This is a genomic window from Exiguobacterium sp. B2(2022) (assembly GCF_028823655.1).
Taxonomy (GTDB): Bacteria; Bacillota; Bacilli; order Exiguobacteriales; family Exiguobacteriaceae; genus Exiguobacterium; species Exiguobacterium aestuarii_A.
In genome coordinates this window covers 1-43,284 of the sequence record NZ_JAPEHX010000020.1, presented here as the reverse complement: position 1 = coordinate 43,284, position 43,284 = coordinate 1, and the positions used below count along the sequence as shown (strand labels likewise).

58 protein-coding genes, 2 pseudogenes and 1 other annotated feature are annotated in these 43,284 nt (G+C 47.5%); all 60 genes and pseudogenes read left to right on the top strand.

The annotated features are described in order from the left end of the window. Positions 1-28 precede the first annotated feature (28 nt). Complete coding sequence (gene cysE, locus ON063_RS05745) at positions 29-718, top strand: serine O-acetyltransferase (RefSeq protein ID WP_012727699.1); 690 nt, start codon at positions 29-31, stop codon at positions 716-718. Next, positions 687-2,084: a cysteine--tRNA ligase gene (cysS, locus tag ON063_RS05740; RefSeq protein WP_274664498.1), complete on the top strand. Its 1,398-nt coding sequence runs from the start codon at positions 687-689 to the stop codon at positions 2,082-2,084. The genes cysE and cysS overlap by 32 nt, the downstream gene beginning before the upstream one ends. Next, on the top strand, positions 2,081-2,485 hold the full coding sequence (locus tag ON063_RS05735) for a Mini-ribonuclease 3 (protein ID WP_274664497.1): 405 nt from the start codon (positions 2,081-2,083) through the stop codon (positions 2,483-2,485). Before cysS ends, ON063_RS05735 begins: the two co-directional genes overlap by 4 nt. A gap of 109 nt (positions 2,486-2,594) precedes the next feature. Continuing rightward, positions 2,595-3,344, top strand: coding sequence for a 23S rRNA (guanosine(2251)-2'-O)-methyltransferase RlmB (gene rlmB / locus ON063_RS05730; protein WP_074032495.1), 750 nt, complete (start codon positions 2,595-2,597; stop codon positions 3,342-3,344). Further along, positions 3,341-3,880: an NYN domain-containing protein gene (locus tag ON063_RS05725; RefSeq protein ID WP_214761567.1), complete on the top strand. Its 540-nt coding sequence runs from the start codon at positions 3,341-3,343 to the stop codon at positions 3,878-3,880. The genes rlmB and ON063_RS05725 overlap by 4 nt, the downstream gene beginning before the upstream one ends. Positions 3,881-4,089: 209 nt before the next feature. After that, entirely contained in the window at positions 4,090-4,731 is a 642-nt protein-coding gene (sigH, locus tag ON063_RS05720) for an RNA polymerase sporulation sigma factor SigH (RefSeq protein WP_031421852.1), read from the top strand. Between the two features lie 87 nt (positions 4,732-4,818). Beyond that, on the top strand, positions 4,819-4,965 hold the full coding sequence (gene rpmG, locus ON063_RS05715) for a 50S ribosomal protein L33 (RefSeq protein ID WP_274664496.1): 147 nt from the start codon (positions 4,819-4,821) through the stop codon (positions 4,963-4,965). 34 nt (positions 4,966-4,999) lie between these two features. After that, entirely contained in the window at positions 5,000-5,170 is a 171-nt protein-coding gene (secE, locus tag ON063_RS05710) for a preprotein translocase subunit SecE (protein WP_074032412.1), read from the top strand. A gap of 16 nt (positions 5,171-5,186) precedes the next feature. Beyond that, a complete protein-coding gene (gene nusG, locus ON063_RS05705; RefSeq protein WP_012727691.1) occupies positions 5,187-5,738 on the top strand; it encodes a transcription termination/antitermination protein NusG in 552 nt (183 codons plus the stop codon). Between the two features lie 147 nt (positions 5,739-5,885). Continuing rightward, a complete protein-coding gene (gene rplK / locus ON063_RS05700) occupies positions 5,886-6,311 on the top strand; it encodes a 50S ribosomal protein L11 (protein WP_012727690.1) in 426 nt (141 codons plus the stop codon). 94 nt (positions 6,312-6,405) lie between these two features. Then, complete coding sequence (rplA, locus tag ON063_RS05695) at positions 6,406-7,092, top strand: 50S ribosomal protein L1 (RefSeq protein WP_074032415.1); 687 nt, start codon at positions 6,406-6,408, stop codon at positions 7,090-7,092. Positions 7,093-7,151: 59 nt separating this feature from the next. After that, positions 7,152-7,305, top strand: a sequence feature (ribosomal protein L10 leader region). A gap of 44 nt (positions 7,306-7,349) precedes the next feature. Then, positions 7,350-7,856 carry a 50S ribosomal protein L10 gene (rplJ, locus tag ON063_RS05690; protein WP_214697119.1) on the top strand — a complete coding sequence of 169 codons (507 nt, stop codon included), beginning with the start codon at positions 7,350-7,352 and terminating at the stop codon, positions 7,854-7,856. Positions 7,857-7,916: 60 nt separating this feature from the next. Next, positions 7,917-8,285 carry a 50S ribosomal protein L7/L12 gene (gene rplL / locus ON063_RS05685; RefSeq protein WP_074032420.1) on the top strand — a complete coding sequence of 123 codons (369 nt, stop codon included), beginning with the start codon at positions 7,917-7,919 and terminating at the stop codon, positions 8,283-8,285. 79 nt (positions 8,286-8,364) lie between these two features. After that, entirely contained in the window at positions 8,365-8,961 is a 597-nt protein-coding gene (locus ON063_RS05680) for a class I SAM-dependent methyltransferase (protein ID WP_074032423.1), read from the top strand. A 193-nt stretch (positions 8,962-9,154) separates the two neighbouring features. Further along, entirely contained in the window at positions 9,155-12,703 is a 3,549-nt protein-coding gene (rpoB, locus tag ON063_RS05675; protein WP_214697140.1) for a DNA-directed RNA polymerase subunit beta, read from the top strand. 22 nt (positions 12,704-12,725) lie between these two features. Then, positions 12,726-16,325 carry a DNA-directed RNA polymerase subunit beta' gene (gene rpoC / locus ON063_RS05670; RefSeq protein ID WP_274664495.1) on the top strand — a complete coding sequence of 1,200 codons (3,600 nt, stop codon included), beginning with the start codon at positions 12,726-12,728 and terminating at the stop codon, positions 16,323-16,325. Between the two features lie 290 nt (positions 16,326-16,615). Beyond that, positions 16,616-17,038 (top strand): 30S ribosomal protein S12, encoded by a 423-nt coding sequence (rpsL, locus tag ON063_RS05665; RefSeq protein WP_012727683.1) that lies wholly within the window; start codon positions 16,616-16,618, stop codon positions 17,036-17,038. Positions 17,039-17,086: 48 nt separating this feature from the next. Beyond that, on the top strand, positions 17,087-17,554 hold the full coding sequence (gene rpsG / locus ON063_RS05660) for a 30S ribosomal protein S7 (protein ID WP_012727682.1): 468 nt from the start codon (positions 17,087-17,089) through the stop codon (positions 17,552-17,554). Between the two features lie 112 nt (positions 17,555-17,666). Further along, complete coding sequence (gene fusA / locus ON063_RS05655) at positions 17,667-19,745, top strand: elongation factor G (RefSeq protein WP_214697122.1); 2,079 nt, start codon at positions 17,667-17,669, stop codon at positions 19,743-19,745. 114 nt (positions 19,746-19,859) lie between these two features. After that, entirely contained in the window at positions 19,860-21,047 is a 1,188-nt protein-coding gene (tuf, locus tag ON063_RS05650) for an elongation factor Tu (RefSeq protein ID WP_214697124.1), read from the top strand. 108 nt (positions 21,048-21,155) lie between these two features. Continuing rightward, on the top strand, positions 21,156-21,665 hold the full coding sequence (locus ON063_RS05645) for a hypothetical protein (RefSeq protein WP_274664494.1): 510 nt from the start codon (positions 21,156-21,158) through the stop codon (positions 21,663-21,665). Positions 21,666-22,042: 377 nt separating this feature from the next. Next, on the top strand, positions 22,043-22,351 hold the full coding sequence (gene rpsJ, locus ON063_RS05640; protein WP_074032438.1) for a 30S ribosomal protein S10: 309 nt from the start codon (positions 22,043-22,045) through the stop codon (positions 22,349-22,351). A gap of 62 nt (positions 22,352-22,413) precedes the next feature. Then, positions 22,414-23,040, top strand: coding sequence for a 50S ribosomal protein L3 (gene rplC, locus ON063_RS05635; RefSeq protein ID WP_074032441.1), 627 nt, complete (start codon positions 22,414-22,416; stop codon positions 23,038-23,040). A 28-nt stretch (positions 23,041-23,068) separates the two neighbouring features. Beyond that, positions 23,069-23,692 carry a 50S ribosomal protein L4 gene (gene rplD, locus ON063_RS05630; RefSeq protein ID WP_012727676.1) on the top strand — a complete coding sequence of 208 codons (624 nt, stop codon included), beginning with the start codon at positions 23,069-23,071 and terminating at the stop codon, positions 23,690-23,692. Further along, positions 23,692-23,973, top strand: a complete 282-nt coding sequence (gene rplW, locus ON063_RS05625; RefSeq protein WP_026824834.1) for a 50S ribosomal protein L23 — start codon at positions 23,692-23,694, stop codon at positions 23,971-23,973. Before rplD ends, rplW begins: the two co-directional genes overlap by 1 nt. 34 nt (positions 23,974-24,007) lie before the next feature. Continuing rightward, positions 24,008-24,838, top strand: a complete 831-nt coding sequence (gene rplB / locus ON063_RS05620) for a 50S ribosomal protein L2 (RefSeq protein WP_012727674.1) — start codon at positions 24,008-24,010, stop codon at positions 24,836-24,838. 66 nt (positions 24,839-24,904) lie between these two features. Beyond that, positions 24,905-25,180, top strand: a complete 276-nt coding sequence (rpsS, locus tag ON063_RS05615; RefSeq protein ID WP_012727673.1) for a 30S ribosomal protein S19 — start codon at positions 24,905-24,907, stop codon at positions 25,178-25,180. Positions 25,181-25,200: 20 nt separating this feature from the next. After that, complete coding sequence (gene rplV, locus ON063_RS05610) at positions 25,201-25,533, top strand: 50S ribosomal protein L22 (protein ID WP_274664493.1); 333 nt, start codon at positions 25,201-25,203, stop codon at positions 25,531-25,533. A gap of 13 nt (positions 25,534-25,546) precedes the next feature. Beyond that, entirely contained in the window at positions 25,547-26,206 is a 660-nt protein-coding gene (rpsC, locus tag ON063_RS05605; RefSeq protein ID WP_012727671.1) for a 30S ribosomal protein S3, read from the top strand. A gap of 32 nt (positions 26,207-26,238) precedes the next feature. Then, the gene (gene rplP / locus ON063_RS05600; RefSeq protein WP_012727670.1) at positions 26,239-26,676 is read left to right on the top strand and encodes a 50S ribosomal protein L16; all 438 of its coding nucleotides are present in this window, start codon (positions 26,239-26,241) and stop codon (positions 26,674-26,676) included. Further along, positions 26,663-26,866, top strand: a complete 204-nt coding sequence (gene rpmC / locus ON063_RS05595; RefSeq protein WP_012727669.1) for a 50S ribosomal protein L29 — start codon at positions 26,663-26,665, stop codon at positions 26,864-26,866. The genes rplP and rpmC overlap by 14 nt, the downstream gene beginning before the upstream one ends. 32 nt (positions 26,867-26,898) lie before the next feature. Then, positions 26,899-27,159: a 30S ribosomal protein S17 gene (gene rpsQ / locus ON063_RS05590; RefSeq protein WP_012727668.1), complete on the top strand. Its 261-nt coding sequence runs from the start codon at positions 26,899-26,901 to the stop codon at positions 27,157-27,159. A 44-nt stretch (positions 27,160-27,203) separates the two neighbouring features. Then, entirely contained in the window at positions 27,204-27,572 is a 369-nt protein-coding gene (gene rplN / locus ON063_RS05585; protein WP_026824839.1) for a 50S ribosomal protein L14, read from the top strand. Positions 27,573-27,608: 36 nt separating this feature from the next. Beyond that, complete coding sequence (rplX, locus tag ON063_RS05580) at positions 27,609-27,917, top strand: 50S ribosomal protein L24 (RefSeq protein ID WP_074032448.1); 309 nt, start codon at positions 27,609-27,611, stop codon at positions 27,915-27,917. Between the two features lie 32 nt (positions 27,918-27,949). Beyond that, positions 27,950-28,489, top strand: coding sequence for a 50S ribosomal protein L5 (gene rplE, locus ON063_RS05575; RefSeq protein WP_012727665.1), 540 nt, complete (start codon positions 27,950-27,952; stop codon positions 28,487-28,489). A gap of 20 nt (positions 28,490-28,509) precedes the next feature. After that, positions 28,510-28,779 carry a 30S ribosomal protein S14 gene (rpsN, locus tag ON063_RS05570; RefSeq protein WP_012727664.1) on the top strand — a complete coding sequence of 90 codons (270 nt, stop codon included), beginning with the start codon at positions 28,510-28,512 and terminating at the stop codon, positions 28,777-28,779. A 31-nt stretch (positions 28,780-28,810) separates the two neighbouring features. Then, the gene (gene rpsH / locus ON063_RS05565) at positions 28,811-29,209 is read left to right on the top strand and encodes a 30S ribosomal protein S8 (RefSeq protein WP_012727663.1); all 399 of its coding nucleotides are present in this window, start codon (positions 28,811-28,813) and stop codon (positions 29,207-29,209) included. A gap of 33 nt (positions 29,210-29,242) precedes the next feature. After that, positions 29,243-29,782, top strand: a complete 540-nt coding sequence (gene rplF, locus ON063_RS05560) for a 50S ribosomal protein L6 (protein WP_012727662.1) — start codon at positions 29,243-29,245, stop codon at positions 29,780-29,782. A 34-nt stretch (positions 29,783-29,816) separates the two neighbouring features. Continuing rightward, positions 29,817-30,179, top strand: coding sequence for a 50S ribosomal protein L18 (gene rplR, locus ON063_RS05555; RefSeq protein ID WP_074032453.1), 363 nt, complete (start codon positions 29,817-29,819; stop codon positions 30,177-30,179). Between the two features lie 20 nt (positions 30,180-30,199). After that, a complete protein-coding gene (gene rpsE, locus ON063_RS05550; protein ID WP_012727660.1) occupies positions 30,200-30,700 on the top strand; it encodes a 30S ribosomal protein S5 in 501 nt (166 codons plus the stop codon). A gap of 15 nt (positions 30,701-30,715) precedes the next feature. Continuing rightward, complete coding sequence (gene rpmD, locus ON063_RS05545; RefSeq protein WP_012727659.1) at positions 30,716-30,901, top strand: 50S ribosomal protein L30; 186 nt, start codon at positions 30,716-30,718, stop codon at positions 30,899-30,901. A 31-nt stretch (positions 30,902-30,932) separates the two neighbouring features. Then, entirely contained in the window at positions 30,933-31,373 is a 441-nt protein-coding gene (gene rplO / locus ON063_RS05540) for a 50S ribosomal protein L15 (RefSeq protein WP_012727658.1), read from the top strand. Further along, positions 31,373-32,643, top strand: a pseudogene (secY, locus tag ON063_RS05535) (preprotein translocase subunit SecY). The gene rplO and the pseudogene secY overlap by 1 nt, the downstream one beginning before the upstream one ends. A 79-nt stretch (positions 32,644-32,722) precedes the next feature. Next, the gene (locus ON063_RS05530) at positions 32,723-33,373 is read left to right on the top strand and encodes an adenylate kinase (RefSeq protein WP_012727656.1); all 651 of its coding nucleotides are present in this window, start codon (positions 32,723-32,725) and stop codon (positions 33,371-33,373) included. Further along, the gene (map, locus tag ON063_RS05525; protein WP_074032461.1) at positions 33,370-34,128 is read left to right on the top strand and encodes a type I methionyl aminopeptidase; all 759 of its coding nucleotides are present in this window, start codon (positions 33,370-33,372) and stop codon (positions 34,126-34,128) included. Before ON063_RS05530 ends, map begins: the two co-directional genes overlap by 4 nt. A 105-nt stretch (positions 34,129-34,233) precedes the next feature. Continuing rightward, positions 34,234-34,452 carry a translation initiation factor IF-1 gene (gene infA, locus ON063_RS05520; RefSeq protein ID WP_021066622.1) on the top strand — a complete coding sequence of 73 codons (219 nt, stop codon included), beginning with the start codon at positions 34,234-34,236 and terminating at the stop codon, positions 34,450-34,452. A gap of 30 nt (positions 34,453-34,482) precedes the next feature. Then, the gene (gene rpmJ, locus ON063_RS05515; protein ID WP_003156543.1) at positions 34,483-34,596 is read left to right on the top strand and encodes a 50S ribosomal protein L36; all 114 of its coding nucleotides are present in this window, start codon (positions 34,483-34,485) and stop codon (positions 34,594-34,596) included. A 19-nt stretch (positions 34,597-34,615) separates the two neighbouring features. Next, on the top strand, positions 34,616-34,981 hold the full coding sequence (gene rpsM / locus ON063_RS05510; RefSeq protein WP_012727653.1) for a 30S ribosomal protein S13: 366 nt from the start codon (positions 34,616-34,618) through the stop codon (positions 34,979-34,981). 16 nt (positions 34,982-34,997) lie between these two features. Then, complete coding sequence (gene rpsK / locus ON063_RS05505; protein WP_012727652.1) at positions 34,998-35,393, top strand: 30S ribosomal protein S11; 396 nt, start codon at positions 34,998-35,000, stop codon at positions 35,391-35,393. Positions 35,394-35,485: 92 nt separating this feature from the next. Continuing rightward, on the top strand, positions 35,486-36,430 hold the full coding sequence (locus tag ON063_RS05500) for a DNA-directed RNA polymerase subunit alpha (protein ID WP_012727651.1): 945 nt from the start codon (positions 35,486-35,488) through the stop codon (positions 36,428-36,430). Between the two features lie 24 nt (positions 36,431-36,454). Then, on the top strand, positions 36,455-36,808 hold the full coding sequence (rplQ, locus tag ON063_RS05495; RefSeq protein ID WP_012727650.1) for a 50S ribosomal protein L17: 354 nt from the start codon (positions 36,455-36,457) through the stop codon (positions 36,806-36,808). A 69-nt stretch (positions 36,809-36,877) separates the two neighbouring features. Then, the gene (locus ON063_RS05490; protein WP_074032463.1) at positions 36,878-37,714 is read left to right on the top strand and encodes an energy-coupling factor transporter ATPase; all 837 of its coding nucleotides are present in this window, start codon (positions 36,878-36,880) and stop codon (positions 37,712-37,714) included. After that, positions 37,690-38,568: an energy-coupling factor transporter ATPase gene (locus tag ON063_RS05485; RefSeq protein WP_274664492.1), complete on the top strand. Its 879-nt coding sequence runs from the start codon at positions 37,690-37,692 to the stop codon at positions 38,566-38,568. Before ON063_RS05490 ends, ON063_RS05485 begins: the two co-directional genes overlap by 25 nt. Beyond that, positions 38,565-39,356, top strand: coding sequence for an energy-coupling factor transporter transmembrane component T family protein (locus tag ON063_RS05480; protein ID WP_214876983.1), 792 nt, complete (start codon positions 38,565-38,567; stop codon positions 39,354-39,356). The genes ON063_RS05485 and ON063_RS05480 overlap by 4 nt, the downstream gene beginning before the upstream one ends. Further along, positions 39,353-40,093, top strand: a complete 741-nt coding sequence (gene truA, locus ON063_RS05475; RefSeq protein ID WP_274664491.1) for a tRNA pseudouridine(38-40) synthase TruA — start codon at positions 39,353-39,355, stop codon at positions 40,091-40,093. Before ON063_RS05480 ends, truA begins: the two co-directional genes overlap by 4 nt. A gap of 143 nt (positions 40,094-40,236) precedes the next feature. Next, positions 40,237-40,674: a 50S ribosomal protein L13 gene (gene rplM, locus ON063_RS05470; protein WP_026824852.1), complete on the top strand. Its 438-nt coding sequence runs from the start codon at positions 40,237-40,239 to the stop codon at positions 40,672-40,674. A 25-nt stretch (positions 40,675-40,699) separates the two neighbouring features. Then, the gene (gene rpsI / locus ON063_RS05465) at positions 40,700-41,092 is read left to right on the top strand and encodes a 30S ribosomal protein S9 (RefSeq protein ID WP_012727644.1); all 393 of its coding nucleotides are present in this window, start codon (positions 40,700-40,702) and stop codon (positions 41,090-41,092) included. Beyond that, positions 41,091-41,150 (top strand): annotated as a pseudogene (gene rpsI, locus ON063_RS14905) (30S ribosomal protein S9); the annotation flags it as partial. The gene rpsI (ON063_RS05465) and the pseudogene rpsI (ON063_RS14905), both read left to right, overlap by 2 nt. 134 nt (positions 41,151-41,284) lie before the next feature. Further along, positions 41,285-42,316, top strand: coding sequence for a P-loop NTPase (locus ON063_RS05460; protein ID WP_074032486.1), 1,032 nt, complete (start codon positions 41,285-41,287; stop codon positions 42,314-42,316). 11 nt (positions 42,317-42,327) lie between these two features. After that, positions 42,328-42,972 carry a KinB-signaling pathway activation protein gene (locus ON063_RS05455; RefSeq protein ID WP_274664490.1) on the top strand — a complete coding sequence of 215 codons (645 nt, stop codon included), beginning with the start codon at positions 42,328-42,330 and terminating at the stop codon, positions 42,970-42,972. Positions 42,973-43,284: the final 312 nt, after the last annotated feature.

Genomic DNA, 43,284 nt, shown 5'->3' with positions numbered 1-43,284 from the left:
TTTTGTATAAGAAAAGGAGATATCAATTATGGGATTTTGGAGCAGTGTGCGTGAAGACTTGCGGACTGTCTTGGAACTAGACCCTGCAGCCCGCTCGAAAGTTGAGGTGGCACTGACGTATCCGGGCCTACACGCCATATGGGCACATCGTATCGCGCACGGATTATGGAAGCGCAACGTGAAGCTGGTGGCCAAGCTATTAGCCCAGTTCAGTCGCTGGTTGACCGGGATTGAAATTCATCCCGGAGCAGTTCTCGGCGACCGTGTATTCATCGATCATGGTTTCGGTGTCGTCATCGGAGAGACGGCGATTATCGGAAACGACGTGACGATTTATCAAGGCGTCACATTGGGTGGAACGGGGAAAGAAAAAGGGAAGCGTCACCCGACGATTGGGAGTGACGTACTCATCTCAGCAGGGGCGAAAGTGCTCGGAAACATTACGGTTGGCGATTGCGTCAAAATCGGAGCGAGCTCTGTCGTCTTGAACGATGTACCGTCTGATTCGACCGTTGTCGGGATTCCAGGACGTGTCGTCATTCGAAACGGGAAGCGTGTGAAGCAACATGACCTCGATCATCGTTTCCCGGATCCGGACCGCGAGTGTCAAGAACGTTTAGAAGCGGCAGTGGATGAACTACAACAAAAATTAGCGACGCTTGAAAAGCGGATGGAGGAGAAAACGCATGATTCAGCTGTACAACAGTCTCACGAATAAAAAAGAACCGTTTGTCCCGATTGTTCCGGGGAAAGTATCCATGTATGTGTGCGGACCGACCGTCTACAACTACATCCATGTCGGGAATGCCCGTCCGGCCATCGCCTTCGATACGGTTCGTCGTTATTTGACATATCGTGGGTATGAGGTGAAATACGTCCTAAACTTCACGGACGTAGACGACAAGATCATTCGTACCGCGAACGAACTTGGGGAAGACACCGAGACGTTGACGAATCGTTATATTGAGGCTTATTTGGCCGATACGGGAGCATTGAACGTGCAACCGGCAGACGTTCACCCGCGTGTTACCGATACGATGGAAGAGATCATCGAGTTCATCCGTCAGCTAGAGACGGAAGGGTTCGCTTATGAATCAGAAGGCGACGTTTATTTCCGGACGAAGAAGTTTGAGACATACGGAAAGCTAAGTCAACAATCGATCGAAGATTTACGGGCAGGCTCGCGCGTCGATGTCGGCGAAAAGAAAGAAGACCCGCTCGACTTCGTTCTATGGAAGGCCGCTAAACCGGACGAACCTTCTTGGGATAGTCCGTGGGGCAAAGGGCGACCAGGTTGGCATATCGAATGCTCGGCGATGGCGAAAAAGCATCTTGGTGCAACGATTGATATCCATGCAGGTGGTCATGATTTAAAATTCCCACACCACGAGAATGAGATTGCCCAGTCAGAAGCTTGCAACCATGCGAAGTTCGCCAACTATTGGCTGCATAACGGATTCATCAACATTGAAAATGAGAAAATGTCCAAATCGCTCGGAAACTTCCTTCTCGTCCACGAAGCGCTGAAAGAAGTAGATCCAATGGTTCTTCGTTTCTTCATGTTGTCCGTCCATTATCGTCATCCGATCAACTATAGCCGTGAATTGATTGAACAGGCGGCAAACGGTTGGAGTCGAATCAAAGAAGCGTATCAAAACATCGAATATCGTTTATCGGTAACGGCTGGACTTGGTGAACCGAGCGAGTCGATGGAGCGGAAACTTGAAGCAATCAAGACGTCGTTCATCGAATCGATGGATGACGATATCAATACGGCCAATGCGATGACTGTCCTCTTTGACTTGGCACGAGAAGCGAACATTTACGCCAAGGCGGACCATGTGGCAAAAGCGACACTCGAACAAGTTCTCACGTTATTCGACGAATTGACAGGTGTGCTCGGATTGACGCTCGCTGAAGAGAAAGAACTGCTTGATGCTGAAATCGATCAATTGATTCAAGAACGAAACGACGCACGCGCAGCACGTAACTTTTCCCGGGCTGACGAGATTCGTGATTTACTGAAAGAACAAAACATCCAACTCGAAGACACGGCCCAAGGGGTTCGGTGGAAGCGGTTATGATGCAACCGGAACAAATGAATGCCCTCGCGCTCGCCTACATGGGTGACGTGGTATATGAATTGGCCGTACGAGAAAGACTGCTCGAGCAAGGGTTGACGCGACCGAACGATTTGCATCGAGGTGCCGTCCGTTATGTGAACGCGCGGGCGCAAGCGAGCGTCGTGACCTATTGGCTAGAGACGGACGTGTTGACGGAAGAAGAACAAGCCGTCGTCAGACGTGGCAAAAATGCGAAATCAGGCTCGATTCCGAAGCGGGTCGACGTCCATACGTATCGTTATTCCACAGCATTCGAGGCATTGATTGGCTATATCTACTTAACAGAAAGAAGGGATCGTCTTGAAGAACTCATCAAACAAGCGTTCGAACGACTCGAAGCCGAGTCGACCGAAACGACATGACGGAAAACGAGGTGCGGAAAAACGAACGTTTGACCGCCCACGTGGGGAACGTCCAGAGCGTTCGCGCCATCAAAAGTCGGAACGACCGGACTATAAGGAAGTAGACGTAATGGAGGAAGGGATCGATTTCCTTTACGGGCGAAACCCTGTACTCGAAGCACTTCGAAGCGGTCGCGACATGAACAAAGTATTTATCATGGAAGGGCAACAAAAAGGCCCGCTCGCTCAAATCATCGCGATGGCGAATGAAGCATCCGTCCAAGTGTCATTCGTACCGAAAACAAAGCTTGAGAAGATGGCTGGTAGTGAACATCATCAGGGTGTCGTGGCAGCCGTCGCGGCCTATGAATATAAAACCATCGAGGACATGTTCGCACTCGCCGCTTCAAAAGAAGAGACACCGCTCTTTATTTTGCTAGATGAACTCGAGGACCCACATAACCTCGGTTCCATTTTACGGACCGCGGATGCTGTCGGCGCACATGGAATCATCATCCCGAAACGCCGCTCGGTCGGTTTGACTCAAACGGTCGCCAAAGCGTCGACTGGGGCGATTGAGCATATCCCGGTTGCGCGCGTGACGAATTTGACGCGGACACTTGAAGAATTGAAAGAAAAAGGACTATGGGTCGTCGGGACCGATGCGAAAGAGAGTCAGGACTATCGTCGATTAGATGGGAATATGCCACTTGTCGTGGTCATCGGAAGTGAAGGAAAAGGAATGAGCCGTCTCGTGCGTGAATCATGCGACTTCCTCGTTCATTTACCAATGGTTGGTCATGTCACGTCACTCAATGCATCTGTTGCAGCGGCACTCCTTCTGTATGAAGTGCATCGCTCACGTAACCCGTTAGCATGAGTATTCAAAAACGCGAGCTCCTTCTTGTCGACGGATATAACATCATTGGGGCGTGGCCGCATTTAAGAAGTTTGCGCGATATGGATTTTGATCAAGCGCGCAATTTGTTAATTGAAGCGATGGCGGAATATCAGGCCGTATCTGGAAAAGAAGTCACCGTCGTCTTTGATGCCCATATGCGTTACGGTCGTGAATCGAAAGAAAAACGAAGTCGTGTCGATGTCGTCTATACGAAAGAGAACGAGACGGCGGACGAGTGGATTGAGCGACGAGCGCACGAACTGGTAGATAACCGACTCGTCACACTATTCGTTGCGACGAACGATTTCACCGAGCAGTGGGTCATTTTCGGCCAAGGTGCCTTACGAGTCCCCGCGACCGAGTTGTTAAAAGATTGGAAGCATGCCAAAACATTGATTGAGCAACAACGTCTCTCATTAGAGAAGGAACAATCGAATCGAAAAACGATCGATATTCCTCCGCATATTCAAGAACGATTTGAAGAAATGCGACGTCGTAAATCAAAAGGTGATTGAAATCACGGACGAGTTCATGAAATGGACTCGTCTTTGTTTCGATTTTGACATTTTTTTGCAAAGGAATGTTGTATACTATTACATATATGAGTTACACAGCATTTAATTGACGGAATTTTTAGAAATTTGTTTGACGCATAGGAGTAGGGGGTCCTATAATGGGACAAAACCTTACATAGTTCAGGATCAATCGCCGGGGGGTAACGAGCATGAACGGATGGCCGTACGAACAGTTTGAAAAAATGTCAGACGAAGAGTTGGTCTTATTGGCGCGCAACGAAGGGGATAGCGACGCGCTCGAGTTTTTGATTGAACGATACCGGTATTTTGTACGCGCGAAAGCACGTTCTTATTTCTTGATTGGTGCAGATCATGAGGACATCGTCCAAGAGGGCATGATCGGTCTTTATAAAGGGGTGCGGGACTATAAAGACGAGCGACTCGCCTCGTTCAAAAGTTTTGCTGAGATGTGCATCACTCGTCAGATGATCACGGCAATCAAGACGGCGACGCGTCAAAAGCATATTCCGCTCAACTCATATGTGTCACTCGATAAACCGATTTTCGACGAGGAATCCGACCGGACGTTACTCGATGTCATCTTGCCACCACATCCGACGGATCCACAAGAACTCATCGTGACACAAGAAGAACAGACGTTTATGGAAGCGAAGATGGATGAGATTTTGAGTGATCTCGAGCGGAAAGTGTTGCGTCTTTATTTAGACGGACGTTCTTATCAAGAGATTTCAGACGACCTCGACCGTCATGTCAAATCGATTGATAATGCGTTACAGCGTGTGAAGAAGAAATTCGAACGTCATGTCGACGTCCGGATGCTCACGAGCTAACCGATTATTGACCCCGTGCCTCCTATGTGATACTTTAAAAGCAGCGCCTTGTCCGTAGACGCCATTTACAGGAGGCGTTTTTTATGAATGGCAAAGAAAGTAAGTCTCGCTTGCTCAGAATGTGGGTCTCGGGAGTATTCGACGACAAAAAAAGATGGTGTGTCGACACGGCTTGAAATGAAAAAGTTTTGTCGCCGCTGTAATACGCATACGATGCATCGAGAATCAAAGTAACGTAGATTGGCATTCAATGTAGGAGGAAGCTACCATGAACTTTTTGCGCGACGTATGGAAAGAGTTGAAAAAAACGAGTTGGCCAACTCGTAAAGAACTCACGAAATATACCGTTACCGTCATCGCGACTGTTGTCGTGATTGGCCTGTTCGTGTTCGGCGTAGATACTGGAGTCAGCTATCTCGTCAATTTATTGATTAACTAAGGAAGAGGTGAAAGCCGTGGAGAAACAATGGTTTGTTGTCCAGACGTACTCAGGTTTTGAGAATAACGTCAAAGAAAACCTAGAACGTCGAATCGGTTCGATGAACATGGAAGATAAAATTTTCCGCGTCCTCGTCCCGACTGAAACGACGCAAGAAGAAGTCACATTAAAGAGTGGCGAAAAGAAAATTAAAGAGCGTGAAGTCAAAAGTTTCCCGGGCTATGTGTTCGTAGAGATGGTCATGACTGACGATTCATGGTATGTTGTCCGCAACACGCCTAACGTCACCGGCTTCCTCGGTTCAACGGGCGGCGGTGCAAAACCGATCCCGCTCCAACCGGATGAAGTGACAAACGTCTTGTCACAAATGGGACTCATCGAGAAGAAAGATCGTTACAACTACGAGCTCGGTGACCTTGTCCGCGTGAAAGAAGGCGCGTTCGAGAACTTTGAGGGGACAATCGACGAGATTGAAGCCGACAAAGAGAAGCTCAAAGTCGTGGTCGACATGTTCGGTCGCGAAACAAAAATTGAGCTTGATTTCGAACAAGTTCAGAAAATTAACTAAACCCACTTGCTAATCCGTGAAACGGATGGTACAATCGAAAATGTTTGATGTTGTGCTATATTTCGGTACAAACTCGACCTAATAGATTGAGTGGGAGGGCGCACAACGTCCAAGAAACCACATTTTAGACTTAAGGAGGTGTGTCTCGTGGCGAAAAAAGTTTCTAAACTCGTTAAACTTCAAATCCCAGCTGGTAAAGCTAACCCAGCACCACCAGTAGGTCCAGCACTTGGTCAAGCAGGTGTTAACATCATGGGATTCTGTAAAGAGTTCAACGCTCGTACACAAGACCAAGCCGGATTGATTATTCCTGTAGTCATCACGGTATACGAAGATCGTTCGTTTACATTTATTACGAAAACTCCACCAGCTGCAGTTCTCTTGAAGAAAGCTGCTGGTATCGAGAGTGGTTCTGGTGAACCAAACCGTAAGAAAGTAGCAACGGTTAAGCGTGACAAAGTTCGCGAAATCGCTGAACTTAAAATGCCTGACCTTAACGCATCATCTGTAGAAACAGCGATGCTTATGGTTGAAGGTACTGCACGTAGTATGGGTATTGTAATCGAAGACTAATTGTTAGTCTCTGGGGTTGTCGGTGAATACTGCTCACCTTCAATCCCTTCATTATGTGGGAGGAAATTCCGCTAACCACAAGGAGGAAAAGATCATGGGTAAAAAACACCAAGAAGCAGCTAAGCTTGTTGACCGCACGAAGTCATACGACCTCGCTGAAGCTGTCGAGCTCGTTCAAAAAACAGCTACTGCTAAATTCGATGAAACAATCGAAGTTGCTGTCCGTCTCGGCGTAGATCCGAAGAAAGCAGACCAACAAATCCGTGGTGCCGTTGTACTTCCACACGGTACTGGTAAAACACAAAAAGTTCTCGTCTTCGCAAAAGGTGAGAAAGTGAAAGAAGCGGAAGCTGCTGGCGCAGACTACGTTGGCGACGCTGAGTACATCAACAAAATCCAACAAGGATGGTTCGACTTCGATGTAATCGTTGCGACACCTGACATGATGGGTGAAGTTGGTAAACTTGGTCGTGTTCTCGGACCTAAAGGCCTCATGCCTAACCCGAAAACAGGAACAGTTACTTTTGACGTAGAAAAAGCAATCGCGGATATCAAAGCTGGTAAAGTTGAATACCGTGTTGATAAAGCTGGTAACATCCACGTTCCAGTTGGTAAGAAATCATTTGAAGCATCTAAACTTACTGAGAACATCGAGACAATCCTCGAAACACTCATGAAAGTGAAGCCTGCTACTGCAAAAGGAACTTACCTTAAAAACATCGCGCTTTCATCTACAATGGGTCCTGGGATCCGTGTAGCGACTGCGGATTTCCTTAAGTAATCTTGTTGAAATAAATTGTTGACAACGTGTGACGCCGCTGTTAAAGTAATACACGTTCAACCGAATATGTTGGATTACCGTAGACAGAAGGTGGACATCGGTCCGTAAACCCTTCCGAGGTGTCTTTGCTCGAACTTGAGCCTGTTGTCACAGGTTTACTTTCAAACAATTACGCCCTCGTATGTCTTCATACGAGGGATTTCTTTTGGAGAGCAGCCTCTCGTCCGGTATAAGAATTGACTAGGAGGTGCAAACACATGGCAAACGAAAAAATCGTAGCTCAGAAATCGGCACTCGTCGATGAAATCGCTGAGAAAATGCAAGCGAGCGTTGGAACAGTTGTTGTTGACTACCGTGGACTTACAGTTGAAGAAGTGACTACACTCCGTAAATCACTCCGTGACGCTGGAATCGAGTTCAAAGTTTACAAGAACGGTCTTCTTCGCCGCGCAGCTACTCAGTCGAACTTCGAAGGTCTTGACGAAGTCTTCACTGGTCCTACAGCAATCGCCTTCTCTAACGAAGACGTTGTTGCTCCAGCGAAGATCTTGAACGACTTCTCGAAAGAGCACAAAGCGCTCGAACTCAAAGGCGGAATCATCGAAGGCAAAGTGACTTCACTCGAAGAAATCAAAGCCCTTGCAGAACTTCCATCACGCGATGGTCTTCTCTCGATGCTTCTCAGCGTACTTCAAGCTCCAATCCGTGGGCTCGCAGTCGCAACAAACGCAATCGCAGAACAAAAAGAAGAGCAATCAGCTTAATTTTTGTCGCGTAGCGTAACTCAAAAAACTTTTTCACAACATCAAAGGAGGAAAACCATAATGGCTTTCAACAAAGAGCAATTCATCGAAGACCTCAAATCAATGACGGTTCTCGAACTTAACGAACTCGTAAAAACAATCGAAGAAGAATTCGGCGTATCAGCAGCAGCTCCAGTAGCAGTTGCAGGTGCTGGCGCAGGCGCAGCAGCTGAAGAGAAAACTGAATTCGACGTAGTACTCACAAACGCTGGCGCTGGTAAAATCAACGTCATCAAAGCTGTTCGTGAAATCACAGGTCTCGGCCTTAAAGAAGCAAAAGCACTCGTTGACGGAACTCCAGCTCCAGTCAAAGAAGGCGTTTCTAAAGAAGACGCTGAGTCAATCAAAGCTAAGCTTGAAGAAGCTGGCGCATCTGTTGAAGTTAAGTAATTCAACTTCACAACCTATAGAAGCTCGCCATGGCGAGCTTCATTTATTTCCTTGAAGAAAGGGTTAGGAGGTTCAACGCATGGGAGATCATTACTATACGAACGATCCACGTTCGGAAAGTGCCCCGGAGACATGGACGTACGAGTTGCGAGGGAAACAGTATCATTTCACTTCGGACCGCGGTGTGTTCTCGAAAGGATCAGTCGATTTTGGGTCGCGTCTTTTAATTGAGTCGTTTGAAGTGCCTGATGTCTCAGGACGTATTTTAGATGTAGGCTGTGGCTATGGTCCGATGGGGATCTCGCTTGCCGATGCCTCTGGGCGTGAAGCCTTGCTCATCGATGTGAATGAGCGTGCGCTGGCGCTCTCTGAGCAAAACGCCGCCCGTAATGGAGTGACGGTCGAAACACGACTTTCTCACGCGTATGACGCGGTGGGGGGAGAACGGTTTGCCGCCATTGTCACCAATCCGCCGATTCGTGCGGGGAAACAAGTCGTCCATACGATCTTGCGTGAAGCACATGCGCATTTGGTCGATGGAGGAGCAATCTATGTCGTCATTCAGAAAAAACAAGGAGCGCCTTCTGCTAAGAAGTTATTAGAAGAGGTGTTTGGTCAAGTCGAAACGATTGCGAAAGAAAAAGGTTACTTTATTTTCCGAGCAATTCGGTCTTGACAAACGGTGAAGTCTTGTTGACTCGCTATAACGTATATGCTAACATTATAAAATGCCATTGGAATGGAATTCGCTTGAAACTGCCGTGTCTGCTGCTTTTTAGAGACGGAAAACGAGCGACATTCAATGACAATGTTCGATTACTACGCCCGAAAAATTCGCTAAAGAATTGGGGGTCTGAGAGGTGAATCAGTTGACTGGTCAACTTGTTCAGTACGGTCGTCACCGTCAGAGAAGAAGCTTTGCCCGTATCAGTGAGGTATTAGAGCTTCCGAATTTGATTGAAATTCAAACTGCTTCTTATGAGTGGTTCTTGCGTGAAGGATTGAAGGAAATGTTCACGGACATTTCACCGATTTCCGACTTCACAGGAAACCTTGTATTGGAGTTCATCGATTACTCGCTCAGTGAGCCGAAGTATTCAATCGATGAATCGAAGGAGCGCGACGTTACTTATTCTGCGCCACTTCGCGTAAAAGTACGTCTCCAAAACAAAGAGACAGGTGAGCTTAAGGAACAAGAAGTATTCATGGGTGATTTCCCGCTCATGACAGAATCGGGAACGTTTATCATTAATGGTGCAGAACGCGTCATCGTTTCCCAGCTTGTTCGTTCACCGAGCGTGTACTATAACGCTAAACTCGATAAAAACGGTAAACGTGGATTTGGCGCAACCGTCATCCCGAACCGTGGTGCTTGGCTCGAACTCGAGACAGATGCCAAAGATATCGTTTATGTTCGTATCGACCGTACCCGTAAAATCCCGGTAACGGTGTTGTTGCGTGCCCTCGGATTCGGTACGGACCAAGAGATTATCGACCTTCTCGGGGATGACGAATACCTTCGTAACACCCTTGAAAAAGATAATACAGAGTCTACAGAGAAAGCGTTGATCGAGATTTATGAGCGTCTCCGCCCTGGTGAACCACCAACGGTAGAAAATGCGAAATCACTTCTCGTGTCACGTTTCTTCGACCCGAAACGTTATGATTTAGCGAACGTCGGTCGCTACAAGATGAACAAAAAGCTTCATCTTAAGAACCGTTTGTTCGGTCAAAAATTGGCGGAAACGCTCGTGGACCCAGAAACAGGCGAAGTACTCGCTGAAGCTGGAACAGTCCTCGATCGCCGCAACTTAGATCGTATCCTCCCACACTTGGAGAGCGGCCTCGGTTATGTCGATGCGGAACCAACTGGTGGTGTCGCTGAAGGTGAACCGTTCGGTCTTCAATCAATCAAAGTCATCTCACCAGATGACCCAGATGGAGAGCGTGTCTTGAACATCATCGGAAATGGCAATATCGACCGTAGTATTAAACATATTACGCCGGCTGATATTATCGCTTCAATCAACTACTTCTTCAACTTACTTCACGAAGTCGGAACAACAGATGACATCGACCACTTAGGAAACCGTCGTCTTCGTTCAGTCGGAGAACTTCTCCAAAACCAATTCCGTATCGGGCTTTCTCGTATGGAACGTGTTGTAAAAGAACGTATGTCGATTCAAGATCAAAACGCGATCACACCGCAGGCGCTTATCAACATTCGCCCGGTTATCGCATCACTGAAAGAGTTCTTCGGTAGCTCGCAATTGTCACAGTTCATGGACCAGACGAACCCGCTCGCTGAGTTGACGCACAAACGTCGTCTCTCTGCACTTGGACCGGGTGGTTTGACACGTGAGCGTGCTGGTTTCGAAGTTCGAGACGTTCACTATTCGCACTACGGTCGGATGTGTCCAATCGAAACACCAGAGGGACCGAACATCGGACTCATCAACTCACTCTCGTCTTATGCGAAAGTGAACGAGTACGGTTTCATCGAAGCACCGTATCGTCGCGTTGACCCGGAAACAGGTCTTGTCACTGGCGATATCCAATATATGACGGCTGATGAGGAAGACCTCTATGTCGTCGCACAGGCGAACATGCCGCTCACAGAAGACGGTCACTTTGCAGACGAACAAGTTCTTTGCCGTTTCCGCGGACAAAACTTGTCAGTTGAGCCAAGCCGAGTCGATTACATGGACGTTTCGCCGAAACAGGTTGTTTCTGCCGCGACAGCATGTATCCCGTTCCTTGAGAACGATGACTCGAACCGTGCCCTCATGGGAGCGAACATGCAACGTCAAGCAGTACCGCTTCTCCAACCAGATTCACCGATCGTCGGTACTGGAATGGAGTACGTGTCTGCGAAAGACTCTGGGGCAGCAATCGTTGCAAAATACCCAGGTGTCGTTGAGCGTGTCACAGCGCGTGAAATCTTGATCCGTCGTACGTCTGACGTTAACGGTTCTGAGGTTTCAGGTGATTTAGACCGCTACAAACTTCAAAAATATGTCCGTTCTAACCAAGGGACATGCTACAACCAAAAACCAATCATCGCAGCTGGCGACCGTGTCGAAAAAGGAGAAATCCTTGCAGACGGTCCGTCGATGGATATGGGTGAGCTCGCGCTCGGCCGTAACGTCGTCGTTGCCTTCATGACATGGGATGGTTACAACTATGAGGATGCGATCATCATGAGTGAGCGTCTCGTGAAAGATGATGTGTACACATCGATTCATATCGAAGAGTACGAGTCAGAGTCACGTGACACGAAACTCGGACCAGAGGAAATCACACGTGATATTCCAAACGTCGGAGATGACGCGCTTCGTAACTTGGACGATCGTGGAATTATCCGCATCGGAGCTGAAGTCAAGGATGGCGATATCCTCGTCGGTAAAGTAACACCTAAGGGAGTTACGGAATTGACGGCGGAAGAGCGTCTCTTGCACGCAATCTTCGGTGAGAAGGCACGTGAAGTACGTGATACGTCACTTCGTGTACCAAACGGTGGAGACGGAATCATCTTGGATGTCAAAGTGTTCGACCGTGAAAACGGCGACGAGTTGTCTCCAGGCGTCAACCAGATGGTACGTGTCTACATCGTTCAAAAACGTAAGATTCACGAAGGGGATAAGATGGCGGGACGTCACGGTAACAAAGGTGTTATCTCGCGGATCCTCCCTGAAGAAGATATGCCATACATGCCAGACGGTACACCGGTTGACATCATGCTCAACCCGCTTGGGGTACCATCTCGTATGAACATCGGTCAGGTGCTTGAACTTCACTTAGGGATGGCGGCGAAGAAGCTCGGCATCAAAGTGGCGACACCTGTATTCGATGGAGCGCGTGAGGAAGACGTATGGGCAACGATTGAAGAGGCTGGTATGGATAAAGATGCGAAGACGCGTCTCTATGACGGTCGTACGGGTGAACCGTTCGATAACCGTGTCTCTGTCGGTGTCATGTATATGATCAAACTCGCGCACATGGTTGATGACAAACTTCACGCTCGTTCGACTGGACCATACTCACTCGTTACGCAACAACCGCTCGGTGGTAAAGCACAGTTCGGTGGTCAGCGCTTCGGGGAGATGGAAGTTTGGGCTCTTGAAGCGTACGGCGCAGCCTACACGCTCCAAGAAATCTTGACAATCAAGTCGGATGACACGGTTGGTCGTGTGAAAGCATACGAGGCCATCGTGAAAGGCGAGAGCGTTCCGAAAGCGGGCGTTCCTGAATCATTCCGCGTCTTGATCAAAGAGCTTCAAGCGCTCGGTATGGAAGTCAAGATGATGTCAGCGGATGATGAAGAAGTCGAAATGAAAGATGAAGATGACGACAACATCCCGAACGCAACATCGGCGTTAGAACAAGTCGTTCAACCGACTGTTACGGAAGAGGAATAAGGCGAAAAGGGAGGTCGGCCCCTTGGTAGATGTTAATCGATTTGAATATATGAAAATCGGCTTGGCTTCATCAGAGAAGATCCGTTCGTGGTCTTACGGTGAAGTCAAAAAGCCGGAAACGATCAACTATCGTACACTTAAACCAGAGAAGGACGGATTATTCTGTGAACGAATCTTCGGTCCTACGAAAGACTGGGAATGTTACTGCGGGAAGTACAAACGTATCCGTTATAAAGGAGTCATTTGTGACCGCTGTGGCGTTGAAGTGACGAAAGCGAAAGTGCGTCGCGAGCGAATGGGCCATATCGAGCTCGCGGCACCAGTTTCGCACATCTGGTACTTCAAAGGAATTCCAAGCCGCATGGGGCTTGTTCTCGATATGTCACCACGTGCACTCGAAGAAGTGATTTACTTCGCTTCTTACGTGGTTACAGAGCCAGGTGATACACCGCTCGAGAAGAAACAACTTCTCTCGGAAAAAGAATTCCGTCTCTATCGTGAAAAATACGGTAGTGACTTCAAAGCAGACATGGGTGCTGAAGCCATCCGTACACTCCTTCAAGACGTCAATCTTGAAAAAGAAGTGAGCGAGCTTCGTGAAGAGTTGAAAACTGTCCAAGGTCAACGTCGTACACGTGCGATCAAGCGTTTGGAAGTTCTCGATGCGTTCTTCACATCAGGGAACAATCCGGATTGGATGATCCTTGAAGTACTTCCTGTCATCCCACCAGAGCTTCGCCCAATGGTACAGCTCGACGGTGGACGCTTTGCGACATCTGACTTGAACGACTTGTATCGTCGAGTCATCAACCGTAACAACCGTCTCAAACGTTTGCTCGACCTCGGCGCGCCGAACATCATCGTGCAAAACGAGAAGCGCATGCTTCAAGAAGCGGTTGACGCCCTCATCGACAACGGTCGTCGTGGTCGTCCGGTAACAGGTCCTGGTAACCGTCCGCTCAAATCACTTTCACACATGTTGAAAGGGAAACAAGGTCGCTTCCGTCAAAACCTTCTTGGTAAACGGGTCGACTACTCAGGACGTTCGGTTATCGTCGTCGGACCGAACTTGAAGATGTATCAGTGTGGTCTTCCAAAAGAGATGGCACTTGAGCTCTTCAAACCGTTCGTGATGAAAGAGCTTGTCGGTCGCGGCATCGCTTCGAACATCAAGAACGCAAAACGCAAAATCGAGAAGATGCAACCTGAAATCTGGGGCGTCCTTGAAGAAGTCATCCGTGAGCATCCGGTTCTCTTGAACCGTGCCCCGACACTTCACCGTCTTGGTATTCAAGCATTCGAACCGATTCTTGTTGAAGGTCGTGCGATTCGCCTTCACCCACTCGTATGTACGGCTTATAACGCCGACTTCGATGGTGACCAAATGGCCGTCCACGTTCCGCTTTCTGCAGAAGCACAAGCGGAAGCACGTCTTCTCATGCTCGCTGCACAGAACATCTTGAACCCGAAAGACGGAAAACCGGTTGTTACACCATCGCAGGATATGGTCCTCGGTAACTACTACATCTCACTCGAACGTGAAGACGCCGTCGGTCAAGGGAAAGTGTTCTCGAACGTCAACGAGGCGTTGATCGCTTACCAAAACGGATATGTCCACTTGCACTCGCGTGTGGCACTTCCGGCACGTACGCTCAACAACCCGACGTTCACAGACGAACAGAACGAGAAATTGCTTATTACGACTGTTGGTAAGATGATCTTCAACGAGATCTTGCCAAACACGTTCCCATACTTGAACGAGCCGACAATGGAAAACTTGCAGGAAGCAACTCCTGATAAGTACTTCATCGACAAAGGGGCGAACGTTGCGGAAGAAATCGCATCACGTCCAATTATCGACCCGTTCAAAAAAGGATTCCTCGGAAAAGTCATCGCGGAAGTGTTCCAGAAGTTTGAAACGACTGAAACAAGCCGCATGCTTGACCGCATGAAAGATCTCGGCTTCAAACACTCGACGAAAGCCGGTGTGACAGTTGGGATCGCCGACATCATCGTACTTCCTGATAAACAGGAAATCTTGGATGAGGCACAAAAACAAGTCGACCAAATCATGAAGTCGTTCCGTCGTGGTCTCATCACAGAAGATGAGCGTTACGAGCGCGTTGTACGTGCTTGGAACGAAGCGAAGGATGAAATTCAATCTCGATTGATGAAATCCCTCAACCGCTTGAACCCGATCTTCATGATGTCTGATTCTGGTGCCCGTGGTAACGCATCTAACTTTACGCAGCTTGCGGGTATGCGTGGTTTGATGGCCGCTCCATCTGGTCGCATCATCGAACTTCCAATCAAATCGTCGTTCCGTGAAGGTCTGACGGTTCAAGAGTACTTCATCTCGACTCACGGGGCTCGTAAAGGTCTTGCCGATACAGCCTTGAAGACAGCCGACTCAGGTTACTTGACGCGTCGTCTCGTTGACGTTGCGCAAGATGTCATCATCCGTGAAGAAGATTGTGGAACAGACCGCGGGATCCGTGTATCTGCACTCCGCGAAGGTACGGAAGAAATCGAAAACTTGTACGACCGTCTCGTCGGACGTACATCGTTTGAAACAGTCACACACCCTGAAACGGGCGAAGTGTTGATTGATAAGAACGAATTGATCACAGAAGACATCGCACGCGTCATCGTTGATGCAGGTGTCGAGCAAGTAGAAATCCGTACAGCCTTCACATGTAACACGTCACACGGCGTATGTAAGAAGTGTTACGGACGTAACTTGGCTACTGGATCAAACGTTGAAGTCGGGGAAGCCGTCGGTATCATCGCCGCACAATCAATCGGTGAGCCAGGAACGCAGCTTACAATGCGTACCTTCCACACAGGTGGGGTTGCCGGAGACGATATCACACAAGGTCTTCCACGTATCCAAGAGGTATTCGAAGCCCGTAACCCGAAAGGTCAAGCGGTCATCTCGGAAATCTCTGGTACGGTCATCGACTTCACGGAATCGCGTGACAAACGTGAACTCACGGTCGAAGGATTCAGTGAAACACGTTCTTACACGATTCCATTCGGAGCGCGTCTCCGTGTTCAAATCGGCGATACAGTAGAAGCCGGTGAAGTCTTCACGGAAGGTTCGATCGATCCGAAAGAATTGCTCGCCGTCCGTGGTGTGTCTGGTGTTCAGAACTATCTTCTCCAAGAAGTTCAAAAAGTATACCGGATGCAAGGGGTAGAAATTGGTGACAAGCACGTTGAGGTTATGGTTCGCCAAATGCTTCGTCGTGTCAAAGTCATCGAGTCTGGTGACACACCACTTCTCCCAGGTTCACTTGTCGACATCAGCGTCTTCAAAGAAGCGTGTAAAGATGCGATTCGTGACGGAAAACACCCAGCGACTGCAAAACCAGTCCTTCTCGGGATCACGAAAGCATCGCTTGAGACAGATTCGTTCCTCTCAGCGGCTTCGTTCCAAGAAACGACTCGTGTCTTGACAGATGCGGCAATCAAAGGGAAACGCGACTATCTCCTCGGACTCAAAGAGAACGTCATCATCGGTAAACTCGTTCCAGCTGGTACTGGAATGGCTGTCTACCGCGATGTTGAACTTAAAGAAGATGAGGTGCCAGTTGCACTCGAAGATACAACCGTCGAGTAAAATACGTCTTGACAGCGCAGGTTGGCGGTGCTACTATGATTTAGTGCCGCCAATCGGTTGTTGTCGATGACAACGATGTCCAGCAGTCGGCAAGCTACTTGGACGTCCATCCGAACTTTCTACGGGAAGGTTTGGCTGCTACAATTGCCACTTTCAAGGTATAACTCACGTTTTTGCGAGGTCATGGAATGCCTACGCCTCGTAAAAGCGTTTCGTTATGACCTTAAATGAACCACCCGGGTCGGTGGGACTAGAAAATAGCAACATTCAGGAAGGGAGGATCTTCAAAGATGCCTACTATTAACCAGTTAGTCCGTAAAGGACGTAAATCGAAAGTCGTTAAATCTGACTCTCCAGCACTTAACAAAGGTTACAACAGTTTCATCAAGTCACAAACAAACGTGAGCTCACCACAAAAACGTGGTGTTTGTACACGTGTTGGTACAATGACTCCGAAGAAACCGAACTCGGCGCTTCGTAAGTATGCTCGTGTTCGTTTAACTAACCAAATCGAAGTGACTGCGTACATTCCAGGTATTGGCCACAACCTTCAAGAGCACAGCGTTGTTCTTATCCGTGGAGGACGTGTAAAAGACTTACCAGGGGTACGTTACCACATCGTTCGTGGTGCGCTTGACACTGCAGGTGTTGATGGACGTATGCAAGGCCGTTCTAAATACGGTACGAAGCGTCCGAAAGCTGCGAAGAAGTAATTCTCGCCAACTAAAATACAATTGAAATTTTGAAAGGAGGGTACTCGGATGCGTAAAAACCGTGCAGAACGTCGTGACGTTATCGCAGATCCGATCTACAACTCGAAATTGGTAACTCGCCTCATTAACCGTGTCATGTTAGACGGTAAAAAAGGTACAGCTCAAACTATCATTTACAACGCATTTGGCATCATCGCTGAACGCTCAGGCAAAGAGCCTATGGAAGTGTTCGAAGAAGCAATGAACAACATCATGCCTGTACTTGAAGTTAAAGCACGCCGTGTAGGTGGAGCTAACTACCAAGTTCCTGTTGAAGTTCGTCCAGAGCGCCGTACAACACTTGGTCTTCGTTACCTCGTGAACTACGCTCGTCTCCGCAACGAAAAAACGATGGAGCAACGTATCGCGAACGAAATCATGGATGCAGCCAACAACACTGGTGCGTCTGTTAAGAAACGCGAAGACATGCATAAGATGGCAGAAGCAAACAAAGCGTTTGCTCACTATCGTTGGTAATTTAATCGTAAAGTCCACTCCGCCAAGCATGGCTTAACGGAGTGGCTTTCGGGTATAATCATATCGTGTGCGCGCACACGAAAATCAAACATGCGGAAGGAGAATACCCAGTATGGCAAGAGAATTCTCCCTAAAGAATACTCGTAACATCGGGATCATGGCTCACATCGATGCCGGTAAAACGACAACAACTGAACGTATTCTTTATTACACAGGTCGTATCCACAAAATTGGTGAAACGCACGAAGGTGCTTCACAAATGGACTGGATGGAGCAGGAGCAAGAGCGTGGAATCACGATCACTTCAGCTGCGACAACTGCACAGTGGAATGGCCACCGTGTAAACATCATCGATACACCTGGACACGTAGACTTCACAGTAGAAGTTGAACGTTCACTCCGTGTACTTGATGGTGCTGTTGCTGTACTTGACGCTCAGTCAGGTGTAGAACCACAAACTGAAACTGTATGGCGTCAAGCGACGACATATGGTGTACCACGTGTCGTATTCGTCAACAAGATGGATAAAATCGGCGCAGACTTCTTGTACTCTGTGAAGACGCTCCACGATCGTCTTCAAGCGAACGCTTACGCGATCCAACTCCCAATCGGAGCAGAGGACGATTTCAAAGGGATCATCGATCTCGTTGAAATGAAGACTTACATGTACAACAACGACCTCGGTACTGACATCGAAGTAACAGATGGCTTCCCAGCTGACATGGCTGACCAAGCTGAAGAACTTCGCGGTCAATTGATCGAAGGTGTTGCTGACTTCAACGAAGAGTTGATGATGAAGTACCTTGAAGGTGAAGAGATTTCAATCGATGAATTGAAAGCTGCAATCCGTCAAGCGACACTTAGCGTTGAATTCTACCCTGTACTCGTTGGTTCTGCCTTCAAGAACAAAGGTGTTCAGCTCATGCTTAACGCCGTTGTTGATTACCTCCCATCACCAGTTGATGTTGAGTCAATCAAAGGGATCAACCTCGATACAGAAGAAGAAATCACGCGTGAGCCTTCTGACGAAGCTCCATTCTCAGCACTTGCGTTCAAAGTTATGACTGACCCTTACGTCGGTAAATTGACGTTCTTCCGCGTGTACTCTGGTACAGCTGAAGCAGGATCATACGTGAAGAACTCGACTAAAGGGAAGCGTGAGCGTCTCGGTCGTATCCTTCAAATGCACGCAAACAGCCGTGAAGAGATTCCAATGGTATACGCTGGTGACATCGCCGCTGCTGTTGGTTTCAAAGACACGACTACTGGTGACACGCTTTGCACAGAGAAAGATAACATCGTTCTCGAGTCAATGACGTTCCCAGAACCAGTTATCTCGGTTGCAATCGAGCCTAAATCGAAAGCAGACCAAGATAAGATGGGTCAAGCTCTTGCGAAACTCGCAGAAGAAGATCCAACATTCCGCACTGAAACAAACCCTGAGACTGGTCAAACGATCATCTCTGGTATGGGTGAGCTTCACCTTGATATCCTCGTTGACCGTATGCGTCGCGAATTCAAAGTAGAAGCTAACGTTGGTGCACCACAAGTTGCTTACCGTGAAACAATCCGTGGCGCTGCGAAGATCGATTCGAAATTCGTTCGTCAGTCTGGTGGACGCGGTCAGTACGGTCACGTTGTCGTAGAATTCGAGCCGAACGAAGAAGGCGCTGGATTCGAGTTCGAGAACAAGATCGTCGGTGGTGTTGTACCACGTGAATACGTCCCAGCTGTTCAAAACGGGATTGAAGAAGCCCTCGAAAACGGTATCCTCGCTGGTTACCCAGTAGTTGACGTTAAAGCTCGCCTCGTATTCGGATCGTACCACGATGTCGACTCGAACGAGATGGCGTTTAAAGTTGCTGCTTCGATGGCGGTTAAACAACTTAAGGACCAAGCGAAAGCTGTCATCCTTGAGCCAATGATGCGTGTTGAAGTTGTTATCCCTGAAGAATACATGGGTGACATCATGGGTGACGTAACGTCACGCCGTGGACGCGTAGAAGGTATGGAAGCTCGCGGTAACGCACAAGTCGTTAAAGCGATGATTCCACTTTCAGAAATGTTCGGTTACGCAACATCACTTCGTTCACGTACACAAGGACGTGGAACGTACTCGATGCACTTCGATCACTACGAAGAAGTACCGAAATCAATTGCTGAAGAAATCGTCAAAAAAGCGAACGGCTAATAACGGTTGTATCGCTAGATTGATTGTTGTAAGCTAAGGAGGACGTATGTTAAAAGTAACCTACGTCTTCCTAGTTAAATAAAAACTAATCGTTTAATAGAGGAGGAATCTAGAATGGGTAAAGAAAAATTCGACCGTTCTAAACCGCACGTTAACGTTGGTACAATCGGCCACGTCGACCACGGTAAAACAACTTTGACTGCAGCAATCTCTGCTGTACTTTCACGTGCACAAGGTAAAACAGCTACTAAGTTTGACCAAATCGATGGTGCTCCAGAAGAGCGCGAGCGCGGTATCACAATCGCAACAGCTCACATCGAGTACGAAACTGACAAGCGTCACTACGCACACGTTGACTGCCCAGGACACGCTGACTATGTTAAAAACATGATCACTGGTGCTGCTCAAATGGACGGCGCGATCCTCGTTGTATCTGCAACAGATGGCCCAATGCCACAAACACGTGAGCACATCCTTCTTTCACGTCAAGTAGGTGTTCCTTACATCGTAGTCTTCATGAACAAAGTTGACATGGTAGACGACGAAGAGCTCCTCGAACTCGTTGAAATGGAAATCCGTGAACTTCTTTCTGAATACGACTTCCCAGGCGACGACCTCCCTGTAATCAAAGGTTCTGCACTTGGCGCACTTAACGGTGAAGCTCAGTGGGAAGAAAAAGTTATGGAACTCATGAACGCTGTTGATGAGTACATCCCAGAACCAGTTCGTGACACAGACAAAGACTTCATGATGCCTGTTGAGGACGTATTCTCAATCACTGGTCGTGGTACTGTAGCGACTGGTCGTGTTGAGCGTGGTGTTCTCCGCGTCAACGACGAGATCGAAATCGTTGGTCTTACAGAAGAAACTAAGAAAACTGTATGTACTGGTGTAGAGATGTTCCGTAAGCTTCTTGACTATGCTGAAGCTGGCGACAACATCGGTGCACTTCTCCGTGGTGTATCACGTGACGACATCGAGCGTGGACAAGTACTTGCTAAGCCAGGTTCAATCACACCACACTCAAAATTCAAAGCATCAATCTACGTTCTTTCTAAAGAAGAGGGTGGCCGTCACACGCCATTCTTCGCGAACTACCGCCCGCAGTTCTACTTCCGTACAACTGACGTAACAGGTATCGTTCACCTTCCAGAAGGTACTGAAATGGTAATGCCAGGAGACAACATCGAGTTGACGATCGAATTGATTTCTACAATCGCGATCGAAGACGGTACACGTTTCTCTATCCGTGAGGGTGGCCGTACTGTAGGTGCTGGTTCAGTAACAGAAATCATCGAGTAATCGATTGATTCAACTGAACAACTTCAAGCAGTCCGCAATATGCGGGCTGCTTTTTTGTGTTTCTGGATGAGCGTGGTAAGATGAAGCATACGAGAAAGGAGTGACGTCATGTTGAAACAATTGGAGACGATTTGTCGCTTGAATGGAATCGCATATCGTATCGGTGGTTCGCAACTGTTAAAGCATCATGGCATTGTCGACGAAACGAATGACATTGATGTTTTCGTAGAGCCCGATCAGTTTGAACGGTTAGACCAGATCTTGAGTCGTGCTGGAGAGAAACAATCATCTGAACCACATGAGGCGTACTTGACGACGTACTTTGGGGAGTATGTTTTCGAGGGGACCGACGTAGATGTCATGTCCAGTTTTCGCATGAAGTGTACTGACGGCATCTATACACATCCTTATATAGAAGCAGAAGGGAACTGGATGCACCTCGAAGAATGGATTGTCCTTTATACAGTCATCGGTAGAGAGGATAAACTGACGCGTCTGGCTCGCTATTTTGAGACACACGATATAAATGAAGGAATTGTTCATGCATGTTTAAGAAGAGCCCCACAATCGGTCGTAGAAGGGGTAACGGAGCGATTTGGAGAGATGATGAAACGCTAGGTCGAGTTGACATGGGACTTCGTTTGAAAAATAGTTCAATAAAAGAATGAATTTTCTCTTGCAAAAGCTCGCGAATCTTGTTACATTAGGGAACGTTGAGCAACTCATCAGACAACCAGCAACTTCAAAAATCTAATCTTGCATTCCATGACCAGATTAGATATAATGATTAAGTGTTTGTGCGAGTGGTGAGAGACTTTACAGCAGAAAACGGGTCCAATCGTTGATTCGCAATGATCGGATGCCTCTGCTGACACAAGCACGCTGCGTTGAAGCGGGAGGTTATGACACGCCAGGCAGCATTGCCATGGCCGGTGTGGAAATTTCCGCGGAGAATTGTCTATTTTTAAAATAGGCGACAAAGGAGGGAAACAAACATGGCAAATGAAAAAATTCGTATTCGTTTAAAAGCATATGACCATCGCGTTCTCGATCAATCAGCTGAGAAGATCGTTGACACTGCGAAGCGTTCAGGTGCAAAGGTATCGGGTCCAATCCCGCTCCCAACTGAAAAATCGGTTTACACGATCCTTCGTGCGGTTCACAAGTACAAAGATGCTCGTGAGCAGTTCGAAATGCGTACACACAAACGCTTGATCGACATCGTAAACCCAACACCGAAAACAGTCGATTCGCTTATGCGTCTCGAGTTACCATCAGGTGTAGACATCGAAATCAAACTTTAATTCTTCATATAGTAGATACTAGCCAGAAGAGACAATTAATTATTTAACAGGAGGTGTATCTCATGGCTAAAGGAATCTTAGGAACAAAACTTGGTATGACTCAAATCTTCAACGAAGCAGGCGAAGTTGTACCGGTAACAGTAGTTGCTGTAGAAGGTAACGTCGTTCTTCAACTTAAAACAGTTGATACAGACGGTTACGAAGCAGTTCAACTTGGTTTCGGAGACATCAAAGAATCACGTCAAAACAAACCATCAAAAGGTCACGCTGCGAAAGCAAACGCGACACCTAAGCGCTTCATCAAAGAAGTTCGTACTTCAGTAGAAGGATACGAAATCGGTCAAGAGATTAAGGCAGACATTTTCGCTGCAGGTGAATTAGTAGACGTTACAGGTACATCGAAAGGTAAAGGATTCCAAGGTGCGATCAAGCGTCACGGACAATCACGTGGACCAATGGCCCACGGTTCGCGCTACCACCGTCGTCCTGGTTCGATGGGTCCTGTCGCTCCTAACCGCGTATTCAAAGGGAAACTTCTTCCTGGTCAAATGGGTGGAGAGCGTAAAACAATTCAAAACCTTGAAATCGTTAAAGTTGATGTGGAACGCGGCCTTCTCCTCGTGAAAGGTGCTATCCCAGGCGCTCGTAAATCGAACGTCATCATCAAATCAGCGGTCAAAGGTAACTAATTAACTGCACGGAAAGGAGGAATTACGAATGCCTAAAGTAGCTTTGCTTAACCAAACAGGTTCACAAGTTGGCGAAATCGAATTGGCAGAAGCCATCTTCGGAATCGAGCCAAACGAATCAGTACTTTACGACGCAATCGTCATGCAACAAGCATCACGCCGTCAAGGTACTCACGATACGAAAGGTCGCTCGGAAGTACGCGGTGGCGGCCGTAAACCATGGAAACAAAAGGGAACTGGTCGTGCGCGCCAAGGTTCTATCCGCTCACCACAATGGGTTGGTGGTGGTACAGTCTTCGGTCCAACACCACGTTCATACTCTTACAAACTTCCTAAGAAGGTTCGTCGTTTAGCGCTTCTCTCGGCTCTTTCGTCGAAAGTACAAAACAACGAAATCATCGTCCTCGAAGGCCTTGCTTTCGATGCACCAAAAACAAAAGATATGGCTGCTGTACTCAACAGCTTATCAGTAGAACGTAAGGCTCTTGTAGTCACAGCGGACTACAATGAGACTATCGCTCTCGCAGCTCGTAACATCCCAGGAGTGACTGTGATCGACGCAGCAGGCGTAAACGTTCTTGACCTCGTTGCTAACGACAAAGTCATCTTCACTAAAGATGCGGTTGCGAAGGTAGAGGAGGTGCTTGCATAATGGCTCAAGCATACGATATCATCAAACGTCCGATCATCACTGAGCGTTCAGTTAGCCTCATGGAAGCTAACAAATACGTTTTCGAAATCGACGTAAAAGCGACTAAATCGCAAGTGAAACACGCTATCGAAACAATCTTCAATGTGAAAGTTGCTTCGGTAAACACAATGAACTACAAACCGAAAGCGAAACGTGTCGGTCGTCACGCTGGTTACACAGCTCGCCGTAAAAAAGCGATCGTAACTCTTGCAGAAGGCAACACAATCGACTTCCTCGGTTAATTAACTACCTTAGAAGAAAAGGAGGGAATCCTCGATGGCAATCAAAAAGTTTAAGCCGACCACTAACGGTCGTCGTAACATGACATCTCTCGACTTTGCAGAGATCACAACGAATCGCCCTGAAAAATCGTTAACTGAAAAGCTTTCGAAAAAAGGCGGACGTAACAACCAAGGTCGCTTGACTGTTCGTCACCAAGGTGGCGGTCACAAGCGTAAATACCGTATCATCGATTTCAAACGTAACAAAGATGGCGTTGCAGGACGCGTAGCAACGATCGAATACGATCCAAACCGTTCAGCAAACATCGCACTCATCAACTATGTAGATGGTGAGAAACGTTACATCCTCGCTCCTAAGGGCATCAAAGTAGGCATGGAAATCATGTCTGGTCCTGAAGCGGATATCAAAGTGGGGAACGCTCTTCCACTCGTAAACATCCCTGTCGGTACAACAATCCACAACATCGAGCTTAAGCCTGGTAAAGGCGGTCAGCTTGTTCGTGCGGCTGGTGCATCGGCACAAATCCAAGGACGTGACGGCAAGTACGTCATCGTTCGTCTTCAATCAGGTGAATCACGCTTGTTCCTCGGCACTTGCCGCGCGACAATCGGTTCAGTTGGTAACGAAGAACACGAACTCGTAAACATCGGTAAAGCAGGACGTTCACGTTGGTTAGGCAAACGCCCAACAGTACGTGGTTCTGTAATGAACCCGGTTGATCACCCACACGGTGGTGGTGAAGGTCGTGCGCCAATCGGTCGTTCGGGCCCACTTACTCCTTGGGGTAAACCAGCTCTTGGTCTTAAGACTCGTAAGAAAAACAAATCGAGCGACATGTACATCCTTCGTCGCCGTAAGAAATAATTACTACATGATTCTCGGGCGGTTCGAAAGGGCCGTTCCCGAATCATTCCAAAGGGAGGTTCTAACATGGGTCGCAGCTTAAAAAAAGGTCCATTCGCAGATCACCACTTGCTCGCTAAAGTTGACAAACTCAACGAATCTGGTGAGAAGCAAGTCATCAAAACTTGGTCACGTCGCTCGACGATCTTCCCAGAATTCATGGGTCACACGTTCGGTGTGCACGATGGTCGTAAACACGTACCAGTATTCGTGACAGAAGACATGGTTGGTCACAAACTTGGTGAATTCGCTCCAACACGCACGTACAAAGGTCACGGATCAGACAAGAAAACGAAACGGTAATTTGAGGGGAGGTCAAATCCATGCAAGCTAAAGCATCAGCTAATATGGTCCGTCTTGCTCCTCGCAAAGCACGTCTCGTTGTAGACTTAATTCGCGGGAAACAAGTCGGCGAAGCGCTCTCTGTCCTTGCTCACACGAACAAGGCAGCATCGCCAGTCGTTGAAAAAGTAATAAAATCAGCGATTGCTAACGCAGAGCACAACTACGATATGAACATTGAGAACCTCGTTGTAACAGAAGCTTACGTAAACGAAGGTCCAACACTCAAACGCTTCCGCCCACGTGCGATGGGTCGCGCAAGCCGTATTAACAAACGCACAAGCCACATCCACATCGTGGTAACTGAGAAATAAGGAGGGATATGTAGTGGGTCAAAAGGTAAATCCGCACGGTCTTCGCGTTGGTGTTATCAAAGACTGGGATTCGCGTTGGTACGCTGAGAAAGACTACGCTGATCTCCTTCATGAAGACTTCGTTATTCGTGAATACATCGAAAACAAAATGAAGGATGCTAGTGTTTCTAAAGTTGAAATCGAACGCGCTGCAAACCGCGTGAACATTTCGCTTCACACTGCGAAGCCAGGTATGGTAATCGGTAAAGGTGGTTCTGAAATCGAATCACTCCGTAAACACATTACAAAAATCGCTGACGGAAAACGCGTTCACATCAACGTTGTTGAAGTGAAAAACGCTGACGCTGTTGCGAAGCTTGTAGCAGAAAACATTGCTCGTCAATTGGAAGGTCGTGTATCATTCCGTCGTGCAATGAAACAATCAATTCAACGTTCGATGCGTACTGGCATCAAAGGGATCAAAACAGAAGTTTCTGGTCGTCTTGGTGGCGCTGATATCGCTCGTTCAGAGAAATACTCGGAAGGAACAGTTCCACTTCACACACTCCGTGCCGACATCGACTACGGAACAGCTGAAGCTGACACAACTTACGGTAAAATCGGCGTAAAAGTTTGGTTATACCACGGTGAAGTTCTTCCAACAAAAAACAACACAGCGAAAAACGCTGAATAATAAACACTCTTTCAGGAAGGAGGCAACACACTATGTTGTTACCTAAACGCGTGAAATATCGTCGTGTACACCGTGGTAAAATGCGCGGGAATGCTAAACGCGGCACAACTGTACACTTCGGTGAGTTCGGTCTCCAAGCTCTCGAAGCGAGCTGGATTACAAACCGTCAAATCGAATCAGCACGTATTGCAATGACACGTTATATGAAACGTGGTGGTAAAGTGTGGATCAAGATCTTCCCACACAAGCCGTACACTAAAAAGCCTCTCGAAGTCCGAATGGGTTCGGGTAAAGGTGCTCCAGAAGGCTGGGTAGCTGTAGTTAAGCCTGGCAAAGTAATGTTCGAAATCGCAGGTGTATCTGAGGAAGTGGCACGTGAGGCACTTCGTCTTGCATCGCACAAACTTCCAGTAAAATGTAAGTTCGTGAAACGTGAAGAAAATGGTGGTGATACGAATGAAAGCAACTGATCTCCGTCAATCAACAACTGAAGAGCTCAACGGTAAAGTGGGCGAGTGGAAAGAAGAACTCTTTAACCTTCGCTTCCAACTTGCTACAGGTCAGCTTGAGAATCCTGCTCGTATCCGTGAAGTACGCAAGTCGATTGCGCGTGCTAAAACGATTCTTCGTGAACGCGAACTCGGCATCAACAACGGCTAATTACATCGGATTCTTGAGAGGAGGTAACACTCATGGAACGCAACAACCGTAAAGTGTTCACTGGTCGCGTCGTGTCTGACAAAATGGACAAAACGATCGTCGTCGCAGTAGAAACAAAGGTTCGTCATAAACTTTATGGCAAACGTGTAAACTACACGAAGAAATATAAAGCACACGATGAGAACAACGTCGCTAAAGTGGGCGATATCGTTCGCATCGCGGAAACACGTCCTCTTTCTAAAGACAAACGTTTCCGTCTTGTAACAGTAGTAGAAGAATCAGTAATCATCTAATAACAGTTCGGATTTATTAAACATCCGGAGGGAGGTACACTCGCATGATTCAACAAGAATCTCGCTTGAAAGTAGCAGACAACTCTGGCGCGCGTGAACTGTTGACAATTAAGGTTCTCGGTGGTTCTGGTCGTAAGACTGCAAACATCGGTGACGTTATCGTCGCTACGGTAAAACAAGCAACACCAGGTGGCGTTGTTAAAAAAGGTGACGTTGTCAGAGCAGTTGTCGTTCGTACAAAACGCGGCGCTCGTCGTAAAGATGGTTCGTACATCCGTTTCGATGAGAACGCAGCAGTCATTATCAAAGATGACAAGAGCCCACGCGGCACACGGATCTTCGGGCCAGTTGCACGTGAACTTCGTGAAAAAGAATTCATGAAGATCGTTTCGTTGGCACCGGAAGTACTTTAATTTCCAATTTCAATCCTATAAGGAGGTGCGCAAACGATGCATGTTAAAAAAGGCGATACAGTCCAGGTAATGTCTGGTAAAGATAAAGGCAAGCAAGGGGTTATCCTCAAAGCTATGCCAAGCAAAAACCGCGTAGTGGTTGAAGGCGTAAACGTGATGAAAAAACACTCAAAACCTTCACAAGCGAATCCACAAGGCGGGATCCTTGAGATCGAAGCACCAATTCACGTCTCGAACGTAATGCCACTCGACCCTAAAACTGGCAAACCAACTCGCGTTGGTTTCAAAGTAGTCGATGGTAAAAAAGTTCGTGTCGCGAAATCGGGCGAATCACTCGATAAATAAGAAGAACGTGACGAAAGGAGGTCCATTCGACTATGAACCGTTTGCAAGAGAAGTATAAAAGCGACATCGTGAAAGCGATGATGGATAAATTCAACTATGACTCGGTCATGCAAGTACCGAAAATCGAAAAGATCGTCATCAACATGGGTGTAGGTGATGCTGTTTCGAACTCGAAAGCACTTGACATGGCAGTTGAAGAATTAACAATTCTTTCAGGTCAAAAACCACTCGTAACGAAAGCGAAGAAATCAATCGCTGGTTTCAAGCTTCGTGAAGGTATGCCAATCGGTGCGAAGGTTACACTTCGTGGCGAGCGTATGTACGATTTCCTCGACAAATTGGTAACTGTTTCACTTCCACGTGTACGTGACTTCCGCGGTGTATCGAAGAAAGCATTCGACGGACGCGGTAACTACACGCTTGGCGTGAAAGAGCAACTTATTTTCCCTGAGATCGATTACGATAAAGTATCTAAAGTACGCGGTATGGACATCGTTGTTGTTACAACAGCAAACACAGACGAAGAAGCACGTGAATTGCTCACACTTCTCGGTATGCCATTCCAAAAATAATCTAGAGGGAGGTCGACAACATGGCTAAAAAGTCAATGGTGAATCGCGAACTTAAACGCGAGAAACTCGTTGCCCAGTACGCTGAAAAGCGTGCGAAGTTGAAAGCTGAAGGCGATTATATCGGACTCAGCAAATTGCCACGTAACTCGTCACCTGTACGCTTGCACAACCGTTGCAGCATCACAGGTCGTCCGCATGGTTACATGGGTAAATTCGGGATCAGCCGTATCAAGTTCCGTGATCTTGCATACAAAGGTCAAATCCCTGGTGTTAAAAAAGCAAGCTGGTAATCCACTAACAGTGTGAAAGGAGGTACATCGCATGGTAATGACAGACCCTATTGCAGATATGCTTACACGTATCCGTAACGCTAACATGGTTCGCCATGAAAAAATGGAGCTTCCAGCTTCGAACATTAAACGTGAGATCGCTGAAATCCTTAAGCGTGAAGGTTTCATTCGCGATGTTGAATATATCGAGGACGCTAAACAAGGTACACTTCGTCTTTTCCTTAAATATGGAGCAAGCAACGAACGTGTAATCACTGGTCTCAAACGTATTTCGAAACCAGGTCTTCGCGTATACGCAAAAGCTGATGAAGTGCCTAAAGTACTCGGAGGACTCGGAATCGCAGTTCTTTCGACATCTAAAGGTCTTATGACTGATAAAGAAGCTCGCCAACAACAAGTCGGCGGCGAAGTGATCGCCTACATCTGGTAAGTCACTTTTCTAACAAGAACGGAGGTGTAATCAATGTCACGTATTGGTAAAAAACCAGTTACGATTCCTGCTGGCGTTACTGTAACAGTTGCTAATGACAACACGGTCACAGTAAAAGGTGCTAAAGGTGAACTTTCGCTTTCAGCTAACCCGGCATTGGAAATCAAAGTTGAAGAGAACGAATTGACGGTTGTTCGTCCAGACGAATCGAAAGAAAGCCGCACAATTCACGGTACGACACGTGCCCTTATTGCCAACATGGTACAAGGTGTGTCGAACGGATTCCAAAAAACACTTGAGATCTCGGGGGTTGGTTACCGTGCTACGAAGCAAGGTAACAAACTCGTCCTCAACCTCGGCTACTCGCACCCAATCGAGTACGTTGCTGAGGAAGGTATCGAAATCGAAGTTCCTTCAAACACGCAAATCATCGTAAAAGGGATTAACAAAGAGCGCGTCGGTCACGTTGCTGCTCAAATCCGCTCGTACCGTGCTCCAGAACCTTACAAAGGTAAAGGTGTTCGTTACTCTGATGAACGTATTCGCCGTAAAGAAGGTAAGACTGGTAAGTAATTCGTCACGAAATGAACGGAAAGGAGTGGCATAAATGATCACAAAGGCAGATAAAAATGCAGTTCGTAAAAAACGTCATGCTCGCGTACGTCGTACGATCTCGGGGACAGCAGCTCGTCCACGTTTGAACGTATTCCGTTCGAGCAAGCACATTTACGTTCAACTTATCGATGACGCAGCACAAACAACGCTTGTGTCTGCATCTTCGAAAGATAAAGCTCTCGATCTTACAAATGGCGGTAACGTTGAAGCAGCGAAAGCTGTTGGTAAACTTGCTGCAGAACGTGCACTCGAGAAAGGTATCGACACAGTTGTGTTCGACCGTGGTGGATACCTCTATCATGGCCGCGTCAAAGCTGTTGCAGAAGCAGCTCGTGAAGCAGGTCTTAAATTCTAATAAAAAGGAGGGGACACTCGATGCGCCAGTTAGACGTTAACATGGAACAACTTGAAGAACGCGTTGTTACCGTAAACCGCGTCGCGAAAGTCGTAAAAGGTGGCCGCCGCTTCCGTTTTGCTGCTCTCGTAGTCGTAGGTGACAAAAATGGTCACGTCGGTTTCGGTACAGGTAAGGCACAAGAGGTGCCAGAAGCGATTCGCAAGGCTATTGAAGCCGCTAAGAAAAACATGGTACAAGTACCTATGGTTGGTACAACAATTCCACACGAAATCACAGGAGTATTCGGAGCAGGTCGTGTATTCATGAAACCAGCTTCTGAAGGTACTGGGGTTATCGCTGGTGGTCCAGTTCGTGCGGTGCTCGAACTTGCAGGTGTAGGTGACATCCTTTCGAAATCGTTAGGTTCAAACACACCGATCAACATCGTCCGTGCGACGGTACAGGGCTTGACTGAGCTCAAAAAAGCAGAGGAAGTTGCTAAACTACGTGGTAAAAGCGTAGAAGAACTTCTTAACTAAGGGAGGGAACTAGACATGGCGAAACTCGCAATCACCCTCACACGCAGCACAATTGGTCGTCCGGAAGGTCAGCGTGTTACTGTACGTACACTCGGTCTTCGCAAAATGCATCAAACGGTCGTTGTCCCAGACAACGTCGCGATGCGCGGTATGATCAATAAAGTGTCGCACCTTGTGACTGTAAAAGAAATCAACGAATAATAAAGATTTTAATAAATAAGGAGGTGCCACTATGAAACTCCATGAATTGAAGCCAACTCCAGGTTCACGTCACGAACGTAACCGTGTCGGTCGCGGTATGGCGACTGGTAACGGTAAAACTTCTGGCCGTGGACACAAAGGTCAAAAAGCTCGTTCGGGCGGTGGCGTTCGTCCAGGATTCGAAGGTGGACAAAACCCACTTTACCGTCGTCTTCCAAAACGCGGTTTCAACAACCCAACTCGTAAAGAGTACGCGGTTGTTTCCCTAGACACGCTTAACCGTTTCGAAGCAGGTACTGAAGTTACTCCAGAACTCTTAATCGAGACTGGTGTAGTCAGCTCTGCTAAAGACGGAATCAAGGTCCTTGCTAACGGCAAGCTTGAAACTAAATTGACTGTAAAAGCCAACAAGTTCTCGGGTGCAGCGAAAGAAGCAATCGAAGCAGCTGGCGGTACAGTTGAGGTGATCTGATGTTTCAGACGATCTCCAATATGTGGCGCGTGAAAGATATTCGACAGCGTATTCTCTTCACACTCGCAATCATCATCATTTTCCGCATCGGGGCTCATATCCCGGTGCCGATGGTGAATACGGATGTGTTGCGTTTTGACTCAGGAGGTCTTCTTGACTTCTTGAACTTGTTTGGAGGAAATGCTTTACAGAACTTCTCCTTGTTCGCAATGGGGATCATGCCGTACATTACGGCATCGATCGTTGTGCAACTTTTACAAATGGACGTCGTTCCAAAGTTTGCCGAATGGGCAAAACAAGGAGAGGCGGGCCGTAAAAAGTTAGCGACGGTCACGCGCTATGGGACGATCATCTTAGGCTTTGTCCAAGCGACACCCGCCTCTACCCAGGTCTCGTCAATGAAACATGGGGAACGGCAACTTACTTTGTGATCGCGATTGTACTCACTGCGGGTACAGCGTTCTTGATGTTCCTTGGTGAGATGACAACGGAGAAAGGTGTTGGGAATGGTATTTCCATCATTATTTTCGCTGGTATCGTCGCTGGGTTCCCAAGAATCTTTACGCAGATTTATGAAACAAAACTCCAAAACGCTGGAGATGCATTGTTCATTAACATCGTTTACTTGGTTGTATTGGCCCTTGTCATTTTGGCTGTGACGGTTGGGATCATTTATGTTCAACAAGCGGCACGCAAAATTCCAATCCAATATGCAAAACGCACGGCAAACCGTACCCCAGTGGGCGGTCAGTCGACGCACTTGCCGATCAAGCTAAACGCTGCAGGTGTTATCCCGGTAATCTTCGCGATTTCCTTCATGGTAACACCACCAACTGTTGCAAGCTTCATTGCTTCTCCAGAGACAACGCAAAAATTACAGACGTACTTTGACACGACGGCGCCAATCGGAATGTCGATTTACGTTGCGTTAATCATTGCGTTCTCTTACTTCTATACATTTGTTCAGGTCAACCCAGAGCAGATGGCAGAAAACCTGCAGAAGCAAGGTGGTTATATTCCTGGGATTCGTCCTGGGGCGCAAACAGAACAGTACATCACGAAGTTGCTGTATCGATTGACTTTCTTCGGAGCGATTTTCTTATCGCTTGTGGCGATCATGCCGACAATCTTCATTAAGCTTGCCGGTCTTCCAACTTCCGTTCAAATCGGAGGAACGAGCTTATTGATCGTCATCGGGGTAGCCCTCGAAACGATGAAACAAATCGAGAGTCAACTTGTAAAACGACACTATAAAGGCTTTATCCGTTAAAGCGGAAGGAAGGGTTGACCCTTCCTTCCTGTCGTGTTTACAAGCCCTTCGTGAAAATCAAAACTGGAGGCTAACCGAGATGAATCTAGTACTCATGGGCTTACCGGGTGCTGGGAAAGGGACTCAAGCTGCTAAAATCGTAGAAGAGTACCAAATCCCTCACATTTCGACAGGCGACATGTTTCGTGCGGCAATCAAAGGCGGAACGCCACTCGGTAAAGAAGCCAAGTCATTCATGGATAAAGGCGAACTCGTACCGGATGAGGTAACAATCGGAATCGTACGCGAACGTCTTAGCCAAGATGACACTGAAAAAGGTTTCTTACTTGATGGATTCCCGCGTACTGTTGCTCAAGCAGAGGCACTCGAAAGTTTGCTTAAAGATTTGGGGAAACAGATTGACCACGTCGTCAACATCGATGTGGATGCGGAAATTCTCGTTCCACGTTTGACAGGTCGTTGGATCTGCCCAACATGTGGTGCGACATATCACGTGATCTTCAACCCACCAAAAGTGGAAGGCATCTGTGATGTGGATGGGTCGGCTCTCATGCAACGTGAAGACGATAAAGAGGAAACGGTTCGCCGTCGCCTTGACGTCAACATCGAGCAATCGAAACCACTCATTGACTTTTACGCTGAAAAAGGGTATCTTCGTACATTGGATGGAGATCGTCCAATCGATGTCGTATATGCCGATGTCAAAGCATTACTCGGTGATACTGAATGATCATCACGAAGACGCCTCGTGAAATTGCGATTATGCGTGAGGCTGGGCAAATTGTTGCTCGAACGCACCAGGTGCTCAAACAGCACATAAAACCAGGAATCACGACGCTTGAGCTCGACCAGATTGCGGAAGATTACATTCGCAGCCAAGGTGCGACGCCATCGTTTAAAGGCTATAACGGTTTTACCGGTAGTGTTTGCGCTTCGGTGAATGAAGAGCTTGTTCATGGCATTCCAGGAAAACGGGTATTGAAAGATGGAGATATTATCTCAATCGACATCGGTGCCTACTATAATGGATACCATGGAGATTCCGCTTGGACTTATCCAGTGGGAACAATCTCAGAAGAGACACAGCGGCTACTTGACGTAACCGAAGAAAGTCTGTATAAAGGATTGGAGCACGCCAAGGCTGGAGGGCGATTGACAGATATTTCTCATGCGATTCAAGCATATGTTGAATCACACGATTTCTCTGTCGTCCGCGAATACGTCGGTCATGGTGTTGGACAAAATTTGCATGAAGAACCGCAAATTCCACACTATGGTCCACCGGGGAAAGGGCCGCGCCTGAAGACTGGGATGACGTTAGCTATTGAACCAATGGTTAATGCTGGTCAACGCTATGTTCGAACACTGGCTGATAACTGGACAGTTGTCACAGTGGACGGTAGCATGTGCGCCCACTTTGAGCACACCATCGCCATCACAGACGATGGATACGAGATTTTAACGAAACTCGATTCCGGTGAATGAGGCTCTATTGTTTCATACTGATCCATTCTGGATCCTTCTCTCACAGTAGATGGCAATAGATCGTCTGTGCTCCTAAAGATCTTCATATAGAAAGGGGAATAAATGATGGCGAAACAAGATGTCATTGAAGTGGAAGGCACTGTTGTCGAACCACTTCCGAACGCAATGTTTAAAGTGGAGTTAGAAAACGGCCACACGGTGCTCGCGCACGTCTCAGGGAAAATTCGGATGCACTACATTCGGATCCTTCCAGGTGACCGCGTAACTGTTGAGTTGTCTCCATACGACTTGACTCGCGGGCGGATTACGTACCGTTATAAGTAACTCCGATTTTTCCAGGAGGAGGGTATACTCATGAAAGTAAGACCGTCGGTAAAACCGATTTGCGAAAAATGTAAAGTTATTCGCCGTAAGGGTAAAGTAATGGTAATTTGCGAAAACCCGAAACACAAACAAAAACAAGGTTAATTTCAGAGGAGGTGCACACATGGCACGTATTGCTGGTGTAGATATTCCACGCGAAAAACGTATCGTTATTTCGCTCACATACATCTATGGTATTGGTAAAACAAAAGCACAAGAAATTTTGAAGGCTGCTAACGTTTCTGAAGAGACACGCACACGCGACCTTACTGAAGATGAACTCAACCGTATCCGTGAAGCAATTGACGGAATCAAAGTTGAAGGTGACCTTCGTCGTGAAGTTTCACTTAACATCAAACGTTTGATCGAGATCGGCGCATACCGCGGTATCCGTCATCGCCGTAGTCTCCCTGTTCGCGGTCAAAACACGAAGAACAACTCGCGTACTCGTAAAGGCCCACGCCGTACAGTAGCGAACAAGAAGAAGTAAAGGAGGGAATTGAACAATGGCGAAACGTAAGCAAAACGTACGTTCTAAACGTAAAGTTAAAAAACATGTTGAAGTCGGTGTGGTACACATCCGTTCTACATTCAACAACACAATCATTACAATCACTGACACGCAAGGTAACGCGATCTCATGGGCTACTTCTGGTAACCTTGGATTTAAAGGATCACGTAAATCGACTCCGTTCGCAGCACAAATGGCTGCTGAAACTGCAGCGAAAGTTGCAATGGACAACGGTATGCGTACAGTAGAAGTTAACGTTAAAGGTCCTGGTGCTGGACGTGAAGCGGCTATCCGTGCGCTCCAAGCTACTGGTCTCGAAGTTACTGCAATCCGTGACGTAACTCCAGTTCCGCACAACGGTTGCCGCCCTCCGAAACGTCGCCGCGTATAATCGCTTGAACGTGTGAGGGGTTTACCTAGCACGACAGCTTATACTTTAGCAGTTCAAACTGCACGGCAGGATATACTCAAGGAGGGGTTCAGATGATCGAGATTGAAAAACCAAAGATCGAAACGGTCGAAATCAGCGAGGACGCTACGTTTGGTAAATTCGTAGTAGAACCGCTTGAACGTGGATATGGCACTACTCTCGGTAACTCACTACGTCGAATTCTATTGTCATCGCTCCCAGGTGCAGCGGTAACAGCGGTTCAAATCGATGGCGTGCTTCACGAGTTCTCTACGATTGACGGTGTCGTCGAAGACGTTACTCAAATCGTACTAAACCTCAAGAAGTTAGCACTCAAAGTGTACTCGGAAGAAGAGAAAACGCTTGAGATTAACGTTTCAAGTGCCGGTGCTGTCACTGCGGCAGACATTACCCATGATAGCGACGTTGAAATCTTGAATCCTGAGCTCCACATCGCGACTCTCGCTGACAATGCGACGCTTCGCATGCGTTTGACTGCTCGCCGTGGTCGTGGTTACGTCCAGGCAGAAGATAACAAACGTGATGATATGCCGATTGGGGTCATTCCAATCGATTCGATCTATACACCGATTCAACGCGTGAACTACGAAGTAGATAAAACACGTGTCGGTCAAGACGCTAGCTTTGATAAGCTTTTATTAGACGTGTGGACAGATGGTTCAATTCGTCCGGAAGAAGCTGTGTCATTAGGAGCAAAAATTTTGACTGAACACTTGAACATCTTCGTTGGTTTGACAGATGAGGCTCTCAACGCAGAAATCATGGTCGAGAAAGAAGAAGACCAAAAAGAAAAAGTACTCGAAATGACGATTGAAGAACTCGATCTCTCAGTTCGTTCGTACAACTGCTTGAAGCGCGCTGGCATCAACACTGTTCAAGAACTCGCAAACAAATCAGAGGAAGAGATGATGAAAGTTCGTAACCTCGGACGTAAATCACTCGAAGAAGTTCAACACAAGTTGGACGAACTCGGTTTGGGCTTGCGTAAAGAAGACTAAGTTCAACCGAAGGAGGGAAATGTAATGGCTTATTCGAAACTTGGCCGTACAAGCTCGCAACGCAAGGCGCTTTTGCGTGATCTTGCAACTGACCTAATCATCAACGAGCGCATTCAAACAACTGAACAAAAAGCGAAAGAACTTCGCCCAGTCGTTGAAAAATTGATCACTCTTGGGAAACGTGGCGATCTTCATGCCCGTCGTCAAGTAGCTTCATTCGTTCGTAAGGAGAACGCTGGAGAAAAAGACGCAATCCAAAAATTGTTCGAAGACGTGGCTCCACGCTACGCTGAACGTCAAGGTGGATACACGCGCATCATGAAAGTCGGCCCACGCCGCGGTGATGGTGCAGAAGTTGTAATCATCGAACTCGTCTAATTCATTAGGCAGTCAACAGGGCATGCGGTGACGTATTGCCCTGTTTCCACATCAGAAAGGAGTCGACCTATGGAATCACAAATTATGGTACGGGACGTCGTATTTCATTACCCTGGACAGTCTGAGCCGGCACTTAACGGCCTGTCGCTCGATGTATATAAAGGGGAATGGCTTGCGATTGTCGGCCATAATGGTTCTGGTAAGTCGACACTGACGAAGTTGTGGAACGGACTTCTTATTCCTGAACAGGGGGAAGTCCGCGTCGAGACACTCGATCCATCGAACGCCGCAGACGTGTGGGACGTTCGAACGCGGATCGGGGTCGTCTTTCAAAATCCCGACAATCAATTTGTCGGGGCGACCGTGCGCGATGATGTGGCATTTTCTCTCGAAAACATGGGACTTCCACGTCAAGAAATGGTTCGTCGAATTGATGACAGTCTAGCGCGCGTTGGATTATCGGAACTAGCGGACCGTGAACCGCATCAGTTATCCGGTGGACAAAAGCAGCGCGTTGCGATAGCTGCGGCTCTCGCAATGCGCCCGCGTGTCCTCGTGCTCGATGAAGCGACCTCGATGCTCGACCCAATTGGGCGACAAGAGGTATTACAAACGGTACGACAGCTCGTCTCAGAAGGGATGACCGTTGTCGCCATTACACACGAGCTCGACGAAGTGTTGTTTGCCGACCGTATCATTGCATTATCGAAAGGTAAGATTGCGATGACCGGTACACCTGAAGACGTGTTTCAACATCCCGATCAGCTTCGTGACATTCAATTGGATGTTCCGTTCATTGTCCGGATGCAACTCGAACTGAAGGCACGTGGCATTCCACTCGATCGTCTGATGCTACAACATTCGGAGTTGGTGAACCATCTATGCCGATACGCATTGAAGAAGTAACATATCAATATCAAATGAATACTCCGTTTGAACGAACCGCGCTGCGCGATGTGAATGTAACCATTCCGTCGGGAGCGCTTGTTGCGTTTCTTGGGCATACGGGCTCTGGGAAATCAACACTCGTTCAACATATGAACGGCTTATTACGACCGACTGATGGACGTGTCGTGGTCGATGACATCACGGTCACACCAATTCGAACGCGTCGTGATAAAAAACAAAATCTCTTGCCGCTTCGGCGTCGCGTTGGGCTCGTCTTTCAATATCCTGAGCACCAATTGTTTGAAGAGACGGTCGAACGCGACGTCATGTTCGGTCCGCGCAACTTTGGCGCGACAGATGCCGAAGCAAAAGAGCGTGCCCATGAGGCACTTCGTCTCGTCGGTTTAGATGAATCACTATGGGACCGTTCTCCATTCGACCTTTCTGGGGGGCAAATGCGTCGCGTCGCAATTGCGGGCGTCTTAGCAAGCCGCCCCGACGTCCTCATCGTCGACGAACCGACAGCGGGTCTCGATCCGATTGGCAGACGAGATATGCTGGCATTATTTAAACGATTACGAGAAGAGCTGAATCTGACGCTGATTCTCGTTTCTCACGATATGGATGACGTGCTCACTTACGCGGAACGCGCCGTCGTGATGGAGCGTGGACAGGTAGCGTTCGATGGCGATCCGTTTGAGTTGTTTCAGGATGAAGCTCTCGTACGTCGTCTCCAACTTGATATCCCGCACGTTCTCCGATTCGCCCGTGATCTAGCGCCGGCTTTTGGGGAAACGGTCACTCCACTCGTACGAACGGAGGCCGAATTAGCGGATTGGATCGCAGAGCACTTGAGAGGGGGAGCCATATGATTATTGGTCAATATATACCGGGTCATTCCTGGCTCCATTCACTCGATGCCCGTGCGAAGACACTCTTTATTTTAGGATTTATCCCGGTCGTATTTTTAGCGGATAACTTATGGACGAACTTGTTTCTACTAGCGTTCACGTTATTTGCGGTGAAACTATCACAACTATCGTGGCGTTATTTATGGAATGGCTTACGGATGATTCTTTTCTTGATCGTCTTCACGTTGATCTTGCAGTTATTATTTAATCGTGACGGGACACTCCTTTTTGAATTTGGTCCGATTGCCATTTACTCAGAAGGGATTCGGATGGGACTGATTGTCTCACTCCGGTTCTTCTATCTCGTCATGTTGACGACTCTCGTCACGTTGACGACGACGCCAATGGAATTGACCGATTCGATTGAAGCGGGTCTGCGACCGTTTGAGCGGATTCGTGTACCGGCACACGAGATTGCCTTGATGTTATCCATCTCGCTTCGCTTCTTACCAACTCTTGCAGACGAGACAGACCGAATCATGAAAGCCCAGCAAGCACGAGGGGTTGATTTGATGAGTGGTCCATGGAAGTCTCGTTTAAAAGGAGTCATCCCTTTATTGATTCCATTGTTCATCTCGGCGTTTAAGCGCGCTGAGGACCTCGCTACGGCGATGGAGGCTCGTGGGTATCGCGGGGGTGAAGGACGGACGAGGTTGCGCGAGATGGAGTGGCAGACGCGTGATACAGCAGTACTGCTGATTTTTGTCGCGTTAACACTCATATTGTTCGGATTGAGAGGGATTGGATGAGACGGATTAAACTGACAGTTGCCTATGACGGGACACACTACGCGGGATATCAAGTACAGCCAAATGGGAACACGATTCAAGCGGAGATTGAGGCAGTTCTCACACGAATGCATCGCCATCCCGTCAAAATTGTCGCCTCAGGTCGTACAGACGCTCGTGTCCATGCCTTAGGACAAGTGATTCATTTTGACACTTCGTTACAGATGCCGGCGGAGCGGTTTGTCAAAGCGTTGAACGCGATGTTGCCCGACGACATCCTCGTCAAACAAGCAGAAGAAGCGGATGCTGGGTTCCATGCTCGATATGGGGCGAAGCGAAAAGAGTATCGCTATCATATCCGTAAGACCGAGGATCCATTCAGAAGGCACTATGCTGCCACGGTGACGTATGACCTTAGCCTTGATCGAATGCGTGAGGCGATGGAGCGGCTAGTCGGCACCCACGACTTTACATCGTTCTCTGTGACAAAGGCGGAAGTCGAGGACCGTGTTCGTACCATCTTTGAAGCAGAAGTGCTCGAAATGGGGGATGAGATCGTATTCCGTTTCGTCGGTTCTGGTTTCTTATATAATCAAGTACGTATCATGGTAGGGACGGTCATTGAGGTAGGGAGAGGCAAATATAAGCCGGCTGACATCACCGAAATGCTGGAAGCGAAAGACCGCCGTATGGCGGGGATTACCGCGCCCCCACACGGTTTGTATTTATGGAATGTGAATTATGAAAAAGTAGATTGACATTCCCTCTATAAAATCGTATTATATTCATTGGCATTTCATTTTCACATTTAGAGATGAACCACAATCTTAGCCCCGTAAACTAGGATTATGATAAAGCATCAAAAAAATTAAGTGAACAGACATTTTAGGAGGTATTCCACATGCGCACAACATTCATGGCTAAAGCATCTGAAGTAGAACGCAAATGGCTCCTTATCGACGCAGAAGGCAAAACACTCGGTCGTTTGACTAGTGAAGTAGCATCACTTCTTCGCGGTAAGCACAAGCCGACTTTCACACCACACGTTGATTGCGGAGACCACGTCATCATCATCAACGCTGAGAAAATCAAATTGACTGGTAACAAATTGAATGACAAGATTTACTACCGTCATTCAGGTCATCCAGGCGGCTTGAAATCACAAACTGCAAAAGAGCTTCTCGCAAAACGTCCAGAGCGTATGCTTGAACTCGCGATCAAAGGGATGCTTCCAAAAGGATCACTCGGTCGTCAACAATTCAACAAACTCCACGTTTACGCTGGAACTGAACACAAGCATGAAGCACAAAAACCAGAAGTTTACGAACTTCGCGGTTAATCGAGACACAGGGAGGAACTAAACGATGGCAGATGTACGTTACTACGGAACAGGCCGCCGCAAACACTCGGTGGCTCGCGTTCACCTCGTTGCAGGTGACGGTAAAGTTGTTGTAAATGGCCGCGATATCTCAGAATACTTCGGTCATGAGACTTTAATCATGATGGCTAAATCACCACTCGTATTGACTGAAACAGAAGGTAAATACGATGTAATCGTTAACGTTAACGGTGGTGGATACACTGGACAAGCTGGAGCGATTCGCCACGGCGTATCACGTGCGCTTCTTCAAGCGGACCCAGAATTCCGTCCAAGCCTCAAAGAAAAAGGCTTCTTAACTCGTGACGCTCGTATGAAAGAACGTAAAAAATACGGTCTTAAAGCAGCACGTCGCGCACCACAATTCTCGAAGCGTTAAACGTAAAAAATACGGTCTTAAAGCAGCACGTCGCGCACCACAATTCTCGAAGCGTTAATCTTCGCGAAGTGGTTCGAACTCTCCATCCTTTCGGGTGGAGAGTTTTTTGTTTGAATTAGTCGATTCCAAAGCCGTCAAGAAAACGCTTTTTTTGATATACTGATATCGAAACAGTTATAAGGGGGAAGCGATATGCTTACAGTAGAGCAAGTACGCGAGGAATTGGCGGGGCTCGTTGATCCAACGATCAACCGAACGCTTGGAGATACAGCGGGAGTCAAAGACATCCGCATTAAAGAAGATTACGTCAGTGTAAAAGTGGCACTCGGACAAACAGGGAGCGGGGAACAGCTTCAGTTACAACAAGAGATTGTCACATTGCTCAAGGGGAAAGGCTTTAAGACGGTCGGGCTTCGCTTTGAAGCATTGAACGATGAAAGTTTGAAGGAGGCAACGAAGCCAGCAATCCTTCGTGAGAATTCAGGAACGACATTTATCGCGATTGCTTCAGGTAAAGGTGGCGTAGGGAAGTCGACAGTATCCGTCAACTTAGCGGTTGCGCTTGCACGTGCTGGGAAGAAAGTTGGATTGATCGACGCGGACATTTACGGTTTCAGCGTTCCAGATATGCTCGGAATCGAAGAACGTCCAGTCGTTCGTGGAGAAAAAATCATTCCAGTTGAGCGATTTGGTGTAAAAGTCATCTCGATGGGCTTCTTTGTTGAAGATAATGCACCTGTTATCTGGCGCGGACCGATGCTCGGGAAGATGCTCAACAACTTCTTTAATGATGTGGAGTGGGGAGACCTTGACTATCTATTGCTCGACTTACCACCAGGAACAGGAGATGTCGCGCTCGATATCCACTCTATGCTCCCGTCATGTCAAGAGTTGATCGTGACGACACCTCACGCTACAGCAGCCTTCGTTGCTGCCCGTGCAGGAGCAATGGCGATTAAAACGAACCATAAAGTGTTAGGGATCATTGAAAACATGGCTTACTTCGAAAGTAAGGTCACAGGCGAGAAAGAATACGTATTTGGGTATGGCGGTGGAGAAAAACTCTCAGAAGCACTTAAGAGTAAACTCCTCGCTCAAATCCCACTCGGTCAGCCGTATGACAACGAAGAAGACTTTGCACCATCTGTCTATCGTGATGGGCATCCGTTTGAGCATACGTATGATGAGTTGGCGCAAGCAGTCATTCAACAAATAGAAGGGTGAATCGGTGAGAGATGAAAGTACAAGGTTTTTTACGTTTGTTTTGGACAACGCTCGTGTTTGGGACGTTGTTTGGGTTCCTGATGAATTTATTGGCGAACCCGGATTATTTGGTCAGTCAGTCCTGGGAAGCAATTGTCACGGCACTCAGTTACTCGAGTACATGGACCGGGATCAGCATGATGGGCTTCTTCGCCTACCTAATCATCCACCGAGTCGGTCTCGACTTGTTTAGAGGACCACGTCTATGGAATCGTGTTCAAGTATTGCTGATTGCTTTCGCAATCTTTGATGCCGTTTATTTACGAATGCTCGCATTTGGGAACGATCATATGTGGCGTTATATTGGTGAGATGGCTGTGCTATTAATTGTCGCTTGGGTAGTTGCTGTAAGTAAGGCGAAACAAACGAATATGAGTGCTTTCATTCCGACACTCTTCTTGATGACGGTGATTACGTTAATCGAATGGATTCCAGCGCTTCAAACAACTGATGAAATCCCATTACTTTGGCCAGCACTCGCGACACTCGTGTTTGCGAACGCCTATCAAGTATTGATGCTTCATCGTTTCCAACAGACTGGACAAGTTGCAGAGCCGACTTCTTCGGAAACAGCGAAGAAGAAAACAAAAAGGCAGATGTCTTCTAAGTCATCCTAACGATCGAGCGGTCGTGGATTACTCCTTGTCAGGGGTTGATCCACGACTGTTTTTTTCTTTTAGTGATGTTAATAGAAAAAAATAAAGTTTTTTTAGAAAAACAGTTGACGGTTTTTTAGGATGCTGATATATTAATAAACGTCGCTGATGTTGTTCACGAAACAATAATCAGAAAGCGAAAAAAATAATAAAAAGTAGTTGACTTTCACAAGTCAAATCGCTATTATTAAAAAGTCGCTAACACGACAACGATTGGTCTTTGAAAACTGAACGATGAGGCAAAAAAAGTTTTACAATTTTTGAATGAAGCGC

Coding starts and splice junctions, on each gene's coding strand:
- cysE (WP_012727699.1), top strand. CDS start 29: ATGGGATTTTGGAGCAGTGTGCGTGAAGACTTGCGGACTGTCTTGGAA.
- cysS (WP_274664498.1), top strand. CDS start 687: ATGATTCAGCTGTACAACAGTCTCACGAATAAAAAAGAACCGTTTGTC.
- ON063_RS05735 (WP_274664497.1), top strand. CDS start 2,081: ATGATGCAACCGGAACAAATGAATGCCCTCGCGCTCGCCTACATGGGT.
- rlmB (WP_074032495.1), top strand. CDS start 2,595: ATGGAGGAAGGGATCGATTTCCTTTACGGGCGAAACCCTGTACTCGAA.
- ON063_RS05725 (WP_214761567.1), top strand. CDS start 3,341: ATGAGTATTCAAAAACGCGAGCTCCTTCTTGTCGACGGATATAACATC.
- sigH (WP_031421852.1), top strand. CDS start 4,090: ATGAACGGATGGCCGTACGAACAGTTTGAAAAAATGTCAGACGAAGAG.
- rpmG (WP_274664496.1), top strand. CDS start 4,819: ATGGCAAAGAAAGTAAGTCTCGCTTGCTCAGAATGTGGGTCTCGGGAG.
- secE (WP_074032412.1), top strand. CDS start 5,000: ATGAACTTTTTGCGCGACGTATGGAAAGAGTTGAAAAAAACGAGTTGG.
- rplA (WP_074032415.1), top strand. CDS start 6,406: ATGGGTAAAAAACACCAAGAAGCAGCTAAGCTTGTTGACCGCACGAAG.
- rplJ (WP_214697119.1), top strand. CDS start 7,350: ATGGCAAACGAAAAAATCGTAGCTCAGAAATCGGCACTCGTCGATGAA.
- rplL (WP_074032420.1), top strand. CDS start 7,917: ATGGCTTTCAACAAAGAGCAATTCATCGAAGACCTCAAATCAATGACG.
- ON063_RS05680 (WP_074032423.1), top strand. CDS start 8,365: ATGGGAGATCATTACTATACGAACGATCCACGTTCGGAAAGTGCCCCG.
- rpsL (WP_012727683.1), top strand. CDS start 16,616: ATGCCTACTATTAACCAGTTAGTCCGTAAAGGACGTAAATCGAAAGTC.
- rpsG (WP_012727682.1), top strand. CDS start 17,087: ATGCGTAAAAACCGTGCAGAACGTCGTGACGTTATCGCAGATCCGATC.
- fusA (WP_214697122.1), top strand. CDS start 17,667: ATGGCAAGAGAATTCTCCCTAAAGAATACTCGTAACATCGGGATCATG.
- tuf (WP_214697124.1), top strand. CDS start 19,860: ATGGGTAAAGAAAAATTCGACCGTTCTAAACCGCACGTTAACGTTGGT.
- ON063_RS05645 (WP_274664494.1), top strand. CDS start 21,156: ATGTTGAAACAATTGGAGACGATTTGTCGCTTGAATGGAATCGCATAT.
- rpsJ (WP_074032438.1), top strand. CDS start 22,043: ATGGCAAATGAAAAAATTCGTATTCGTTTAAAAGCATATGACCATCGC.
- rplC (WP_074032441.1), top strand. CDS start 22,414: ATGGCTAAAGGAATCTTAGGAACAAAACTTGGTATGACTCAAATCTTC.
- rplD (WP_012727676.1), top strand. CDS start 23,069: ATGCCTAAAGTAGCTTTGCTTAACCAAACAGGTTCACAAGTTGGCGAA.
- rplW (WP_026824834.1), top strand. CDS start 23,692: ATGGCTCAAGCATACGATATCATCAAACGTCCGATCATCACTGAGCGT.
- rplB (WP_012727674.1), top strand. CDS start 24,008: ATGGCAATCAAAAAGTTTAAGCCGACCACTAACGGTCGTCGTAACATG.
- rpsS (WP_012727673.1), top strand. CDS start 24,905: ATGGGTCGCAGCTTAAAAAAAGGTCCATTCGCAGATCACCACTTGCTC.
- rplV (WP_274664493.1), top strand. CDS start 25,201: ATGCAAGCTAAAGCATCAGCTAATATGGTCCGTCTTGCTCCTCGCAAA.
- rplP (WP_012727670.1), top strand. CDS start 26,239: ATGTTGTTACCTAAACGCGTGAAATATCGTCGTGTACACCGTGGTAAA.
- rpmC (WP_012727669.1), top strand. CDS start 26,663: ATGAAAGCAACTGATCTCCGTCAATCAACAACTGAAGAGCTCAACGGT.
- rpsQ (WP_012727668.1), top strand. CDS start 26,899: ATGGAACGCAACAACCGTAAAGTGTTCACTGGTCGCGTCGTGTCTGAC.
- rplN (WP_026824839.1), top strand. CDS start 27,204: ATGATTCAACAAGAATCTCGCTTGAAAGTAGCAGACAACTCTGGCGCG.
- rplX (WP_074032448.1), top strand. CDS start 27,609: ATGCATGTTAAAAAAGGCGATACAGTCCAGGTAATGTCTGGTAAAGAT.
- rplE (WP_012727665.1), top strand. CDS start 27,950: ATGAACCGTTTGCAAGAGAAGTATAAAAGCGACATCGTGAAAGCGATG.
- rpsN (WP_012727664.1), top strand. CDS start 28,510: ATGGCTAAAAAGTCAATGGTGAATCGCGAACTTAAACGCGAGAAACTC.
- rpsH (WP_012727663.1), top strand. CDS start 28,811: ATGGTAATGACAGACCCTATTGCAGATATGCTTACACGTATCCGTAAC.
- rplF (WP_012727662.1), top strand. CDS start 29,243: ATGTCACGTATTGGTAAAAAACCAGTTACGATTCCTGCTGGCGTTACT.
- rplR (WP_074032453.1), top strand. CDS start 29,817: ATGATCACAAAGGCAGATAAAAATGCAGTTCGTAAAAAACGTCATGCT.
- rpsE (WP_012727660.1), top strand. CDS start 30,200: ATGCGCCAGTTAGACGTTAACATGGAACAACTTGAAGAACGCGTTGTT.
- rpmD (WP_012727659.1), top strand. CDS start 30,716: ATGGCGAAACTCGCAATCACCCTCACACGCAGCACAATTGGTCGTCCG.
- rplO (WP_012727658.1), top strand. CDS start 30,933: ATGAAACTCCATGAATTGAAGCCAACTCCAGGTTCACGTCACGAACGT.
- ON063_RS05530 (WP_012727656.1), top strand. CDS start 32,723: ATGAATCTAGTACTCATGGGCTTACCGGGTGCTGGGAAAGGGACTCAA.
- map (WP_074032461.1), top strand. CDS start 33,370: ATGATCATCACGAAGACGCCTCGTGAAATTGCGATTATGCGTGAGGCT.
- infA (WP_021066622.1), top strand. CDS start 34,234: ATGGCGAAACAAGATGTCATTGAAGTGGAAGGCACTGTTGTCGAACCA.
- rpmJ (WP_003156543.1), top strand. CDS start 34,483: ATGAAAGTAAGACCGTCGGTAAAACCGATTTGCGAAAAATGTAAAGTT.
- rpsM (WP_012727653.1), top strand. CDS start 34,616: ATGGCACGTATTGCTGGTGTAGATATTCCACGCGAAAAACGTATCGTT.
- rpsK (WP_012727652.1), top strand. CDS start 34,998: ATGGCGAAACGTAAGCAAAACGTACGTTCTAAACGTAAAGTTAAAAAA.
- ON063_RS05500 (WP_012727651.1), top strand. CDS start 35,486: ATGATCGAGATTGAAAAACCAAAGATCGAAACGGTCGAAATCAGCGAG.
- rplQ (WP_012727650.1), top strand. CDS start 36,455: ATGGCTTATTCGAAACTTGGCCGTACAAGCTCGCAACGCAAGGCGCTT.
- ON063_RS05490 (WP_074032463.1), top strand. CDS start 36,878: ATGGAATCACAAATTATGGTACGGGACGTCGTATTTCATTACCCTGGA.
- ON063_RS05485 (WP_274664492.1), top strand. CDS start 37,690: ATGCCGATACGCATTGAAGAAGTAACATATCAATATCAAATGAATACT.
- ON063_RS05480 (WP_214876983.1), top strand. CDS start 38,565: ATGATTATTGGTCAATATATACCGGGTCATTCCTGGCTCCATTCACTC.
- truA (WP_274664491.1), top strand. CDS start 39,353: ATGAGACGGATTAAACTGACAGTTGCCTATGACGGGACACACTACGCG.
- rplM (WP_026824852.1), top strand. CDS start 40,237: ATGCGCACAACATTCATGGCTAAAGCATCTGAAGTAGAACGCAAATGG.
- rpsI (WP_012727644.1), top strand. CDS start 40,700: ATGGCAGATGTACGTTACTACGGAACAGGCCGCCGCAAACACTCGGTG.
- ON063_RS05460 (WP_074032486.1), top strand. CDS start 41,285: ATGCTTACAGTAGAGCAAGTACGCGAGGAATTGGCGGGGCTCGTTGAT.
- ON063_RS05455 (WP_274664490.1), top strand. CDS start 42,328: ATGAAAGTACAAGGTTTTTTACGTTTGTTTTGGACAACGCTCGTGTTT.